The sequence below is a fragment of the Paenibacillus sp. FSL H8-0261 genome (assembly GCF_045040645.1).
Taxonomy (GTDB): Bacteria; Bacillota; Bacilli; order Paenibacillales; family Paenibacillaceae; genus Paenibacillus_AQ.
Genome location: NZ_CP150297.1, coordinates 1499458 through 1557128, shown reverse-complemented (window position 1 = coordinate 1557128; position 57671 = coordinate 1499458). Strand labels below are relative to the sequence as shown.

Here is a 57671-nt window from a genome sequence, read left to right as displayed (position 1 = left end):
CGTAAATACCGTTTCCGGCTCCCCTTTCCGATATTCCGTATGATGAAGCACGTTTCCCTCGGCATGCAGCAGAATTGCGTCCTTTTTCATCGCCTCTTCCGGGTTCTCGAGTAAGGGTAGAAGCTCATAATCCACTTCGATAAGAGATAAGGCGTATTCCGCAATTTCGTCCGTCTCTGCCGCGACTGCCGTAATCGCATCGCCAGTGTAACGCACACGGTCACTGCAAAATACCGGTTGATGCGGCAAAGCTATGCCAAAGCCGTTAAGTCCGGGCACATCCTCATGAGTAATTACAGCGTGTACACCAGGGACTTCAACGGCCTTCTCAATGCGTATGGACAAAATACGAGCATGTGCCTGCTCACTGCGGAGCACGCGGCCGATCAACATTCCTTCTGCCCTCATGTCGGTCAAATACTGCAGCTTACCGGATACCTTGCCCTCTCCATCGGGTCGTGTACGCCAGCGGCTACCGCTGGATTCCATATTCAGCAGCATTTTCCCTCTCTCCTTTCGTCGGGTTATTCACCTCTTAACTCCGTATATTCATAGCCTTCCACAGCTCAGATACAACCAAATTCCCAGCAGTCTTTTTCTTGTAAAGTTCTGATGCAAAGGGATCACTATACGTCTCAAAGCTGTTCTCAACCTCTTCATATAAAGAAGCCAACAGCTCCTCTGTATACCTCACACCTTCAAGCATAACTTCAGCTCTACTTAGTCGCTGCGGCCGCCCAGAGCCCCCACCTGCGGCGATACGCACCTCACGGAAACGGAGTTCCTCATCGATTGATGCTGAGATTGCTACCGTTACAAGTGAAGGGGTGAACGCTTCCCTGCGGCCAACCTTACGAAAAATTTCTAGCCTATCCGTTAACGGACTCTCTAAGCGAGTAGGTGAGATGCGAATCTCAGCCACAAGATCTGCCGCAGGTTTTATCCCGCTCCAGTGATTGTTTAGCCACTCTATCAAAGGTAGTGCCGTCATAAATTTGCCGTCAAAGGAGATTAACTCCGCGTCATAGACCAGTAACGCAGGTAGAATATCTCCGAAGCCAGAAGCGATATTGCCCCCGAGCGTGGCAAGATTACGCACCGACGGAGCCGCTATGCAACGTGCAGCCTCTTGCAGCGCAGGAGCCACGGCCTGCAAATGCTCATTACTGCGGCACTGGGAGAGTGGAACAAGAGCGCCCAGAGATAAGTGAAATTCCGTTAAGGTAATGTCGCCGAGATTTGTGATTTGCCGAAGATCAATCAGCTGTTTGGGCATATGATCCGTTCCATTTTCCCACCCTGTTCTCAGCAATGTTCCTCCTGCGACATATCGGGAACTGTCTCCAAACGCCGTTTTTCTCTCCCAAGCTTCGTGCAGGCTGTGGGGTTGAATTACTTCAGGTAGTCTTCCATCCTCTTCCCGTATAACTCCCATACACTCCGCCTCCCTTTTTGAGTACCAGATTGCCGCTTCCCTTCTCGTATAGCCTGCCTTAAAACCTTTGTTCCCGAATATAAGGAATTCCCAGCGCCTCCGGTGTACCGGATGGTTTGTTGCGATTGCGGTACCCCAGGTACATCAGGACCAGAATGGTCACAAGGTACGGAATCATTTTGAGAAAATAGGGCGGAACTGCACTGCCCAGCAATTGAATGCGGAAGCCAAGTGAATCCAATGCCCCAAAAAAGTAAGCGCAGAACAAGGCGCGCAGCGGATTCCATCTGGCAAAAATCACTAGCCCTACCGCAATCCAGCCTCGACCGGCTGTCAGCCCTTCATTCCAGGTTGGCGCATAGGCCAATACCATATCCGCTCCGGCCAGACCGATGAGAGCAGCACCGGTGATCACATAGCTGTAGCGGATAAGCTGCACACGGATCCCCATCACATCTGCGGTAGCCGGACTGTCTCCGACTGCCCGCAAATGCAGGCCCCATGAAGTGCGGTGAATTAGCAGATGCAGAGCAAGCACTAGCAGCAGGCTGAACCAGGTTAGGTAGTCCATGTTGCCGAATATTTTTCCGATGAACGGTACATTTTCCAGCCAAGCCAGATGCAGCTTAGGGGAGGTTCCCGGCAAAGGAATGCCGCTGATCGGTTTACCAAGATAAGCGCTCAACCCACTGCCGAACAAGGTCATCGCAAGACCGGACATCGTTTGATTCGCCCGCAAGGTCACACAAAGAAAAGAATGCAGCAAACCAAGCACAGCCGTTACAGCTACGGTAGCCAGCAGAGCCAGCAACAGGTTTCCGGAGCGAATATACACGATACAAGTGGTGACCGCCCCCATCAGCATCAGACCTTCAGCCCCAAGCTGTATAATGCCGGCTCGTTCATTTAGAATGCCTCCCAGCGTAGCCAGCAGCAGCGGGGTCCCTGCGGAAATAGCGGCAATAAGTAGCTGTGTTGTAAAATCCATCGCCTATCTCCCCCCTTTCAGCTGAACCCGGCTACGGCGAATGCGGAAACGATAGATCATATCGCCAGCAATCAAGAAAAACAGGATGGAGCCTTGCAGCATTTCTGAAATTGAAGAGGGCAACCCGATGGTTTGAACACTATATCCGCCAACAATTAAGCCACCGAATAGAATAGAAGTAACGATTAGACCGAGTGGATTCAATTTGGCCAGCCAAGCTACGATAATGGCGGTGTATCCATAACCCGGTGAAATGCCCTGCATCAGCTTGTGTGTAACACCGGAGACCTCCGCCATGCCAGCGATCCCGGCGAGCCCCCCACTGATCAGCATGACGATAATAATATGCCGCTTGATAGGAATCCCCGCGTATCTGGCTGCAACAGGATTGGCCCCAATCAGACGGAGCTCGTAACCCCACTTGGTAAAACGAATCATTAAGTAATAAATCACAACGGCGATAAGTCCAAATAACAATCCAATATGCAATCTTGTACTTCCGAGAACAGGCAGCGATTGAGCCGCAGTAAACATAGGTGATCCCGGGAAATTAAAACCTTTAGGATCTTTCCAAGGTCCGAATACCACGTAATCGAGCGCCAATAGGGCAACATAATTTAGCATTAATGAAGTGATTAGCTCATTCACTCCAAAATGCGTCCGCGGAATAGCAGTCAATAGTCCCCAAAGCGCACCCGAGGCAATCCCGAACAGCAGCATTAAGCTCAGGGACCAGAATGAAGGTAAGTCAGGAAAATAAATCGTGACCGCTGTGGCCGCCATAGCCCCAACGGTTAACTGGCCTTCTGCTCCAATATTCCATACCGAAATGCGGTAAGCCACAGCAATCCCAAGCCCACATAGGAGTAGCGGGATCGCTTTAACCATCGTTTCCGTGAGCCCATACGCAGTGCCAAATGCGCCACGGAACATTTTTTCATAGACCAGCACCGGATTCATACCATTCGCCGCAATAAATAGGGCACACAACAATAGCGCTAAAACTATAGATACAATAGGTGTCCACCAAGGAGAACGGATGCGGCTGGCATCGTATTCGAAACGTAGAGAGAATCGTTTTCCGGAGTGGGAGGGGAGGGGTTCCAGTACTGCTGCTGCGGTATTTCTTCCATTCTCCAGGCTCATACGGCGCTCTCCTCTCTATTATGAATACCAGCCATTAGTAGTCCGATGCTCTCTCGATTCGCTTCCTCATGTGTACTCTCACCAATAATTGAGCCGTTATAGATCACTAGAATCCGGTCGGACAACTGAAGCAATTCATCTAAATCCTCCGAAATTAACAACACGCCACTACCTGAACCACGCAGCTCCATAAGAAGGTCGTGAACACCAGCCGTGGCACCTACATCCAGCCCTTGTGTCGGATGAACGGCGACCATTAGCTTAGGCCGATGACTGATTTCACGTGCAAAGAGCAGCTTCTGCTGATTACCACCTGACAACTGTTGTACTGGCGTCTCCAGCTCAGGTGTCTTGACGTTAAAGCGCTGGACCAGCTCCTGTGACCACAAACGGTTCTTCGCGGACTTCAAGAAACCAAATTTGGAGTGCTCCTCTGAGCGGTAAGACTTAAACAAAAGATTATCCACCGATCCGAGGCGTCCAGCTAAACCGCTCTTCATCCGGTTCTCCGGCACGTGGGAGATTCCTGAATCAATTGCCCCTCTAACCGAAGCCGATTTCACCGTCTTTCCATCAAACGTGATTTCACCACTTTTCCAGCCTCTAAGACCTGTTAACACTTCAGCCAGTTCCTTTTGTCCATTGCCAGCTACCCCAGCTACGCCTACAATCTCCCCTTTACATACATTCAGAGAGAAGTGATCCAGTGCTTTTCGCCCGTGATCGGCATATACGTCCACATCTTTCACTTCTAATAGAGAATCCCCTTCAGTGGCTTCCCGTTCTTGACGGGTGATGGTTACTTCCTTGCCCACCATCAGACGAGCCAGCTCCAGTTCATCTGTATCTGCCGTGGTCAGTGTGGCGATCATTTTCCCTTTGCGCATGACGGAAATCCGATCGGAGGACGCCATAACCTCTTTCATTTTATGAGTAGTCATAATGACCGTTTTTCCTGCCTGCTTCATGACCCGCAGCGTTTCAAATAGCTGTTCCACCTCTCCCGGGGTCAATACAGAGGTTGGTTCATCCAGAATAATAATGTCAGCCCCGCGATACAGCGTCTTAACGATTTCAACACGCTGCTGCTCACCCACGGACAACTGCCAGATCGGGCGATCCACCGGGAAATTCAGTCCAAACCGTTCCGCTAATGCCTCTATCTCCTCGCGTTTGTTCTTCATCCACTTACGGCCGCGCCAGAAAGACGACTTTTCGCCAAGCACGATATTTTCTGCTGCTGTGAGGCTTTGCACCAGCCTAAAGTTCTGAAACACCATACCTACACCCAGCTGCGCAGCATCTTTAGGAGAACGGATCTGAGCACCTTTCCCACGAATGAAGATTTCTCCTTCGTCTGCTCTATACACCCCTGACAGCATGCTCATCACCGTGCTCTTCCCGGCCCCATTCTCCCCAAGCAACGCATGAATCTCACCCGCATTTGCCGAAAAGTCGACTTGATCACTGGCGGTTACCGAGCCGAATTTTTTCACAATCCCCCGCATTTCAACTGAAGTTCCCCGCATGGCCTGAACCCCTCCTTCCTTCAAGTTGTAGTACGGGTGGGGAAGTTTCCGCTTAACGGAACCCGCCCCACCCATAGATTGTGCACATCTTATTTCCTATTTTTAAACATTATTGCGGGATAGTTCCTTCCACACCTTTTACGAGCCAGTTCATACCCAGTACTTCCTCCAATGTCAGCTTCTGGCCCTCCTGAACCTTCACATTCCCTTGATTATCTGAGATCGGACCTGTGAAAACCTCAAGCTCACCACTGATAATTTTGGCTTTGGCGTCTTCGACAAGCTTTTTCACATCATCTGGGATCTTGTTCCCGAAAGGAGCCAGCTCCACCATACCGTCAGCCATATCACCGGAATATTGCTCGCTCTTCCAGGTTCCATCCATAACTGCCTGCACAGCTTTTACGTAATACGGCCCCCAATTCCATACCGGGTTCGTCAAATAATTGTCCGGAGCGTATTTGCTCATATCCGAGTCATTCCCCCCGGCAAAAGCCCCTCGTTCGGCAGCAGCCTGCAGTGTTGCAGGTGAATCCTGATAGGCCAAAAGCACATCTGCGCCCTTATCCAGCAAGCTGATTGCCGCTTGACGTTCAGTCGTCGGGTCATACCATGTATTCGTCCACACCACATTCACCTTTACATCAGGATTGACACTTTGTGCCCCAAGGGTGTAAGCATTCAAGTTATAAATCACTTCGCTGATCGGAAAAGCCCCCACATAACCCAGCTGATTGTTTTTGGTCATTTTTCCTGCCGCAATGCCGCTCAGATAGCTGGCCTGATAGTTTTTCCCGAAGTAGGTTCCCATGTTCTCTGCGGTTTTGTAACCCGAAGCATGCAGGAACTTCACGTTGGGGAATTTGCCCGCTACATTTAATGTAAAATCCATATATCCGAAGCTCGTTGTAAACACGATGTCGTGTGATTGCGCAAGCTCTGTGATGATTCTTTCGGCGTCAGCACTTTCAGGGACATTTTCTACAAAGTCAGCTTTAATCCCCAGCTCCTTCTCCATATACAGCCGTCCTTGGTCATGTTGGTACGTGTAGCCGCCATCTCCTGGAGGTCCGATATAAACAAAAGCAACCGTCGGTTTCTTTGCAGCCGGTTCTGTTGTTGCAGTTGCCTCTGTTGCCGCTGTAGTTGTCGCTGGTGCCTCCGTCGCATTTGTAGAAGTATTATTATTGCTGCCACACCCCACCAAAGCCACCGTCATTAGAACCATTAATGCAAGACAAGATGTTATGAACTGACCCCTTTTTTTCATAATTCTCCTCCTCCAAATCATCTCTCATCATGGCTGCAACCATTAATGTACTTCTACTATACTTAGAGGTGGCCTTGGCGTAAATTTATATAACATACGTTTGTATATGAATATAAGAATCAGAACTTTTTTTGTGTGCAATGCACTAATTTGTTTTTGGAAGGTGAGTTGCGTGTCATATTATATGACCAGAGGTGGAAAAGGAACACTGTTTCAGATTACTTTTTAGAATACTTTTCAGACTACTCTTTACTTCACTTTCCATTTCTCAGAATCCATTGCTCCTGAATCTCACCAAAATCTTCTTTTGTATCTGCGTCCATGAAATAATGGGTAGACTCAGATTCCAGAACAATCCCCTTATAATCAGGTGAACGCAATATCCCCGCCGCTCCTCGATCTCCATCTAATCCCTGTAGTGCTGGAAACAATGTCTTCGAGAACAAAGCCGGGGGCATAGCCGACCCATTGCTGACGCTAGCGACATAATCCATCTCCGGAGATTGTTCAAACGTTTGTATTAGACGGTTCACTAATGCTGTAGTAATAAATGGCTGATCCGCAAGCGCCACAACTACTGCATCGGGCTGTAAAGGTAATACCGCATTAAGGCCGCAGCGCAGTGAAAAAGACAATCCTAGATGTGCGGTTAAGCAAGATTCGGTACGTCTGGAGCCTTGCGGTTCAATCGCGGGTGGCAGCCATTCCAAGTTGTCATCCGCACGCACTACCACGATTAGCGGTTCTAGATTGCAACGATCCAATTCACTAAGCGCGACGCTCCCGAGTGAGACCTCCTGCGACAATTTCAGTGAAACCTTGGACACGCCCATCCGCCTGCTCTGCCCCGCTGCCAAATATATGCCTGCTACCTTCAATACTATCCGCTCCTTTGGGCAGCTCTCGTGAGCCCACCCTTCTAATTTGAATAATTTCTGCTATAATACTGACCGCAATCTCCTCCGGACCTTCTCCTCCAATCGGCAACCCTACAGGTGCATGCAAAGATGCAGGAGCCTCAAGCCCTTCCAGTAAAAGAGCTATCCGAGCTTTTGAACCAATAATGCCGATGTATAGTGGAGCCAGCGGAATTACACTCTCAAGGAACTGTCTATCCCGCCCAAGCTGATGACTACAAATTAGCACATAATCCTGCTGAGCTACGCCCAAGCGTTGAACAACCTCCGTAGGAGAACAAATGATTCGTTCCGCGCGCGAGAACTCATTTTGCAGACTCCCTTCACGCCAATCGGCTACCACAATCCGAAAGCCAACTCTGTCAGCAAGTTCCGCAATTGGAACCACATCACGTCCCCCGCCAAAAATCACAAGCCGCGGTTTAGGCACGAAAGACGTATGGAATGCTGTCAATTCTGCTGGAGCGGCCATAAAGCGACCTACCGCTAGGTTTTCTTTTGCCGAGTGGGATAATTTCGGATATTTCTTGCTCTGCGGCAGTTCATTGTCTGGATCCAGCTCCAGCTTATAGGCAAAACCGTTCTCCACTGCTTCGCGGAACAGAATTAGCTTCTCTCCCCTAGCCAATCTGTCACTCGCCTGCACCAAAAGCTTGTAGAGCTGACCCTGCACGGGTTCAAGCACCACTTTGATTTTGCCCCCACAGCCGACAGTCTCACCCCAGGACAGATCATCCGAAGACAACATATTGTATTCCACAATCTCGGGCAGCCCTCGTTCCCATATCTCAGAGGTACGTAACTCCAGATCGCTTTCCAAACAACCTGGACTCAGACTCCCAATCGTGCCCCCTTCAAAAAACAACATCACTGCCCCGGGTTTACGATACGAGTGTCCCTCTACCTCAATCAGTGTTGCCAGCACCGCAGGCGCCTGATGGGTTTGAATATGCGTTGCGATCTCATGTGTATTCACGAGGCCCCCTCCTCCGTGTTTGCATTTCAACCCAGACCTTAGTCCCGCCCAAGCATTTTCCGAAACATGAACACTAACTTCAGCCTCATTAGATCATTTATTTTTTTAAAATCGACATCCAAGAGCTCACTAAGCTTCTCGATCCGGTAGGTAGCCGTATTCCGATGAATAAACAACTTTTTGGCTGTCTCATTGACATGCCCATCGTTCTCTAGATAAACCTCCAGCGTCCGCAGCATTTCTCGCACATACTCCGGCTCACGACTAAGCAGTCCTCTAAGCGTTCCGTTGCAATATTTCTCCATGACCTCTGTCGGGATTTGCCCAAGAAGCAAGGACAGCTCAAGCTGCCGATAATGCACAACATTCCCATGCACCCCCTCAAACTGAAGCATCCCCATACATTCCTTCACCTCCGCAAAAGCCTCCTTCAGCCCATCCGGCTTCAATTTACAACTACTTATCGCAGCTCGTGGATAATACCCCTTGTCAAACTTCAGGTTGTCAAAACAAGCCTGGATTACATCCCGAAATTGCTCAGGACTCTGAAGAGCTGCCGGATAGATGGACAATAATCCTTGGTCTACAAGCACATGAATGGCCTTTAAATCCCGCAGTACGGGGTGTTCAGTGTATTCTTCTTTTAATCTAAGCAGCTCACTTTGGCGTTCTTCACTCGTCGTAGCAATATCGGTTAATAAGAGACAGAATGGCGATTGAAGCAGCTCTATCTCCAGCTTTACAGCAGACTGTACTAAATCGGAGTAAGATAAGTTACCATTTAGACAACGTCTCAGCAATCCACTGAACTCCCTATGTTCTGCCTGTTCAAAATAATCCTCGTATCCTGAGTGAATATGATATGAAATAAGTTCAGCACCCTGAACGAACAAGCTCTCTTCCACCGGGAGCAATAAAGGGTCGATGGAACAATACAATAAATATCCCGAGCACTTTTCTCCTTGTATTAGTGGTGTGCGATAACCTGTACGATCTTCTACACGAAAACGTTGATTACGATTCTGCCAGGGCCACCCCTCCAGCAGCTGTGAGGTCTGATATTCAGAATTGTTATAGATTACATCCCCGCGTGCGCTAACCACCACAAGTGAATGGCCAATCACTTCAGACACCGAGTCAAACAATGGACGGCTGCGGACAGATCGCAGGGCAAATTGCATCAGCTTTTTCTGCTTCTCCATTATGCTCTGCAAAACATGAGTGCTCCGGCTAAGCTCGGCTCGAAACAGGCCATTCATCTGATCCGAAAAAGTGAACTGGAACGGCAACTGGATTAAGGGGAAGTTAAGGCTCTCCGCTTCTGCGATTAGCTGCTCCGGTATTTTATCCCAAAATCGTCCCAGCTTAATACCCAAGGCCGATGAGCCCCTTCGATTCAGTGTTTGCAGCAAAGCAGAGGCATCCTCCAGATTGTCCTTGATTAAATAAGCTGTCGTTAGCAGCATCTCGCCTTCTTTGATCCAATCCGAAATATCAGGTGCGTCCATCACATTGATCGATTTCACAATTCGATGTTTCCCCTTGGACCCCGCGATAAGCTTCGCCTCGGACAAAGGATAAATGGACAACGCTTCTTCAACCGTAAGATGCATGCCATCCCTCCTTTTTAGGATCAATTGAACCATTTTTGATCCATAATGTTATTTTATGTAACATTATAATTAAAATGAACCTCCTTGGATTGAGTAAAATTAAAATTTAATGGTTATTACGTTAGTTAATATAACATTAAATGAACATAACTGATGAATCATTAATCTTTAGTTCACATCACTTGTGTGAGTAGTATAATTAGATCGGACAATATTAGGATGGATTTGGAGGGGATCTTTTGAGTAAAAAGCAAGTGTTTACGGGTTCACCCTGGGAGTCGGTGGTTGGATATTCTCGCGCCATCCGAATCGGCAACCGTATCGAAGTCGCAGGAACAACAGCCATGCAAGACGGGGAAGTAGTCGGTGTAGGAGATCCATACGCGCAGACGAAATTCATTCTACATACCATCGAAAAAGCGCTAAACCAGCTAGATGCTGATTTGTCGCATGTAATTAGAACAAGAATGTTCGTGACAGACATCTCACGCTGGGAAGAAGTCGGCAAAGCACACGGCGAATTTTTCAAAGATATTCAGCCTGTAGCAACCATGGTAGAGGTAAAAGCGCTTATTGATCCACTATTGTTAGTAGAAATAGAAGTCGAGGCATTCGTAGAATAGAGCTCGGACGAGGCATGGCACCTTCTTCACGGAAGGTGCTTTGTTTGCGTGTTCAGATGAAACGCGAGCGTGTCGCTGACCTTTATGGCGTGGGGCATTTTTACCCCTTCTTCCGGTAATATCGTCAGAATTCTTGGATTCTGGGGGATTTATACCCCTCTTTCCTGTAATATGGCCGGAATTCTTGGATTCTGGGGCATTTATACCCCTCTTTTTGGCTATATGAGCCAATTTCGCGCATTCTAAGGGATTTATACCGTTATTTTCAACCATATGAGCCAATTTCGCGCATTCTACGGGATTTATACCGTTATTTTCAGCTATACGAGCCAATTTCTTGAGTTCTGCGGGATTTATACCGTTCTTTTTCTTCACATGGAGGTGTTTACTGAAACGCTGGTCTTAAGCCAACTTTTGAGCACTGAATTTATCTTTTACTCTAACACACCATTATTGAGCCTACTTCATCACATTGAGATCATTTTTTTAAAGCCAATTTCACCTATCATCTCAAAACCCATCAAGTCCCGTCATCTCAAGACCGCCGCCAAACCTCCTTCACCCATGAGAGTAACCGAAGATCCTGACCATGTCCGGCGATAACCGACAATCCCAGCGGCAGTCCATTTGTAGAGAGCATAGGTAACGTTACTTGAGGCAGGCCTGCCAGTCCAGCTATACAGCTCAACATCATCGCCCCACTACGATTCTCCTCCAATTGACGTAAATCCCCACCACGCAGCGGTGCAGGACCAGGTACTGTCGGAATCACAAGACAATTATCTTCTCCCAGCAGCTTGCGCAACTGGGTAGAAATCTCCTTTCGCTTATTCTGAGCGATACTGTGGTCCTTGCCCGCTAAGCTGGCAGCCCAAGAGAACCGGGCTGCAATATCAGGCCCAAAAACTGGTTTCACCTTCTCAATCCAGGCGCTATGGGTTGTCCAGATCTCATTGCCTTGTAGCTCTCGAAAGACATCCATCCAGACTTTTAAACCTTCTCGAGCTATTTCAGTTTTGAGGAAATGATCAGCACCAGTCCGCAAGCGATTCAATCCGTCCACTAGAATACTTACATCCTTTGGGGCAACCAAATCCCAACAGTCCGTAGCGACAAATAAAGTCCCCATTTTCTTTTGTGAATCGTCCTCTTTATCCTTTCTAGAATTATATTCCACATTATTTCCTTTGCTCTTTGGTATCTGATCCTCTATGTTCTTTTGTATATTATTCTCCAATTCTTCCTCTTCATTTTTTTCCCTACCGTTCTCTAGATTCAATTCTAAATTTCCATCTATGCTCATCATTACCTTTTCAGTCATGCGTCCACTTCCAAGTAAAACCTCCCCAACCTTCTGGAGCATACCCATACGATCAGTCATCCAGCCTACTGTATCAAATTGCGGTGATAACGGGATCACACCTTCCATATTCACAGCACCATGCGTCGGGCGAAAGCCATATACTCCGCAATAGGCGGAAGGGACTCGAATAGAACCACCTGTATCTGTTCCGAGCGCAAAATCAACACTACCTGAAGCTACCGCTACTGCCGATCCACTAGAAGAACCACCCGGGATACAACCTGCGGCACGGGGATTTATGGGCGTTCCATAATGATGGTTCTCACCGCCCAGACTGTACATCAGCTCATCCGTATGAGTCGCTCCTCGAAGCGTCGCTCCCGACTGGAGCAGCTGGCGTACTACTGCTGCATGTTCTGTAGAGGGATTGTGGCTCCGCAGCCAATCTGGATTACCTGCAGAAGAGCTGTGCCCTGCGATCGCATACACATCTTTTACAGCAAAGGTCATTCCGTCCAATATCCCATTCCCTAAACGTCCGACTGTTAGCTCAGAATCTATGAACGCGCCATACCGATTATCCAGAATCATTTCTACTTCCTCCTCCCCTCACCATTCCTTCTCTGATCATAATCAACCCGTCATCCGTCATTTCTATTAAGAACCTATCGCTCCGTTAAACTAGGATTTTCCCATTTGCCTATCCGAGAATCCTCTCACGATATCCTTCCTACCAAATAACGGAAGGAGCAAATTGGGGGGATTTGGAGAGAGCATCTCACCCTACCAACCTATCGCCGCGCCATCGCAGCGCGGGTCTGTCCCCCCACTACGATATCCATTGTCATCTATGGATATCGCGTGAGCATGACCCACGCTCCCGTCATATGCTTCCACTTTCCGGACAATATGACCGGCTCCCGCCAGATCTGCCAGCACCTCATCCGCTACCCGTCCCTCTACCTTCAGCTCCTGCGTAGGTTCCCCCCACGTTCTCCCCCATACAAAACGTGGTTCACTTACAGCCGTTTGCGGATTCATCCCATAATGCAGCATCCTTGTAAGTAGCAACGTTTGAGTTTGCGGCTGACCTTCACCACCTTGCGTACCATATAGAATCACAGGTTTGCCCTCGCGGCAGGCCATGGCTGGCATCAGTGTGTGGAAGCTGCGCTTATGCGGTTCAAGCGTATTGATATGGCTCGGATCAAGCGAGAAAAACGAACCCCGATTCTGAAGCAGAATTCCTGTATTCCCAGCAACCACACCTGAGCCAAACTCAAAATACAGACTCTGAATAAAGGAAACCGCATTTCCCTCCTCATCCACCACCGCAGCATATGCAGTATCACTACCAATAGGCTGACTTGTCAGCTGTGCCGCTTTTTGCATCGAGATCGTAGAGGCTAGTTGCCCTGCATAGTTCTTATCCAGCAACTGCACCAATGGAATAGCACTAAAATCCGGATCTGTAAGCACTCTATCCCGATCGCGAAAACTCAGCTTCAGCGCTTCAACAAGCAGGTGGTAATATTCATAAGAATCATGCTCGATTTCTCCGAAATTAAAATGCTCCAATATATTAAGACTCATCAGCCCCGTAAACCCTTGAGAATTTGGCGGCACTTGATACACCCTATGCCCATGATATTCCGCATGTATCGGCTCAACCCAATCCCCCTGATGATCCGCAAAATCATCCCGTGTGAGATAGCCCCCGGCTGCCAGCATATAATCACAAATATCTTCAGCAATCTTCCCCTTATAAAAAGCGTCCCGTCCACCCGCAGCCAACGTCCTCAGGGTTGTCGCAAGTTGTGTCTGCTGAAATCTCGATCCAGCAGACACAGCCACTCCACCCGGCATATAAATCGCGGATGCCTCCGCCGACAACGCCGCTCCAGCAAACAGCGTATTATTCCTCTGGTCCGGCGACAGCGGAAACCCGCTCTGAGCATAGCCGATGGCTGACTCCAGCACCTCTGTCAGCGTTAAGCGGCCATACTTACTGAGCATGGCATCCCAGCTATCCACCATCCCCGGCACGGTGATGGCACTGCGGATCCCCCGCCTTGGAATAGCTCCCTCCCCGGCATAGCAATTTCTGCGAACTCCGTAACCCGACCGTCCACTTCCGTTATACGCCCGGACACGCGCCTCTTCTGTACTATAGGTCAACCAGAACGAATCCCCACCAAGCCCCGTCATATGTGGGTAGACTACAGCGAGCGTCGCACTAACCGCCACCGCCGCATCAAAGGCATTTCCCCCTTTTCCCAAAATGCGCGCACCCGCGGCCGAAGCTAAATAATGAGGGCTGACGACCATTGTTTTTGTGCCTATTACAGGTTTCTCCGCCATGTTCCCCATCTCCCTATTAACTTCTCGCTTAATTAATGTCATTTAACATTACATAAAAATCCCTTGTCAATCGGTTACGCTAAACCTCAAAATAACCATCCTCTTTTTTGTGATTCATGCACAAAGATTAGCTGATTTCTAGTCAACCTCGTAGCTTCACACATATGAATTGTATAGAATGGGCTCTAAACACAAGGGGAGGTCTCACGTGATATCCATCCATAAAGATTATGTACAATTAGCTATCGCCATGTTCAGAACTGGGATTGTCGGCTATGGCGGAGGGCCTTCCGTGATTCCATTAATCCGGCATGATGCGGTAACTCGCTACACTTGGCTGAGCGACGATGAATTCGGGGAGACATTGGCGATTGCCAACGCGCTACCGGGACCTATTGCTACTAAAATGGCGGCTTATCTTGGATATAAACTTCGAGGAGTTAGGGGGGCGATACTGTCAGTTCTGGCACATATTTTACCTAGCTGTCTGGCTATGATCATACTGTTATCGGCTGTAAATTATTTAAGTAGCTCAAAAGTAGTAGCTGGAATGATCGCGGGGGTATCTCCTGTCATTGCTGTCATGTTAGGAATAATGGCATATGAGTTTGCGCAAAAAACCTATAAAGGGCTAGGAAAATATCTCAGCGCTGTCTTCATCCTTCTCGCCTTACTTCTGCTACAAATAATTCACATACATCTAGCTCTCGTAATCGTGCTTTTTCTAGGTTACGGAGCCGTTCATTACCGGATCATCGCGAAGCAACAACAAGGAGGATCAAATTGATGGACTGGTTAGAGCTCATATACGGATTTTTCATGGCGAATTTGCTTGGATACGGCGGTGGTCCTTCCTCTATTCCATTGATGTATCAAGAAATCGTTCCCCATTACGGCTGGCTGACCGATGAACAATTCTCTAACATGCTTGCACTTGGCAATGCACTGCCTGGCCCGATTGCTACCAAAATCGCAGCTTACGTCGGCTATGATGGCTACGGCTGGTTAGGACTCATCGTAGCTTTGTTAGCAACCGTCTTGCCCTCCGCAGTAGCGCTTATTATCCTGTTAGAGGTCATGCAAAAACACAAGCAATCCCCCGTAGTGAAAGGGATGACATTGCTTGTTCAACCGGTTATTGCAGTTATGATGGCTGCGCTCACTTGGACAATGCTCAAAGGTCCTACGAACTCTATCGGAATCTGGCAAACACTGTTCATTGCCGCAATCGCATTCTGGGCCATCAAGCGGCTTAAGCTGCATCCTGCCTTTGTCATCTTAGCCGCTTTTGCCTATGGTGGTCTGGTACTCCGCTACACAGTCTAACTAAACTATTTTAAAATATATTGTGACAATACCGCCTGTACCTCATAAATATTCACGGATTTATTAAAGGTCTTCTTGAGTGGCACAGTGCTGCTGGAAATATAGATACATAACTCCGCATCCAGATCAAAGTGCCCTGCCGTCTCCACGGAATAATGCGAGATGCTTTTGTATGGGATGGAATGATAGTCCGTCTTTTTCCCCGTCAGTCCCTGTTTATCCACTAGAATCAGTCGTTTGTCTGTAAAAATAAACATATCTCTAATCAGCTTGTAGGCTCGTTCAATTTTCTCTTGAGGGGCAAGGATTTGTGCATATTCCCGTTGTACCTCCGCTAGATTTACTTGTGATGCATTACCCATCAATCCGTCAAAAATCGCCATATAACTTCCCCTTTTCATCTGTTATTTTTAGTGGCTTGTCTCCTCCCACATAGAACCATATTATTCCACATTTCATATTCTATGCAGTGTAAAACTTCGCTCTGCCATCTTTTTACTTGCTAAATTTCCGATTATTGTTTACACTGTCATTAAATTTGTTAAGAAAGGGGTGTGGAAGGAATGGATCACAATTGGACCAACAGTGTTATGAGTCGGCTACCTAAAGCGATAGCTGGCATTGCTCATGTAAATAGCGATAACGGGAGAAGTCTGTCCATTTCCATGAATTTAATAACACTACACAATTGTGAAATGCCTTTCCTGCCATCACCCGGACGGATCAGTTAACCGGAGAATGATAAGGCCGTGGGGAAATTTCCCTACGGTCTTTTTTTATGGTTTTTTACAGAATTCCAGTTTCGATTTAGGGTTCTGGCGGTGCAAAGGGCATTCTTAAAGGAGAATATATATGATTATTCAATGCCAAAATGTTCAAAAATACCACGGTGCACAGCTCGTACTAAATAGCATCACCTTCGATATCCGCCAAGGAGAAAAAATCGGTCTAATCGGCCGCAATGGCTGCGGTAAAACTACACTTTTCCACTTACTGAATGGCGAAGAGCGCCCCGATCAAGGGCAAATCTCAATTCGCAAAGGTAGTGTAGTAGGAATGCTGGCTCAAATTCAAGAGGTTAACGAAAAAGAAACCGTATATGAAGTTCTACAGCGTAGCTTTGTTGAACCTTTGCAATGGCAACAACGCCTGCGAGAACTGGAGCTTGAAATGTCCACCTTCAATACCGGAACGGATGAAACGCTATGGAATCGGCTGCTGAAAGAATATGGTAGCCTTCAGGATAAATTTGAGACCGCAGGAGGCTACGAAATTGAATCCACCATTCAGCGAGTTGCCATTGGTCTAGGAATCGGAACTGGGCAATATAACCGACTCTTCTCCTCTCTTTCTGGCGGCGAGAAAACTAAAGTCGGACTCGCAGAGCTGCTACTGCGTAGACCTGATGTACTTCTACTCGATGAGCCAACCAATCATCTAGACATGAACGCCATTGAGTGGTTAGAGCAGTACTTACAGAGCTATGACGGTACAGTGCTAGCCATTTCCCATGATCGTTACTTCCTCGACGCTGTAGTCAAGAAAGTGATCGAGATTGAGGATGGCGAGGCCTTTACCTTCCATACCAACTACAGCGGCTATCAAATAGAGAAGGAAACACGTCTACTTCAACAATTTGCTGATTATCAAGAACAACAGAAAAAGATAAAGCAAATGCAGGAGAGTATCAAACGCCTCATCGAATTTGGGAATCGGGGAACTCCCCCAAACCCTGCCTTTTACCGGCGAGCAGCTTCCATGCAAAAAGCACTGGATCGTATGGTAAAGGTTAAACGTCCTATTCTTGAGCGCAAATCGATGGATTTGCAGCTACAACAAAATGATCGCTCCGGGAATCAAGTCGTCATACTGGAGAATATCGGTAAGGCATATGGAGAGCGAAGCCTGTTTACAGACGCAAACGAAGTTCTTCGCTACGGAGAGACTACGGCACTTATCGGTGGTAACGGGGCAGGGAAAAGTACACTTTTAAGAATTATATTAGGTCAGGAGACGCCAGACACCGGAAGCTGCACGCTTGGTTCAAGAACCGTTGTTGGCTATCTCGCGCAAGAGGCTGTCCCTGACAATAACAAACAATCCGTACTCCGCTACTTCCGTGAAGAGGCCGGACTAGAAGAAGGTGAAGCGCGCGGGCAGCTCGCACGTTTCCTATTCTACGGTGCCGATGTATTCAAAGACATCACGAATCTATCCGGAGGGGAATGGACCCGCCTGCGTTTCGCTGTGTTGATGCATCGTAAACCAAACCTGTTAATTCTGGATGAACCAACGAACCATCTAGACATTGACTCCCGGGAAGCGTTAGAGGAAGCATTAGAAGAATTCCCAGGTACAGTGCTGGCCGTTTCACATGATCGCTATTTCATTAATCGTCTGTTCCATAAGCTCTGGTCCATTGAAAGTGGACGATTTGGAGTTTTCAACGGCAACTATGAGTATTACAAGGAGAAGCAAGCTGAACAGGCGTTAGCAGCACCAGTCTCTATTCCTGATCAGCCTAAACCTTTCTCTTCAGATGGAACCACTGCACGCTCCGGTAAGCCTCAATCTAACCGTTCCGTGAATGTTAATGTCACCACGGCTAACTCGTCCAGTTCCCGCAAGAAGAGTATCCACTTTGATTGGGAAAAGGCTATTGCCGAAGTTGAGGATCAGCTTGGGGAAATCGATGCCAAAATGCTAGATCCACTGATCAGTAGCAATGCGGCAGAGCTCGCCGAGCTACAGAAAGAACGCGATGCAGTGCAAGAGCAACTAGATGAGCTCTATGCGGGCTGGATGGAAACTGCGGGACACTAACGATTATTACATGAGGAGATACGGATATGAGCAACGAAACGAAGATTAAGCTTTTTTGGGAAGAATACACCCAGCTTCATCCACAAGCAGCGGATAACTACGAGGCTTGGGCCTTTGGCGACAGTCCTCAAATGGCCGATGAACTGCTAGATCTGGTGATCCGCAGGATTAAGACAGGAACCGCTTCGAACTATGAAATTTATGCAGTATGTGACGAGACCTTACCAGAAATTGGACGACATAGTATCCTGCTGGACGGCCGTGGTAATCCGCAAGCAGTGATCGTTACGACAGATGTGCAAATTACACCTTTTGATGAGGTAGGCGCTGACTTTGCCTATAGCGAAGGCGAGGATGACAGAACGCTAGAGTCGTGGCGCCATGAGCATGAGAAGTTCTTCAGCAGAGAGTCCTTAGCGTTCTTGAAGAAGCCTTTTGATCCAAAGATGAAGGTAGTTTGCGAGAACTTTAGACTGGTATATTCGAAATCTTGAGAAACTCAGGAAACTAAAAAGGCGGCCTCTTCAGTTACGAAGAGACCGCCTTTGATGTATACTATACAACTAATAGAGTTAGATAATTATTAAAATACGGCTCAGCGCCAAAACCCCAGAATCCAGCCAATCACAGAGATCCATAACGGAATGCTGATTAAGATACCCCAAACCAGCCCAGTGGCAATATTGCCCTCTGCAGGACGCACCACATTTTCCTGTTTCAATGGAATGCTCAACTCTTCTTGTTCCATGCGATCCCCTCCTAAAATTCTTATCGTCACAGTAGAGGAAAAAATGTAGACCGCTCGACCTAAAAGCTTAGAATACCAACTTTGTAAGTGCTTACATAATAGTTATTACCCATCATTTACATCATTAAAAACATCACTTTACGGAAGTCATATATAATATGCAAATTCTTAGTCCAATATTACTACTTTTTCTGGATTTCGTAAATATTCAAACATCGTTTCAATCTGCTCACTTGTATTCCTCTCTAATGAGAGCTCAGGCAGTTCATCTTCAGCAAAAAAGGATACTTCACTCGTCTCCACCCCTTGCAGCGCCTCGCCGCCTACAATTCTGCACAAAATAAAAAACTTATACACGTGATACGGCTCCGGAGGATGGTTATGAAATTTCTTATCTAAAACAGCCAGCAAGCGAATTGCTTCTGTCTCAAATCCTGATTCTTCTTGAATTTCCTTAACAACGACTTCACTCGGTGACAGACCGATGTCTCCCCAGCCCCCGGGAAGCGCCCACTTTCCATCTAATTTCTCGCGGACAAGCAGGATTCTGTCATCCTGAAAAACAACACCACGGATATCCACTTTCGGCGTAGAATAGCCACCCTCACTAGCAAAGGAGAGTCTTATTCTCTCCTTGCTTTCGAACGTATAATTAGCGAGGATATCTACACTTAGCTCCCGCAAAGCTTGATACCGTTCTATATCATAGACATCTTTAGCGTAAGTTAGTCCAGTCTGTGCGATGGCCTGTATTTCTTTAGCCCAGGTTAACCATTTCTGCTCCATTGCGGCACCCCTTTAAATAACTTCATTAGGATTACTGGCAAAGCATTAAATGACGGGAGAACAAACCTTTTTTAGCTTCACAGCGGTCTATAATCGTAAATCCAGCCTCCGTGATCATCTCATCCATCGGTTCAATCGCAACGATAACTACCCGATCTGCAATCCGGCGCGCATTCACTAGAATCGCAAACTGTTCCTCAGGTGTAATACTAGAATATAGATTATAAGGCATATCTACAATAGCTACATCGTAATGTTCTGTGATGTCAGCAATATCTCCAAGCGTAACCTCACTTGTGAATCCAAAATGAGCAATATTCGTTCTGGCACCGATCGCGATTTGAGGGTTAATGTCACGTCCAACCATATTGATTCCCATCGAGAGGGCTTCTACCATTACTGTTCCGATGCCGCAGCAAGGATCGATGGCTCGTACACCTTCCGGATTCGGAACGGCTATATTGACCGCAGCTCGGGCTACACGTGTGCTAAGCGCGATAGAGTAGCTACGCGGCTTTTTCATTTGACGGAACCAGGTGGCCTTGTTCTTATGATAAGCTCCAAAGTACCAGCGACCGCCCAGAGTAACAATGCCATATACCAACTGAGGGTGGTTTACATCCGCTTCCCCTTCAATACGTAACCCAATTTCCCGCTCGATCACTCTTCGCTCATCATATTCTATTTTGTCCGCAGGGGACAGATCATTGGTCTTCACAAAAATAACCTTAAACGTCTTGCCGCCAAGCTCCACCTGCTCAGTCTGATCATAAATCTCAGGCAAGCTATCTCCCTCGTACATGACATCAATTCGTTCTTTAATGAAGGGACTACGGCTTACATCCACCTCTACCTCACTCTTAAAGATTGAAGAAGGCACTTCCTCTCCAAAAAGACAACGAAGCTCCATCTGGCATAGAGATAACTCATCCTCTGAACAGGTGTACGTATATATAAATGTGTTCTTTCCACTTTTCTTTTGCAAAATAATCCATCCTCTATCCCAGTAAATTGTACTCCTAGCTTGTTACTCTTGCGTATCGTGCTGACTATCATACCCGATACGCGCTTTGGCGATTTCAGCGTTGTTTCTATTGACCCATTCCACTAGGGAAGTTAAAGGATCCAGCAAGGACTCTCCTAAACTTGTCAGACCATATTCAACAGTCAAAGGTACCGTAGGCGTAGCTTTACGCCAAACTATACCATCTCGTTCTAAATGACGTAGGGTCTGGGTCAGCATCCGTTGTGATATACCACCAGAACGCCGCTGCAGTTCTTTAAACCGCAATGCTTCTGCACCCAAATTAACAATGATGAGCACACTCCATTTGTCCCCAACCCTGTCTAGAATTTGGCGGGTAATGGAGCAATCCTCCAGCGTCGGAATTAGCCGAATGGGTTCGTCCATTGAATGTTCCAAAGTGGTTACCTCCATGTAACTTAAGCATGTAATTGTGCCTTCTTGTCCCTTAAGCTTAATCAGCTTATCATGGTTACTGTTAGTAATCAACAACCGGAAAGGAACTATTAATTACGAAAAAAAGCACCGGTCACGAGGATCAGATAAGACGTCTTTCTAATCGCTTTTGATCCATAGTGAGTTCTCCAGTATAATGATTCCTATAGAATGCTAAACAAGACGGTCACGCATGGCGATTAAGCTCATAGCCGGTTTTGCGCAGCAAAACTTAAGGAGGTACATACACACTATGTCATATGAAACGTATTTTTCAACACACCGGGATGAACATCTCGAAGAACTAAAACAATGGCTCAAGATTCCAAGTATTTCTGCCTTGTCTGAGCATAAGGACGATGTACTAGCTGCAGCCCATTGGCTGACAGACACACTAAAGAAAGCCGGACTTGAGAACATTGAACTTCATCCGACAGCGGGACATCCCGTCATATATGCTGACTATCTTCATGCTCCGGGTAAGCCAACCATTCTTGTATACGGCCACTACGATGTGCAGCCAGTAGATCCGCTAAACCTGTGGACTACACCTCCGTTTGAACCAGAGATCCGTGACGGCAAGCTGTATGCACGTGGAGCAACGGATGACAAAGGACAAGTATTCATTCACCTCAAAGCGATTGAAGCAATCCTGAAACAAGAAGGTACTCTTCCTGTTAACATCAAGCTCTGTATCGAAGGCGAAGAAGAAATCGGCAGCGCAAATCTCCCTCCATTCCTGGAAGCTAACAAAGAGAAGCTGGCTGCAGATGCGGTGCTAGTCTCCGATACTTCCCTGCTGGAACGTGGTCGCCCTGCAATTTGCACAGGACTACGTGGCCTAGGATCACTTGAAGTGAGCGTAACTACAGCTCTTACAGACCTGCACTCCGGCTCTTACGGTGGTGGTGTTCCGAATGCACTGCACGCTCTCGTGTCCCTGCTCAGCTCCCTTCATGACGACAAAGGCCGTGTTTCTGTAGAAGGCTTCTATGATGGTGTACCTGAACTTTCTCCAATGCTACGTGAGGAATTCGTGAAGCAAGGCGTGAATGAAGATAAGATTCGCGAAGGACTTGGACTCGATGCGTTATACGGCGAAGAAGGTTATTCTTTTGTAGAACGTATTGGTGCTCGCCCTACACTTGAACTTAACGGTGTCTATGGCGGCTTCCAAGGCGAAGGAAGCAAGACAGTTATTCCAAAAGAAGCACATGCCAAGATTACTTGCCGTCTCGTTGGCGATCAGGATCCACAGCATATTCTTGATGCCGTTGAAGCGCATCTGAAGGCTAATATTCAAACCGGAGCGAAAGTGCATGTGACGCAAATGGAGAAGGCACGTGCCTTTAACATTGATCCATCGAACCCTATTCTACAAACTGCAGCAGACGCTTACGGCAAAGTATACGGAACCCGTGCCCTCTTCACCAAAGACGGTGGCTCCATTCCGATCATGGAAAGCTTCTCCCGTGTACTTGAAGCACCAGTGGTCCTGATGGGCTTTGGCCTTGATGATGAGAACCTGCATGCACCGGATGAGCATTTCAACCTAGAGAACTTTGATAAGGGACTGCTCACCATTGTTGAGTTCTTGAAGACTGTTTAAGAGAATCAGGTAGTATAACAAAGCCAGACTCCTCTTCATTGAGGAGCCTGGCTTTTTGATATCTAAGAATAGTTCATGACAAAACCATCAACCAAAACATAAAAAAATCCTTGCATCGCAAGGATTTGAAAGTTTAAATTATGGAGCGGGTGATGGGAATCGAACCCACGCTATCAGCTTGGAAGGCTGAAGTTCTACCATTGAACTACACCCGCATTGGAAAGTGAGTACAAGAGATATTGTATCACCCCCATAAATAAAAATCAACATTTTTTTATGCGAAATATAAGACATAGAGTATGGTGTGAAACTTATACTTCCTTATATTTTACAAGGAAGCGCCAAGGGGAGCCTTTTTCAAAAATGAGGTCTCAAATTCAGCTGCTTGAATAGGTTTACTGAACAAAAACCCTTGAGCTTCATGGCAATGCTGCTCTCGCAAAAACTGCAGCTGCTCCTTGTTCTCCACCCCTTCTGCGGTAACCTTGAGCTTCAAATGATGCGCCATAGAAGTAATCGTGGAGACTATTGCCGCATTATTACTGTCCTCCATAACCTCAGAGACAAACGATCTGTCAATCTTTAGCCTGTCGATCGGCATATCCTTCAAATAGTGCAATGAGCTATAACCTGTACCAAAATCATCGATGCTAATGAACACACCTAGCTCTTTCAAGCGCTTCAGCTGATCAAAAGCCGTTTCTTTATCCAAGGTCATACTCTCTGTAATTTCAAGATCTACATAACATGGATCCAAACCAATATCGGTCAGAATGGTATGAATTTTACCAGCCAGGTTCGGCTGAAGGAATTGACGCATAGATAAGTTGATAGAGACGCATATCGGCTGGTAGCCTGCTAGCTGCCACTGTTTATTTTGCAGGCACGCCGTCTTCAGTACCCATTCCCCAATGGGAACAATTAGCCCGCTATCCTCAGCTAATGGAATAAACTCATTAGGTGAGACAATACCACGCTTAGGATGATTCCAGCGCAATAAAGCCTCCATACCTACAATCTCTTCTGTCTCCAGTTGCACCTTTGGCTGATATAAGAGATAGAACTCATCACGCTCAAGCGCTCTTCGAAGGTCATTTTCCAGCTTCAGGCGTTCCTTTGCCTTCATCTGCATGGCTGGGATATAACGACGAATCTCCACACCCTGTTCCTTCGCATTATGAACAGCAGTATCCGCATTTTGAATGAGATGTTCAGCAGTTTCCCCGTCACCGGGATAAATACTCATCCCCAAGCTGAGTGAGATATGGTACTCGCCAGATTCTATATTAACGGGGGCTTCAAATAATCTGAGCAACTCTGTAGCTCGTGCCAAGCATTCTCCAAGACTTGCTCTTTCTGTCATTAGAAAAGCAAACTCATCCGCTCCCATACTATACAGTTCTTCACTGGATCTAGACTCATTACTGAGACGCTCAGATACCAATTTCAATAAAAGGTCTCCGGCATAATGACCCAGAGAGTCATTTATATTCTTAAAATGATTAATATTCATAATAGCCAAAGCTGAGAATTGATCATTTGTGTCCGTCTCTCCAGCATCAATCATTTCTTCTACACGCTGTGTCAGCCGACGTCTATTAGGAAGTCCTGTTAAATCATCATGATACGCCAAATAATTGATCCGTTCTTCGGCCAACTGTTTCTCGTAAAATGGCTCTTCAATTGTCAGGCGATACACGCCGGTAAGCAACTGGTAATAAGCAATTCCGCTACATAACATCCCAAAGAGATCATCAATATTTCCGCCACTTATGGGAGTCATAAAAAAAGCCTGGCCTAGCGAGAAAAAGATAAGTGCCCGAATAATAACAAGCAGCGAGGCTGACTTTTCATTATTCCCAGGAAATACGATGGCAGCAACACCTGCTAAATAAACAAAAAGTACTGCCAGATCAACGAATTGTTTAAGTGTACTCATCCAAGGCTTAGTAAATAACTCAGGCACTGCCGAGTGGATAAATACAAATAATGCGATGAAGAGCACGATCAACATGAAGGCGATTCTGAATACATTTCTTTTTTCGGTAACGGTCACAGGTTTGTCTTCTCTACTAAAAATAAACAAAATACCCAGCCCGCTGGATAGTCGTGAAAAGGTAAGCAGCCACCTTGATTCCTCAGGGGTTATTAACGATGAAATAAATGGAAATGCTACAAAGCCGAGTGTATGCAAGAAATCAATAATACATATTCCACCAAAAAGAGCTGCGACATATAATCTTCCTTTAGATAATCTGCTAGAGAAGAACAACCAGCCCTGTGCAAATATCGCAAATCCAAAAGCAACAGTACAACAGCCGACAATGAGATAGAGTGCAGAAATAATATCCCAATTGTCCAATCGGTTTAACGATGTATGGAAAATTTGAATGAATAGGAACAGTAAGGCTCCTATAATAGCCGCTTGAATTGTCTTTTTCTCTTCTTGTCTCATAGATCCCTCGCGTCTGAAAATGATGTCGATTATTAAGCAACTATGTATAGTCTTGTCCTATGTATAAATATCGGCTAGATCGGTCTTTAAAGTTACATTTCTTTTGTGAGGTCGTATTTTTATGGCGATTATTCATAAATCTTGCATAAATATAAACCATTTTCTTCTAGCAGGCAAGCAAAAATACCTTCAGGCTTCTTATTAGAACGGTAAGTATTTTAGCGAAAAATATTAGAATCATTTATCAGAGAAACTTATAGAAATTTTATTTTTATTCAAAAAAAAAGCACTTCCCCCTACGAACGGGTTCAGTGCTTCTGAACAACAGGTTTATTTATCTCCGAAGTTAACCTCTGGTGTTGTAAGCTTATCATAGAAATCAACCGCTTTATCCTTATCCGCCGATGCGCGAAGCGCCATTGCTGAACGTGGATGCTCATCAAGTGTTCCAGTGATCATGTAAGGAATGATATAGCCCCACTCTTCTTTTTCACGTAAAGGAATCATCAGGCGTTCAATGATATCAATTACAGGGCGCAATGTGTAACGTGTATTCTTCAAATGAGTCACTAGCAGCTCTGTAGGACAGTTCCCCGCAGCACGTCCCATTCCATAACAGGAAGCGTCCAGCAGCTCTACACCTTTCTCAGCAGCAATCAACGTATTGGAGAACGCGAGTTGAAGATTATTGTGGGTATGTACTCCCAGACGTTTGTTTGGCAAATGAGTTTTGAACTTCTCAACTAAGTAATTGATGTCGTTGTGATCTAGACTACCGTATGAATCCACAATGTATACCACATCAACTACACTCTCACGAATCATTTCGAAAGCTTCTAATAATTCATTCTCCATTACATTCGACAAAGCCATAATATTGATCGTTGTCTCATAGCCTAGATCATGGAAGGTTTGTACCAGTTGTAAGGCCTTCTCCACATCTTTGCTATAACAAGCTACCCGAATCAGATCCAGCATACTTTCGCTGCGAGGTAAAATATCATTCTCATCCACACGACCGATATCAACCAAAGCGGAAAGCTTCGTATGTCCCTTTTGCGGGATAACTTTACGTAAGAAGTCATCGTTTAGAAAACGCCATGGTCCAGCACCTTCTGCTCCTTTGAGCAGTTTAGGGGAGTTTTTATAACCGATTTCCATATAGTCAACACCAGCCTCATTCAAGCCGGCATACAAATTTTGCACAAATTCCACGCTGAAATCCCAGTTGTTAACGAGCCCCCCATCGCGAATGGTGCAGTCAACAATCTTACATTGATTAGTCTTCATAATTATCTCCCTTCAATTCCTGCAATCATCGTATCCGCTATTGCAATCATTATAACCTCTAGCATAGCTTTACTATGCAATTTATATCGTTCAATCATACTTTAATGAAGAATAAATTGTAAAGGTATTTCGCCTTTAGCACTTTAAAGTAATTATCACAGGAGGTCAGGGACAAATATCACAGTATACAAACACTTAAAAATGCTACATTACAAGAAAACAGTTGAGATTGATTCTCAATCTCTTTTGGAGGGATTACAATAGCTACTTCTACCTGCTGTTCCTTACTGGAATTACAACCTGGTGCTGCTGGAAATATTCATAAAATAGAAGGAATGAACCCCGTTCTACGCCGTCGTCTTGCTGATCTCGGAGTGTCAGAGGGTGTGAACATCCGTCTTAAAGGAAAGGGACCTTTTTGGGGACCGATTACGCTAGAATGTAACGGCCAGCTGTTCGCCATACGCCGCAAAGAAGCTTCTCTGATTGAGGTGAACGTATCTTGAGTTCTATAGCTCTTGTGGGCAATCCCAATACAGGGAAGACCTCTCTCTTCAATACATTAACGACTTCATACGAATATGTAGGGAACTGGGCAGGCGTTACGGTTGAGAAAAAGATCGGAAATCTGAAGAACGGGGCAGGCAAGCTCATTGATTTGCCCGGCATCTATTCTCTGCACCCACTCTCCCGTGATGAAGGGGTCGCAGCCCAATATCTGATAGAAGAATCCCCTGAAGCATTAATCAATATCGTGGATGCATCCCAGCTGGAACGTAATCTGCTGCTCACGCTTCAACTACTTGAGTATGGCAAGCCTACTGTACTCGGTCTTAATATGATTGACGTCGCTAATGCGCGTGGTATTCATATTAATCAAACCATTTTACAATCAAGATTGGGTGTCACCGTCCTCCCCCTTATAGCAAGAACCGGTAAAGGCAGCGTACAGATGCTCAGCATCCTCGAGGAATCGTCAGCTATTCCTGCTGTAAAGTTCAAGCTGAATTATGGTGAGGTCGTCGAGCGAGCGATATCTTCTATAGAAAAGGAATTACGTTCTATAAAAGATCTGCCCAATCACCGTTGGGTCGCTCTACAGCTATTGGAGCAGAATCCGGTTATACTTCAGTTTCTGAAGTCGCGTATAGATGTTACGGGACTGCTAAATATCTGTGAGTCTTGTCAGAGTGAGCTACAAATCAAAAAACTCGCCCTGACACTCCCGCAATGGATTCGCTCGAACCGTATGGAGTATATTCGCAATATTTGTGTCGAAGTCCTTGATACGACAGCTCAGAAGCCCCATAACTTAACCGAAAGATTAGATTCGGTATTGACTCATCGATTTTGGGGACTGCCCTTATTCATTTTCTTTATGTATGCTCTCTTTAAGACTACATTTGACTGGGTTGGCGGCCCCCTATCGGATATCGTAGATGGCCTGATTTCCGGCCCTATTAGTGATGGAACAAACTCGCTGCTTCAGACCATTGGAGCTTCAGGCTTCACGCATGCATTGATTGTGGATGGCATCATCGGCGGTGTAGGCGGCGTACTGGTCTTTGTTCCGCAAATCTTCATTCTCTTTCTGATCATTTCCTTCCTAGAGGATTCCGGATACATGGCAAGGGTCTGCTTGTTGATGGACAGCACCATGGAACGAATGGGACTGAACGGAAAAGCATTCATTCCATTTATCATTGGTTTTGGTTGCAATGTACCGGCCATTATGGCGGCGCGAAGCATCGAACAGCCCAAAGACCGCATGCTGACAACCCTGTTAATGCCGCTGATGTCTTGTTCTGCAAGATTACCTGTTTATGCATTATTCGCAGTTGTATTCTTCCCAGAGCAACAAGCGTTTGCCGTTCTCTCTATGTATGTTATGGGTATTGTTTTTGCCCTAATTCTTTGTAAGGTATTCTCTAAATACTTATTCAAGAATGAATCCTCCGTCTTCATCATCGAACTTCCTCCTTACCGAATGCCGCAGATCAAAACCTTATCGCGCAGCACTTGGGAGAAGGGCAAAGGGTTCCTTCGTAAAGCGGGAACGATTATTCTAGCTGGATCAGCCATTATTTGGTTCATGTCTTATGCTGGTCCTGGCGGATTTGATGTAGAAATGGATCATAGCTATCTAGCTAAATTCGGAGGCATGATTGCACCACTACTGGAACCGCTTGGTTTCGGAACGTGGCAGGCCGGCTCTACCTTGGTCCCAGGATTTTTAGCGAAAGAGGTTGTTGTGTCTACGATGAATATCATCTATCACGCACCAGATACCGCTGGATTAGAGAATCAAATTTCACAAGTCTTTACACCGCTAAGTGCAATCAGCTTTATGGCCTTTATCCTGTTATATATTCCTTGTCTGGCCACTGTAGGGGTTATCAAAAAAGAAACAGCCTCTTGGAAATGGACTTTCTTCTCCATTGGCTATTCTCTTGCTCTGGCGTATATCGTATCTTTTGTTATTTTCCAAGGTGGGCGATTATTAGGCTGGTCATAGAACTTGTAATTCGTTGATTCTCTTAATGAAAGTGGGGCACCATAATGATAAATGTTCTAATCGTCACTCTGATCTTCGGTTATTCAGGCTGGATCATCTATCGACATGTGCAAAAGGGCAAGCAAGGCGCTTGCGCTGGCTGTGATAAGGGCAAGACCTGTTCTGCAGCGTCTTTAGATTCTCCCCTCTCCTGCTGCTCAACACCTGTTAATAAGAAGAAGTAGGCTTGCCTAACCGTTATATGAAAGGGTTCATAGTTTAGCTTGCATTGCTTTCGGGTATGTTTGTTATAAGCAACTACAGACCATACCTAAGGAGGTAATCACTATGAACACAAAAAAAACATTTTTTACAACTGCCGCATTGGGCGTAGCCTATTTACTGAAGAATAAGGGAACTCGCGATAAAATAATGAACAGTATTCAATCCTTTACTTCTCAATCGAAGGCTAAAAAATCCAGTGGCAATATTTAATCTTCAGCATTCTTACAAAAGCAAAGAAACCTCGCCTTAGGGAATGGTCGGTCTTCCATCCATTGTCCTAGGACGAGGTTTCTTTTTGTTGATTATGAAGAGCTAATCATTCGCTTTCGCTGAGCAACCACTGAACCAATGTGCGAACCATGACTCCTGTACCGCCTCTAGGATTAACTCCACGTTCTTTAGAAAGAAATGCGGTTCCAGCAATATCTAGGTGTATCCACGGCAGACCTTCCGCAAACTCACCTACAAATAACCCAGCGGTAGTGGCTCCCCCGAATCTTCCTGCGGTGTTACGGATATCGGCAACTTCACTCTTTAGCATTTCACGGAATTCCGGGTAAGCCGGAAGCTGCCATATTTTCTCACCCGAAACATTAGCTGCTGTCAGAAACTGCTCCATAAATTCCTCGTTGTTAGTAACAGCACCTGTAGCTATATCTCCTAATGTCGACAACACTGCACCTGTCAGCGTAGCGACATCAATAACTCGTTTCGCTCCCCATTCCCGAGCATAGGTCAGCGCATCCCCAAGTACAAGTCTGCCTTCTGCATCGGTATTCAATACTTCTATGGTTCTTCCGCTCATTGATGTAATGATATCCCCGGGTTTAAAGGCATTAGCAGATGGCATATTCTCAGCGGATGGAATGACCATTACGACATTAATTCGTGGACGTAATCGGCCTAATGCCTCCATGACTCCAAGCACAGCCGCTGCGCCTCCCATATCACTGATTAACTCTTCCATGCCTGGGGCTCTTTTTAAGGAAATTCCCCCCGTATCAAAAGTAATCCCTTTACCGACCAGCCCCACTACATTATCCCAGTGCCCCGTTCCCTGGTAACGGATGACGATCATTCGAGGAGGGTTTACACTTCCTTTTCCGACTGCGAGCAATCCGCCCATTCCTTTTTGCTCAATTTCCCGTTCATCCAGCACTTCGGAAGGAAATCCATAACGTTCAGCAACTTCTATAGCGGCCACAGCAAGGTCAGATGGAGTCAGCAGATTGCCGGGCATATTCGTCAAGTTCCGTGCCAGATTCGTAGCCTCACCAAAAGCCAGCCCTCTCTGCATGCCCAGATTCCAGTCACGCTCGAAAGTATCCGCTGGCTTCTTCTCGATAGTAAAAATAACCGAGTTTGGACCTATATATTGAGATTGCTCCTGCTTATAGGTGGGACGACGATAGGAACCAAGTGACACCCCCTCAGACAACGCATAGGCAATAGATACGATATCCTTATCTTCTGTTAGCTCCTGAACACCTTCAGGCAACTGAAACACTAGCTGTATTGCCTTCAATCGAAGTGCTGCACGTGCTATCTGAACCGCCATTTGACGTAGGTCTTCAGTACTAATTAATTGGTCCCCTTTTCCAACTAAAATAGCTACAGGACAACCAGATGGATAATCTAATGGCAGTACATAAGTCTGATTCAGCTTCCCACTAAAGAGACCTGACTTTCCTAATAATCGAATTCTGTCATTCCACCTCTCTGAGAGGCCTCCATGTTGGGCTTCCGACTCAGAGATGATAAGAATAAGGGCATCACCCTGTATTTCATTAATGGCACTGCCACTATTAAATTCTATATTCATTGTGTCTACCTCCATTTGTCTCCCAAAACCAACCCCCATTGTAACATAAGCAAGGCCGATCTCTGCATCTGTATTATCCGCAGGGATCAGCCTCTTAAACACTTTATATTCTAATCGAATGTACTAATGAATTAATGGCAATGAGATTACAAAATGAGTACCTTCATTAACTCTACTACTGACAGAAATGCATCCGCCATGATTTTTGATGATTCGGTCACTCACGGAAAGCCCTAGCCCTGTCCCATTCTCCTTAGTTGTAAAAAATGGACTAAATAACCTGTCCAGTGTACGGATATCCATTCCCTTTCCGTTATCAGAAATGAACATACGGACCTCAGAACCCTCTCTGTGGGCTCCAACCTCTATTATACCCATTAGACCATCTGCTCTATCCGCAACGGCCTCCATAGCGTTTCTAATCAGGTTGAGGACTACCTGTTTCATTTGTTTTACATCTCCAGAAATCATCATATCTCCCTCCTGAAAAGGATGTAGATTGATCTGGCAACCTTTCATCAGGGCTTCGCTCTCTGTAAGCAGCACTACTTCCTTGAGTAAAGCTGACACAGGAATCATTCCCACTTGAGGAACTGACGGCTTGGAGGAAGTAAGGAATTCATGAATGATATCATTGGCACGATCGATCTCTGCCAAGATTATCTTGCCGTATTCCTGTTTCCCAAGCTGCTGTAGATGCGGGTGAAGCAATTGAATAAATCCACGAATTGCAGTTAATGGATTCCGGATTTCATGTGCAATAGATGCAGATAATTTACCTAGCATAGCCAAACTATCGTTCTGGTAAGCCGTTTGCTCAATCAACTTATAATCGGAGATTTCTTTAACTGTAAACAAATAACAACCCTTCATTTGCTCTCCACAGCATAATGTAACCTTCCAGTAACGGCCATACTCGTCTAAAAATTCATAATTTGATTTTCCTTTGTATACCATCTCTCTATAGCTTTGCAGTACTTGCTTTTTCTTAAAGCGGCTTAGTCTAACGTTAGATAATAGGTGTGATATTGTACAGCCGACAAGGGAGTGACGGGTTAATTCTAGCATCCCGTACATTTGCTTATTTACAAAACTTATAACTCCCTCTTCATCAAAAAGCATGATTCCGCTGTCAATATTCTCTAGTACATCCTCGTATGTAGTATCCACAGGCCCTGACTGATAGGTTCTTCCCGGTAATAGAAGACTTTCTTGATATTGGCTAATCACGATACGAAGTTCCCCCTTTTACTGCATTTGACGAAGACGCTAAAGCGACATCAAATTACTATGTATTTGAGTATATGACGAAGCCGCCAGAACATTCGGTAATCGTTGCACTTTTTCCAACCGGTTCAATTATATTCCAATCATATCCAAGTGAAGTAGACAACGCAATCAGAGAAACTGTCGAATGATAAAAAAATTCATAAAATGATTCCAAAGACATATAAAAAATCACATCTAATTATATTTATTACTATTAATTCGTTCAATTGATTTAAACACGTTTAAGAAAAATTTAGAAAAAGCTAAAAGCCCTCGCAGTTGCGAAGGCCTTGATAAAGAAATGGGTCAGACCCAAATTGTAAATAATCTTACGCTTTCTGTTGCAGACGAAGGCGTCTTTGACTCATCACAGCTAATCTTTTCTTCAATTCCCGTTCCCACTTCGTATCCTCAATCTGTTTGGCTACAGCAAGCAGGTCAAGCGCCATATCGATCTGACTCCGCACAATAGCTAGAGGCTCTTCACTCTCGATGTTAATGACATTCTCGAATATTGCAGTTTCGTCTTCCATGACATAGTCCTGAAAATCCACATCAGTAACACCGTCTCCATGTGCGTATTCCGCCAAGATCTCATACTCGTTTTCGACCTTATAGTGAACCTCTACACGATGACATACCGGACAAAAAAGCAGGGGAACATTATGGACTTGCGTGCGATAATGTTTAAGGGTTCCCTTTGTTCCTACCATACTCGCTCCACAGCAAAAGCTCATATTTGTTCACCCTCCTTAGAATAACTAACCCATCTGAGTTTTTATTATTGTATTACATTACCCCAATGGAGATTCCTCCACTCGAGGACATAATATAACTTTTCACGCCTATTTTCAAATCCATTTTTTATTTAAGTCTTTTTTGGTGCAAAAAACCTCCATACAGAAAAAACTTCTGCAAGGAGGTCGAAATCAGAATATCAAAGATCAGATAATAGCAGAACAACATTTAAAGGTTTCTGTCACCTGGTTTCCAGTTCATAGGGCATAAGCCACCAGATTGCAGGGCTTGCAGGACACGAAGTGTTTCTTCTACGCTGCGACCTACATCATTGTGATTAACGACCTGATATTTCAATTCACCTTCAGGATCAATGATGAACAATCCACGCAATGCAATACCTTCTTCTTCAATCAGAATGCCGTAGTCTTTAGCAACTTGTTTAGTAATATCAGCAGCAAGCGGGAAATTCAAACGGCCAAGACCATTCGAATCCTTAGGTGTATTGATCCATGCTTTGTGGCTGTGGATCGAATCTACACTTGCGCCGAGAATTTCTGTATCAAGCGCTTCGAACTGCGCAGCTGCTTCACTGAGAGCTGTGATTTCAGTCGGACATACAAAAGTGAAGTCCAGAGGATAAAAGAAGAATACCAGCCATTTGCCACGATAGTCGGACAGACTTACTTTACCAAAATCCTTACCATCACCTGATACGGTTTGCATAGTAAAATCTGGAGCTGGTCTACCTACTAAACGTTCAGCCATTGCCAAAATCCTCCTTTGATTATGTAAGAAACCAACCATTTCTTGTCGTGATATGCTGGAATAATTTACATCTTGTCTACATATCAAATGGTATCATCGTACAAAATCAAAGTCAATCTTAGACAAATTCCCCTATAATCGTAATTAGAAATTAGATTTTATTATGCTTTGCGGATAGCTGCAACAATCAGGTCGCCCATTTCAGATGTACTGATCGCTTTGCTCTTATCTACGGCGATATCACTTGTACGGTGTCCTGCATCCAATACTTCAGCTACTGCAGCCTCTATCGCAGCAGCCGCATCCTCATAACCAAAGGTTAAACGGTACATTAGTGCTAAGGACAAGATTGTTGCAATCGGGTTCGCAAGTCCTTGTCCGGCAATATCAGGTGCGGAGCCGTGAACGGGCTCGTAGAGACCGTAGTTACCATCGCCCATCGAAGCGGAAGCAAGCATACCGATAGAGCCTGTCAACATCGCAGCCTCGTCGCTCAGAATGTCACCAAACATGTTCTCGGTAACGATAACATCAAAGCTAGCTGGACGACGCAGCAGCTGCATTGCACAGTTATCAACGAGTACATGTTCAACCTCTACCTCAGGATATTCTGGAGCAATCTTATTTACGACCTCACGCCATAAACGTGAAGTTTCAAGTACATTCGCTTTATCAACACTTGCCAGCTTATTGCGACGCTTGCCAGCAATCTCAAAAGCCTGACGCACAATTCGTTCCACTTCCATTACGTTATATACACAGGTATCCACTGCTTCTTCACCATGTTCACCTTGACGACGCAGTTTATCTCCGAAATAAATCCCACCAGTCAGCTCACGAACGACCATAAGATCGGTACCTTCCAGCACTTCTGGCTTCAATGTCGAAGCGTCCTTAAGGCAATCGAATACGACTGCTGGACGTAAGTTTGAGAACAATCCAAGTGCTTTGCGAATGCCAAGCAATCCGGTTTCAGGACGAAGCTCCTTAGAATTGTTATCCCACTTCGGTCCGCCTACAGCGCCCAGTAATACGGCGTCAGCACTGCGACAGATTTCCAGTGTATCTTCCGGCAGCGGTGTGCCTCTTTCGTCTATTGCAATGCCTCCAAAAAGAGCGTGCTCCGTTTCAAAAGCATAACCAAATACTTCTTCCGTTGCTTTCAATACTTTTTCTGCTTCAGCTACTACTTCAGGTCCAATACCGTCCCCTGCGATTACGGCGATTTTTTTAACCTCACTCATCTCAGTCACTCCTCAAGTGGTCTGCTCTAACAGACATAGTTCTTCTTTATATTGTTGTATCATACCCAGTCGTAAAGGACAAAGATATAGATTCTATTGAGTTGATAGGCATAGCCTATAATTCAATGAGATAAGACAACTTATCCAAATTGCCGCTTCATATTTGCTCTTATTTGCTCTTATTTCTGAAGATGTTTACAATTAAGTTGAAATCATCTACCTAAGGAGTGAATGCGAAGTGCAATATGCTAAGCTTGGCAAATCCGGTATGAAGGTCAGTCGGCTATGTCTCGGAACAATGAACTTCGGCCCACAAACAGATGAACAAGAAGCCTTCCGTATTATGGACGCTGCACTCGACGCAGGTGTTAATTTTTTTGATACCGCTAACATTTATGGTTGGGGTGAGAATTCCGGTTTAACAGAAACGATTATTGGTCGTTGGTTTAAGCAAGGTGGGGGGCGACGTGAAAAGGTCGTGTTAGCTACCAAGGTATACGGTGCAATGAGCGATAAGCTCGACGGGCCTAATGATGAGGGTGGACTATCATCTTATATTATACGCCGCCATCTAGAGGGGTCTCTACAGCGTCTCCAGACCGATCATATTGAATTGTACCAGATGCATCATGTTGACCGTAGTGTCTCTTGGGACGAGCTGTGGGGGGCTTTAGAGCTTGCTGTAAACCAAGGAAAGATTGGTTATGTCGGCTCCAGTAACTTTGCGGGATGGGATATCGCTGTGGCCCAACAAGAAGCGAAGGCACGTGGCTTTTTAGGTTTGATTTCTGAGCAGCATAAATACAGCCTCACCTGTCGCCTTCCTGAACTTGAAGTATTACCCTCCTCTCTCCATCATGGATTAGGCGTTATTCCTTGGAGCCCACTGGATGGAGGTCTTCTTGGACGCAATGCACTTAAGAAAATAGAAGGCAGCCGCAGTGGAGGAAATGCTGAACGCGTAGAGCAATACAAAGATCAGCTTGAGGCTTTTGCAAGCTTATGTATGGAGCTTGGGGAACCACAAGATAATGTAGCACTAGCATGGTTATTAGCCAATCCTGCTGTAACCGCACCCATTATTGGACCACGCACACTAGAGCAATTCGAGAGTGCACTGCGCAGTCTTGAGATTGTGCTAGATGAATCTGTCCTTAAACGTTTAGATGAGATCTTCCCAGGACCGGGCGGAGAAGCTCCTAAAGCTTACGCTTGGTAGGTTTCTTATAATTTGAAAAAGGGAGTTAAGGCTTCAGCAGAACCAATCGCTGAAGCCTTAACTCCCTTTATTGTTCGTACTTATTCAGCTGTGTCCACGGTTACACTTCCATTACTCGTACTTAGGTCCACAGTATAAGTTCCTTTACCAAGAATGGCAGTGCCAAAGCTGTCCCCGTCTAGATCCCAAGGGACATTCCCCTTCAGTGAGCCATTGCTAGTATCCGCTGTAATCTTCGCATCGGACACAGTTGGCAACCCCACCGTAATCTTTCCGTTACTAGACGAACATTTCCATTTTCCAGTCACTGCTGAATTAATAGTGATCTTGCCGTTGCTGCTCTTTGCCGTCAACGCTCCATCTATATTATCCAATATAATCGCACCATTAGAGCTTTTGAGCTGCGCTCCACCTTGGATGTTCTGAACAGTCAGTGAGCCATTGCTGGTATCTGCTTCAACTCCGCCAGCAACATCATGAATATTTATAACCCCATTACTAGTATCAACCACTAAGCCAGACTTTAAATCCCAGGCTTCTATTGACCCGTCACTAGTATCTACCTCAACGGCAAGGCTGCTAGGTACACTTACATTTAAATAAGGACTTTTAGTATTAAATCCAAACTGAATATTAGAGAACCAATTATGATCTGTATCAAGCTCCATAATCAGTGTATCTCCCTCAGTTTTTACTTTCCATTTCTTTTCCAACGCACTTTCGGCTTCACTTTGCGATTTTCCAGGTAGGAGTAAGCTTCCCTCATAATCCAATGAGCTTCCATCTATTCCCTCGACCTTTACTTTTCCACTTGGAAGTACGATTTTCAGCGTCGTAATATTGTCTTTCACTTCGACATTGCCGCTTAGTGGAGTTAAATGTGTATTCCCGATTAAACTGCTAAGTGAGCCGCCGGCCATTACGCTCTGTGCACTGCTTGCTCCAACCAACAGGATGATCAATAGGATTGCCCAACCGCTCACACGACTTTTGGCATCGGATTTGATAAACAATCTTAGCAACATCTCGAGTCCGAACAAGATCAACAGTGCTGGCCATAAATAACCAAGTACTTCATAGCTGATCATATTATACTGAGCCATCACAATAATGACACCAAGTGCAATGCAGCCTATAGCTGCAGTAAAACTCCCGATTTTCCATCTCCCCATAGTCAAATCCCCGTTTCTTACGCTCTCGTATTGTTTCTTAGCATCTTCAGACCGTACGCAATCAGACCCAGTGATAGCAAGATCGTACCAATGTTAATCTCAATTAACATTCTCCAAAGCGTCGGAAATGCTGAGATCACCAGCATAAGGAAACCGGCAACAACACATCCAACACCAACCCAAGCCGGATTCACATCTTCATGTGGGTAACCCGGCATAGAGGACATCCCCATCGTCCAAGGTTCTCCGAAGCTGTCAGGATGGAACATCATACGCTCATGTTCGGCTGCAGTTATTTTCATCCAAGCCGCTTTCTGTAGGGCATCAAACAATTGGTAAAACCATAGTGCAGCTAGCGCAAAAGGGAAGATCATGGGCTCAGACGGAATAAACATAATACATAAGGAAGCCCCGATCATAAACTGCAGCCCCTGCTTTTTGAAACCTAAGTACAAATGACCTACACCAGGAACCATAGCTAGCATAAAAGTGAGCCAACGTCTCTTCTTAATCATAATACATCCTCCTAAAATTTGGATAGCATAAACTTTTCAGTTTACCTGAATCCATCTATTATTTATAAATCTCTTTATGACTATTTTCTAAAACCACCAAACCATTGGGTCACCGAATTCGACACATGACCATTAATTTCAGTAATCCCATAAGCCAAATTCTCAAAAACGCCAAACTGTAACAATAAGAAGCTCAAGCAGGCAGCCACCGCATAATGCATCCAAGATGTTCTAGGAGCATAGCGACGTCTTACGCTTGTCGCTTTAACCGCTCGCTCTCTGCGTCCTGTTTCGAGCTGCTCGATATGGGCCATAACACCTGCTGCGAGATCTGGAAAGTCCATCTGTTCATGCTGATATTCACTGTCCGTTTCCATTTCTGACCAAAGAGCGGACATTTCCTTAGCTTCCTCCAGCCACTGCGCGCAATCAGGACAGGATTGTATGTGCAACCGGATACTCAGCTCCATATCTGGAGACAGTAGGCCGTCAATGTAATGTGGCATCCATTCCTTCACTATTGCACAATTCATCGCAATTCCTCCCTTTGTCTACGCATCATCTGTCTGGCACGATAAAGCTGCGATTCGATAGTCTTAACGGAAACACCTTTTTGCTCCGCTATCTCTTGATAAGAATTTCGCTGAAAATAGTACAGCTGTACGACCGACCGGTACGGTTCCGCAAGGCTGTTCACATTCTCACCCAGCTCAGCTGATTGTTCCTGCTCTAGCACCTCTTGCTCTGGTGTTTGAGACGTTACCCAATCATTCTCAGTGTAATCAGCTGCACTCCGATGCCTCCACTCCCTATCATTGGCCCGTTTCCAGTCCAGACAGGTTCGATAGGCTATCCGATAAAGCCATGTCGAGAAGGTAGACTGTCCTCTGAAGGAGGGGAGCGCTTTGTATGCTTTTATAAAAACCTCTTGGGCCATATCTTTGGCCGATTCGGCTTCTCCAGTAATCTTGACGCACACTCTGTATACCATGCCTTGATAACGTGTCACCAAATGCCCAAAGGCCTGATGCTCACCGTTCAGCACAGCAGAAATCCATTCCGCCTCTTCCAGCTTTCTCCCCTCCTTCACCTACATAACGTTAGACGCCAGCCAATTCTAATCCCCTGCAACTTTTTTTTAATTTTCGAAATATTTTTGGGAAAGGAATATATTGTTTTTTGTCGAATAATGTTTAATTACTATGACTAAAAGAAAACTCTTTCTAATTATCGTGCTATTTCTTACTATACTTACTGGATTTCGCTTCCTATGGGTTTGGGCATCGCCTCATGCTATACAACCACAATTAGTCAAAGGAGTTCTCGATTTACGGAATAAAGACTTAAATCAAGACAAGCTCCTTACCTTAAAAGGCCAATGGGAGTTCTATCCTAATACGCTGCTTCCCACTTTCAATAAAGAATCTCTAAACAAAGCTCCCCCTAAAAAATATATACAAGTCCCGGATCAGTGGAACGATGCCATTCATAATGGCGAAAAGTCTGCTTTTGGCTACGGCTCCTATCGGTTACGGATTCTTGTAGATAAAAACGAAAAGCAGTCTTATGGCATACTCATATCCGGGGTTCGGACTTCTTCGGAAATATATATCAATGGTGAACTACTAGGGAATTCAGGTTCTCCATCTGCCAATAAAGAAGACTATGTTGCTCGTGTATTACCTTACTCCGTATCTTTTACAACGGATAAGACTGAGATTGAAATTGTGATTCATGTAGCCAACTACTCTTTAGCTCATACAGGCGGTATTTTTAAACCCATTTTATTTGGTAACGAAAAAACTTTAACACAACAGAGGAACGTTTCTATAGGCCTTCAACTGTTATTATGTGTAGTACTTCTACTCCATGCCGTCTATGCAGCAATATTATATACCATTGGTCCGCGGCAAAAGATGTTGATCTATTTTTTTCTGTTGGTAATTTCCGCTATAACTACAGTACTCATTGATGATGACAAGCTTTTGCTGCATATGCTTCCCTTAAACTACCAATGGAGCTTAAAACTATTAATCATATCTAATATTATGGCTTTTATATTCATCTTACTGACAAGCAAGCAACTAATGTTCCATAATTTAAAAATTAAAAGCGTTCGGATCCTGACCAGCTTATCCTTGGTACATATCCTTTTCATACTGCTCGGTCCCGTTGTCCACTATTACGAATCATATACGCTTCTTTTTTTCATCAATATAATCGTTCTATCATTAGAAGTTGTAGTTCTCTTTCTGAAATCTGCGCTTAAAAACAACGATGGCTCTATTTTTCTATTGCTATCTATCCTAGCCATCGTTAACAGCACTCATTGGGGATTGTTCAAAAATTTCGATCTGGTTGACGTTACCTATTATCCTTTCGACCTGATTATTGCCTTTTTATGCTTTGCGACTTTTGGGTTTAAGCGCTATTTCTGGAATGCTAAGCAGACTGAAAATCTGGCAAAAAGCCTGCAAAGAACCGTTACGCAAAAGGATGATTTCCTAGCTAATACCTCTCTCGAGCTGAAAAACCCCCTACATAGCATCATTAATATTGCTGAGACCGTCTTAGACAGTGAGAGAGATTCTTTAATGCATCAGAACGCAAATAATCTAGAACTGCTAATTACCGTCGGAAGACGTATGTCTTTACTGATAAACGATCTTCTAGATCAATCACAGCTTCGTGAAAGCAACATTCAATTACAGTTAAGAAATGTTCCCATTCAATCCGTAGCTGTTGGCGTACTCGATATGCTCAAGTTCCTAACGGAAGGTAAGCACATTACACTAATCTCGGAGATTCCCGACTCGTTTCCTTCTATTGTGGCAGATGAGAAAAGACTCATTCAGATTTTGTTCAATCTGCTTCAAAATGCTGTGAAATATACGAGTGTAGGCTCAGTTAGGGTCCATGCGGATATTCATAAAGGTGTGGCGCGCATCCATATTACGGATACTGGCATTGGAATGAACGAGGAAACACAGCTTAGAGCCTTCCAACCCTATGAACAGGGTGACTCAAGCGTGACAACAATAAGTGGTGGAATTGGATTGGGCTTAAGTATTTGTAAACAGTTAGTTGAACTTCACGGTGGAGAGATTAGCGTAAAATCTTCACTTGGCAAAGGCTCTACTTTTACTTTTACTATGCCTCTATCCGATTCAAACATTCAAAAATTCAATTTAGAATTCTCAACAGTGACTGAATACACGGACAAACTATCTCATATTAGGCTATCCGAATTTAACACTACATCTGCTACTTCAACGGATGGAAGAAGACCTAAGATTTTGGCTGTCGACGATGACCCGGTTAATCTGAAAATCCTTACTAGCATACTATCCATCAAAGACTATGAAATGGTTACGGTAACCAGTGGAATTGATGCTTTAATAAAACTGGATACTGATCAATGGGATTTAATCATTACAGATGTAATGATGCCCCAGATGTCCGGCTATGAATTAACACAGAGAATTCGTGAACGTTTTACTATAGCTGAGCTTCCTATTCTACTTCTGACCGCACGTAGCCAGCCGGAAGATATCTACACCGGATTTGTTTCGGGCGCGAACGACTATGTAATGAAACCCATGAACGCTATGGAGCTAAGAGGACGGGTACGTTCCTTAACAGACTTAAAACAGTCCGTAAATGAACGGCTTCGTCTGGAAGCAGCGTATCTTCAAGCGCAAATACAACCACATTTCTTATTCAACACATTAAATTCTATATCTGCTCTGGCATCTTTTGATACACAGCGTATGGGTCACCTTATTGATGCCTTTAGCTCTTATTTACGCTTAAGCTTTAACTTCTTGAACGCTGAGCCGATGATACCGATTGAACACGAGCTTGAGCTTGTCCGTGCCTATCTGTACATAGAGAAAGAGCGCTTTGAGGACAGGATGACCATCAACTGGGAGTTAACAGAAAATCTACATTTTCAGTTACCTCCCTTGACCATTCAGCCACTCGTTGAAAATGCCGTTAGGCATGGTATATTAAGCCGCTCCAAAGGAGGTACGCTTTCAATATCCATCAAAGAACTAGCTGATGACATCGAGATTACAATCGCTGATAATGGTAAAGGTATGACTTCCGAGCAACTTCAGCAACTGCTGAGCAGTCAGTCTAATGTAACAAGAGGGATTGGATTTCTTAATACACATAAACGCTTGTTACGTGTCTATGCTAAGGGTTTGCAAATTAAAAGCAAGGAAGGGCTAGGTACTTCAGTAAGTTTCATAATCCCTTCTAAAAAAAGAAATATGAATCACAAAAATACCTAGTCACAGACAGACTATAATGAACCGAAAAATAAAGAAGAGTTTATTGTTTTTTGCTAAAAAATACTATATTGAGTGGTGAAATAACAATGATTCAAGCAGTATTAGTGGACGATGAACGCCTTGCTCTCGTAAAGTTAGAATTCATGTTAAAAGAAATGGAAGCTGTTCATATCATCGCGTCCTATACAGATCCTGTTCAAGCTATACAAGAAGCTCCAGCCTTGGAGCCTGACGTTATTTTTATTGATATTGAAATGCCTGAAGTGAGCGGACTTCAAGCTGCCGCAATTCTGCAAGAGGTCTGTCCAAACGCTAATATCGTTTTCGTGACCGCGTATAACCAATATGCAGTGGAAGCCTTTGAGTTAAATGCGATTGATTATATTTTGAAGCCCGTGCGACATGACCGTTTATTCAAAACAGTACAACGCTTGGAGGACAGATTGAGGTTTGCACCAAAAAGCACAGAGGTAGCACATGAACTAACGATTCGTTGTTTTCAATCGCTGCGTTTTGAACGAGGAGGACAACCTTTAAACAATCTCCGTTGGAGAACTTCTAAGGCACAAGAATTGTTTGCTTTCTTGCTTCATAATCGCAATCGATTCGTCAGTAAAGATACCCTGATTGACCTACTATGGCCAGATTTCAACCTTAAAAAGGCTTCTACCCATCTCTACACAACCATTTATCAAGTACGACAATGTTTAAAGCAGAGTGAGGTAGATCTGCATATCAGCAACGTCAGTGGCGGGGAAGGGTATACGCTTGAGACCGGGCCGCTTCTAATCGATGCAGCCCAGTGGGAGCACAACATTCTTGCACTCGAATCCATCGGAGAGGACAATTGTGCAGAACATCAAAGCTTATTTGAACTGTATTCAGGGGATTATTTTGGTGATTACGATTATTTGTGGGCGGAAGGCGAACGACAACGTCTGCGCACCATTTGGCTACACCATGCTATGGGAATGGCCCAGTTCTATATCGACAACAACAGAGTTCCCGAAGCTGTCACTGTGTATCAAAAGGTAGTACAGCTTCAGCCCTATTTTGAACAAGGACATTTAGGATTAATGAAGGTCTACGACAGTATTGGGGAACGATCCGCAGTGGAAGAACAATACAAGAATCTGACGGAATTATTGAAAGGCGATCTAAGTATTGGTCTTCCTGCCGTTGTTCAAGATTGGTATGAAGAATGGGAACTACATAACCTTAGAATACGCAGCAAGAAATAGTTTCTATTTATCAAAGACACCCGGATCTATTCGGGTGTCTTTGTTGTTACGATATATTAATTGCTGCGTTTGAAACAGCTAGTTAAACGAAGCTAGCGAATTACGCAAGATTGAACAAACTTGTCCGAAGCAAATTCAAACATTGTTCAATAAGCCGCAATTCTAACATGTTGTTGGCAGAGCTATGCCCTATTATCCTAGTTCCGGTTGATCTACGAAGGTAACAGCGGTATCTGAAGTGCTGTGCAATTCAAAGATGACAATCTCATTGTCGCCTTGTTTCAATAGAGGACCTGGCACATACATTGTTTTCTGTGGTCCGATATTCCAATAGCGTCCAAGGTTGAACCCATTAATGAACACGACGCCTTTAGTCCATCCTTCCATGCTCAAGAACGTATCACAAGGTTCATCCACAACCAAGGTGCTGCGGAAGAAGCTAGGTTCCATTTGCCTGAATAAACCTTCAAACTGCAGACCAGATAAATCCGTTAATGGCAACGTATAAGTCGTCCATTCCGACAGAAACTGCCGTCCATAACGTACCCCTTCGGTAATCCCTTTACAATCTCTCATAAAAGGACCATAGTTGACACGTCCTAAATTCTCCACAAGTATACTAACATGCAGCCCTTCGGCCGGAACCTCGAACTCTAATTTCACCTCTGGCTCTACACGATCTAAGGTTGCAGTGAGCTCTCCATTCAGAAAGACTAATGCACGATCATGTAAATCCTGGATGAAGAACTCATCTTTGGGACGAGGTCCTGTAAGGAACGTACTATAATGAATAAAGCCATAATCCTGACCCAATTTCTCCATCGATTCAGGGTATGCAGAGTGAATAGGTGCAGAAATACGATTCAAGTTTGCGGTAAGTGAAGTCTGCTCCTTCATCTCTACTCTCCCATATGCTCTCTTAGCGACAGGAGCTGGCAACTCAATGGGTCCGAGATCTACATATTTGGAGATCACTTCACGAACTGCATAATATTTAGCTGTCGGCTCACCGGATTCACTCAGTAAGGAATCATAGTCATAACTAGTAATTGTTGGTTCATAGCTGTCAAACGTATGTCCATTCGCTCCGTTGTAGAACCCAAAGTTAGTTCCGCCATGGAACATATAGAAATTAACGGATGCGCCTAAACTAAGTATCTCATCCAATACCTTCGCTACATCCTCAGCCGGACGCGTATGATGCTCCTCACGCCAATGATCAAACCAACCGTTCCAGTATTCCATACACATGATTGGAGCCTCTGGTTGGTATTCACGGAGCTTGTTGAATGCTTCTACTGGACGTGATCCAAAGTTCACCGTCTCTAGCACACCTGGGACCATACCTCCCTGTAACATCGCGTCTTCAGGTCCATCGGAAGTGAATAGTAGTACATCTATCCCACGGGAAATCATGCTGTCTTTTAAATGAGTCAAATAGCGCTTGTCATTGCCGTAACTTCCGTACTCATTCTCAATCTGCATAGCAATGATCGGGCCACCATTTGTACATAACAGTGGTTGTAATTTGGGGAGCAATACATCATAATACGCATCTACATGATCTAGAAATGGCTTATGGTAGCATCGAAGACGCATATCCGAATCAGCTAGCAACCAAGATGGCAGTCCACCAAATTCCCATTCTGCACAAATATAAGGTGCGGGACGAATGATGACATGCAGACCCAAATCTCCTGCCAATTCAATAAACCGGACTACATCTGCCATACCTTCAAAATTATGTTGGCCTTTCTTCGGCTCGTGTAAATTCCATGCCACATAGGTTTCAACCGTATTGAAGCCGCAAGCTTTTAATTTGATAAGACGGTCTTCCCAATGTTCCGGCAGAGTCCGAAAATAATGGATGGCCCCTGAGATAAGCCGTATCGCCTGATCGTTATAATAAAAGGAAGATCCTGAATAATGAAAAGTTGCCATATTCTCAACACCTCGTAATGGTATGATCACTTAAGTAGAATAACTTGCTATCGCTTGATTGATCCGCTCTCTTGCCTCTAAGAGCCATGTTCCCTGATCCCTCGGGTATACAGAGAAGGTCAACGATGTACTCAGACCCTCTTCCATAATGGCTATCGTTGCTTTCTTGCCAATTTTCTGCTCAAGTAATTCTAGTGCGCGCAAATCCTGCAACCCTTCATATAGAACTTCCAGTCGAATGGATTCAATCGGGCCTTCTTCTCCCGGATAGACCAAGTAGGCATCTCCTGAGGGAAATGCATGCTCAGCGTCAGTCGTACGATAAGGGTCCAGCTGCTGATTCAATGAATATTGCGAGTACCAAAAGTTATAACCCCAATGCAAGAAGCCCTGTAATCCGAATTTATACAATTGAAACCCGATTATACGATTTCTAGCAGATGGCATGTTGAAAAACCGGTTGGATACTTGTTCACCTTGAGCGCAGCAATAGTACGTCCAAAGGTCTGGAACCTGATGTTCTAAGAACGGTTCAATATGCGTATTCGCAGGAATCGGCCTTTTCACCAGGCCCTGTTCATACAACTCCAATTCGGACAAAGCGTCCATGATCGGATAACTTGATAAATGTTTATAAATGATCTCACTTGCAGCTCGGTACGATTCCAAATGTTCCTCTCCTGGTTCATCTGAAATATGGAACCAGCTTTGCTGGTCTATTCCCTGCTCTTTCAAATATTGATCTAAGCAAGGTAAAAATTGATCCAAGAAACTACGGTATTCCGCCGAGGATGCGTCCGTATCCCAGCCGAATAGTTGCTGATCTTCACCTTGAATGGTTACCATTATTTTTGGTGCACATTTTGCACCCCATTGAGTAAATAAATGAGAGAACTCAAAGTATTTGAAGCCAAGTCGGCGGCACATCGATACCCAACGAGTAAGCAGATCAAATCCGAATTCATAACGATCTCCCGCTTTAGTCACGGAAATCAATTGAACGGTTGGACGTACTCCACCAATGGCTGTATCCAAAGGCGGTGTAAACAACGGAGTTAAGATCATGTTCATGCCATGCTTAACCATCGTATCTGCATAACGTTCTATAAGGGCCCAATGTGCTTCACTAAATACTTCGACACCATACTTTGTAGCAAGACAATCCACATGGAACCATTCCGTATGAATTAACTGTTGCGGCGGTAGTGTTGCAGGGATAACGGTTAACTCGAATACATCCGATTCACCTAACATCTGCCCTTCAGATGATTGGAAGAGGACCTGAATAGAGCGAAGCCCCGTATTCATTGTTTCATCCAAGGTTATCGTCACCCATAAAGATCGCCATTGTCCCGGGATCGATGAAATAGATTGTTGATCCAGCGTATACAATGGATCTGGATATAATCCCGGCGTAGTTCTTAGCACATCGTCATCATGATTTTTGAAACAAGGCATTTCTGAGGGAACAAGTCCAACGGATCTTATACATATTAGATCTGGAAGAGATGACTTTATCTCTACTTTAATATTCTTTAGAAGTGTATCTGAGGTATAAGCGATTTGGAACGAAAATGTTTCTCCGACAAGTGCGGTTGCACTGTGATAGGATTCATGATTCGGCACTTCATCAGCAAATACCTTAACCAACGAACTTAATAACATCGTCTGAAATGGCTGCGGGGCATTCATCGTTGCTTCACCTCTTCATCATTACAGACACTTTGTGCAAATTCTTTCAGATCAATACTGTTACCCTCGATGCGAGATTGCTCTGCTGCAAAAGCCATAAGGTGACTTTGAACGGAATGATTTGCTGATGTAAGACCTTGAATCTTCCCTTCCGCTCGAACCAGCTTAACAAAATCTTTGATTAACCCCATATCACCGCCGCCATGACCAACATGACCACCTGCATTCTCGAACGAGATTCTCTCTACCTTACCGCTGCCAAAATGGATCACTTCAATTTCATTCTTCTCCATCGCACCGCGAATTTCTCCCGTGGTACCCATCAGCTTGAGGGTACGACTTACATCTTTGGTAAACGCACTCATTGTAAAAGCTATAGTTACGGAATTAGCGAATTCTAGATTTACCACTTGATGGTCGACGACATCATTATCACAATGATAGACACATCGTCCATAAGGTCCTTCCTGAAGAGCATTCAGGCGGGCTTCATAGCTTGGATCATCGCTAATTGCCGATGTAGGCCAATCCGTATCCTCCGTCAAATATTGATTAGGAGCATAATAGAGACATTTATCTGCTGCTGGGCATCCATCTGTGCAACGTAGCGGGGCTCCTTCCGGTGCTTCACTAGATTTGAAATGGGACAGTGAGCCGAAGGAAGACACTCGAACACATTCTGAATCTGTCAACCAGGAAAGAATGTCCAGATCATGACAGGACTTAGCGAGAATCATCGGACTGGACTCATCCTTTTTGCGCCAATTCCCTCTTACGAAGCTATGAGCTTGATGCCAGTAACCCACGTTCTCATTATGTTGAATAGACATCAATTTTCCGATCGCACCACTTTCCAGTAGTTCCTTGATCGTAGAGAAGAAATTGGTATATCTCAATACATGGCATATCGAGAAGACACGATTCACTTTAGAGGCCATTTCCCCCATAAGTACACATTCCTTGGCATCAGGGGACATCGGTTTTTCTAATAGTACATGATACCCTGCCTCCAGTGCTTTCATTGTTGGCACATAATGCTGATTGTCTTGGGTACAGATAAATACCGCATCTGCTACTTTCGGGGAGGCAAAAAAATCATCCCAATGGGTAAAGCACATATCATCAGCCAGCTTATGTCTTGCCTTAAATTTATTTCTCCGCTTCGCATTCGGCTCTGCAACAGCTACAACTTGAAGCTCATTGGGGTGCTGAATCGCATATTCTGAATAATTAATTCCTCGCAGGCCCGCTCCAATTAAAGCAACAGTAACTTTCTTCATCGCAATCTGCTCCTTCATATGAGACTTTATGCTATGTCTTTACTCTATTTCTTTATTCTTTAACACTACCAACCGTCATTCCTTTTACGAAATACCTTTGTAAGAATGGATACACTACCATAATTGGCAATGCGCCCATGAATATTTGCGCTGTTCGGATCGTCTTCTCACTCAGGTTCTCCATCACCTTGAGCTGCTCAATGGACATCGATGACATCTGGGCATTGATAGACATAATCAAGGTAGAAAGATAGGTCTGTAGTGGATAGTGCTCAGGTGAATTCAGGTAAAGGATACCGTCAAACCAAGCGTTCCAATGCCCAACTATGGTGAATAACCCAATCGTTGCGATGGATGGAAGGGATATCGGTAAATAAATTTGCCAAAGTACTCTCCAATGTCCGGCACCATCAATCGTAGCCGCTTCATCCAATTCTCTTGGAATAGATCTGAAGAAGTTAAGCATCAGAACCATATTCCAAACATTCAATGCACCTGGTAAGATAAGTGCCCAAATGGAATCGATTAAGCCTGTATTCTTCACTACGATATACGTCGGAATTAAGCCGCCTCCAAAAAACATCGTAATCGCGAATATCCATACATATACGGTTCTAAATTTAAACTGATCATTCGATTTGGAAAGCGGAAAAGCAGTAATAAATACTAGGAACAAGTTAACTACTGAACCGAGCACTACTCGTTTTACGGAGACTCCCAAGGAACGAAAGAACTCTACCTTTTCTCCTAAATATACATAAGCATCCCAGGAAAAGCCGACGGGCCAAAGCTTCACTTCTCCAGCCATCGCAGCTGTATTCGAGCTAAGTGAGATGGAGAGTAAGTGTACAAATGGGATAATGCCGAGTATGGTAATGAAAGTTAACAACAGCGTATTGAACACGATAAATAACTTTCTGCTGAATGATTGTTTATGTAGCACCATCTCCACCTCCTAGAATATGCGGTAATTGTTAAATTTGTAAGCTGCATAGTAAGTTGTTGATACCATAAATAAAGATATTATCGATTTAAAGAGACCCACTGCTGCCGCAGGTCCAAATTGTTGGCTGAACATCCCCAATCGATAGACAAATGTATCTATTATATCTGCGCCTGCATATACAGTCGGGTTATACATAATCAATATCTGCTCAAAACCTGCGTTAAGAATACCACCGAGACCTAATACACTAAGTAAAATAATAATCGGTGCTATACCTGGAAGCGTAATGTTAAGCATTTGCTTCCATTTCCCTGCACCATCTACCTCTGCCGCTTCATACAGCGTCGCATTAATTCCTGTGATGGCAGCAAGCATGATGATCATATTGTAGCCCATGCCTTTCCAGACATCCGAGCCAATGATAATCCCCCGGAACCAACCATTATCAAGCATGAACATGATAGGTTCTAAGCCCATAGCGGAAATTAAGCCATTAATAGGTCCATTGAGAGAGAATAATTCAATAATGACACCCCCAAGGACAGTCCATGAAAGGAAGAACGGGAGGAAAATGGCGGATTGAATAAAACCTGCGAACCATTTCTTAGTAAGCTCATTTAATAATAGAGCTAGAATGAGCGGGACAAGCAGAGACAATACCATTTTGATGATAGCTATGACTAGCGTATTCCAAAGTACTTGCTTGAAATCCGGTAAATTAAATACATAACGGAAGTTATCTAATCCCACAAAATCGGATTTAAAAAAACCGGATAACGGCTCAAACTGTTGAAACGCCATAACCAGGCCGGCCATCGGTCCGTAGGCATAAATCAGTGTAACAATCACACCCGGTATTAACATGATATGAAGCGGATATTCTTTCTTCAGTGATTTCATAGATGCCCTCCTCACCAACTTACTCATTTTAAAACGGGAGGTGAGTCGGCTCACCCGACTCACCTCACCCGCTTTCTTGTCCCTATGATTTATTTCGTAGCTTCCGTGCTATACCATTCATTGACCTCATCGATAATTTCATTACCGCCAAGTGCCTTCCAGCTATCCACGAATTTATCGAAATCATCAAGAGAACCACCCATGATAATCTTGGTAAAGGACTCTTGCATCAACTTATCCAGCTGACCGCCCTTTTCCACTACTGTTGGTGTAGGAAGACCGTAAAACTCGTTGTATACAAATTGTTGATTTTCTTTAATTTGTCGTGTTAAGCCCCAGCCACCGTCTTTTGCAGCCCGGCTATAATATTGACCCCAGTTTACACCTTTGGTAGCGTTAGATGTGTCGCCTGCCAGGAAGTCCTTAGTCGCTTTGAAAGTATCCGCAACGGTCTTATAATTTGCATCGTCTATTGTAATTTCAGTCTGATTAGCATCGAGCGCTTTGTTTACTTCCCTGTAAATCGTATCAATATCAACAGGGTTGGCAATCCGTGGGTTAAACCAGTTGTATACATAGCCATCTGCCGCTTTGTTCTTATCCTTGTATTTCTTATTACCAACTTCGATGTAGAAATTGAGCATCTTAATCGCTGCTTCTGGGTTCTTCATCTTTTTGTTCACAACGAAAATTTTGTTGCTGCGGATTTTTGGAACGAGTGATTTAGCTGGACCATCAATCCCTGGAAGCTGAATTGCAATCCAATCCGCCTTTGGATCTTTGTCTACGCTGGAGTTAAGCGGCCAGTTCGGATACCACCACTCTCCGTAGGAAATACCCACTTTACCTGCAGTCAGATCTTCTACAGCCTTATTCTCATCCTTTAGTGCAAACTCTTTATCAATAATTCCATCTTTATACCATGCTTGTAGCTTACCAAGTGCAGTCTTCACTTCAGGCTGAATCAATCCCGGTAACAATTTGTCATCGCCGCCTTTAATCCAAGCCGATTGTTTATCACCAACGGAAGGATAAGCACCGAATCCATTAAAGAAACCTCTGACATCAAATCCCCAAAAGAAGAGATTCTTTTGCATGGCGATACCATAGGTGTCATTCTTACCATTCTGATCTGGATCATTATGTGTGAATGCTTGTGCAACTTTCTCAAGCTCATCGATCGTCTTCGGTGCCTGTAAACCTAGATTATTAAGCCAATCTTGACGAATCCATAGCAGCTGCGTGGATAAGAAGGGATCTTCAAATGCAGGAATACCTAATTGCTTACCATCCGCACTGAACGTTTTCATCGCGAATCCACCATCTGAGTCCATATAAGCCTTAAGAGCTGGTGACGCATATTGTGCATAAGCATCTGTCAGATCAGCAAGCATATCTTGCTTTTTAAGTTTCTCATAGTTCTTCTGATCAACTTCTATCACATCGGGTAGATCCCCCGATGCCATGGCAAGCGAGAACTTCTGCTCAAACTGGGCAGAGGGAACGGTCCATTTGTATTTCACTTCAATATTCATCATCTCTTTGAGATCTTTCAGGTAGGCATTTTGTTCCGGTGTTATTCCGCTTGGAGTTCTTGGATCTTCTGGTGGATTATATCCTAGTATTTCTGTAACAGTGACCGTTTCCGGGTATTTCCCTAGTGGATCAGGTGCTGTGGCGCTGTCTGTCGCACTATTCGTAGTCTCATCCTTAGGCGTAGATGGTGCATTCGCATTTCCATTCCCTTGACTTCCACATGCTGACAATAATGAAAGAATCATCGTTACTGACAAAATCATTTTCCATGGTCTCATTTTTTTCATCTGAACGCTTCCCCCCTTTGTTTGCTGCAATTCTTGTTGTTAATCAGTGTTCCTAGTTATTATTTTAGTCACAGAGGAAACCGCTTTCAATTTCACTTTTTTTACATCACTTTCACTTTATTTACTTATTTTGAATTTCGATAATCCTGTGGAGATAAACCCATTTTGCGTTTGAAGAATGTTGTAAAGTAGGATGGTGATTCAAAACCGACCCGGATGGCGATTTCATTTAATTTCAGAGTTGTATTCTTCATCAGCTGCAGAGCAACATGCAGCTTCGTCGACTGGATATACTCTAATAAATTTTGACCTGTCGTCTGTTTATAATAACGAGATAAATAGGACGGATTAAGATGCACCTCTGCAGCAATTGAGGTAAGCGATAAATCTCCAGATAGGTTCTCCTGCACAAACTGGTGAATTTGTTCGATGATTAGCGTCTTGAAATCTTCCTGCTCGATTCCTCCAGCTTTGTGCATCGTATCCTCAAGTTGACTTAGTTTCTCAAGGTCTAAGATAAGCATGTGCTGACCTAATAAAGCTCTCTTAAGAATCATAGAGCGCACTGCTTCAACTTGAAGATGGATTGATTCCCAATGGTTAAGTAAATCCCCCGATATTCCGAATGAAACGCAGACACTTAGCAGCTCATCACACTCATTCTGTACAGGCTCTAATATCCCTCTCATATAAGCAACGATTCCAGGCCAATTCACCCCTTGATCTGGATAGCCACTACGAAAGCGATTCAGCAACCCTTCATCTGGTTGAAGCAGCCATATGAATACACGATCATCATAAATCACTTCTTCACATGCAATAGATGTAGGCAGGTGATCATGGAAAATACGCTGAACAGACGGAGGCATTTTAAATTTAGGATCATCTAGTCGATCCAAGATACCAACAAGAAAGAACGAAGGACGATCTAATGCAATGCCGAACTCTACATCCTTGTAACGTACATTATTGAGTATAGAAGTAATAGACTCCCCGCTCAGCACCCGCTCCATCAGCTCTTTCTTTAGGAAGGAACTAGCGATTTGATAGTGCATTTGTGCCTTCTCCAATTGAAGTCTACGACGGTTCTCCTCGTCTAGCTTGTCGATTGCTGCCTTCACAGCTTGGAAAATAGGTTCAATTCCTTCCGTTTTCAGAATGTAATTGTCCACATTCTTACGAATCGCTTCGTATACATAATCAAATTCACTGTATCCTGTAAGGAAAATCACTCGGCATAATGGCCAATAATAGACGATTTCGTCCACGAGCTGGAGACCATTCTTCTGAGGCATACGAATATCGCTAACCAAAATATCCAATTTCGTTTTCTTAGCAATTTCAAGAGCTTCGCTTGAGGAGTAAGCTTTTCGTATATCCAGTTCAAATTCTGAGTTATCCTGAAACAGTTGGACTAATCCATTCACAATCACAGGCTCGTCATCTACGATTAGTAATCTATACATAATCACACTTCCTTGCTCTCATATTTAACTATCAGTTCTACCCTCAATCCTCCATATTTGCTGCGTGAGACAAACAAGCCACTATCTGGTCCGTACTTCAATTGGAGTCTATTATTAACGTTGATTAATCCCGTCTTCTCAACTTGTTTCAGACCCATCGCAAGTTTCTTCTGCAAGTACTCTATTTCCTCATCTTTTAAAAGATTGCCGTTATCTTCAATTGTGATAATTACTATTCCCTCTTCGCATTCGGCACCAATATAGACAACCCCTTGTCGGGAGTCGTCTTCGAAAGCATGCTCGAACACATTCTCAACAATCGGCTGAATAATCAGCCTTGGTACTAAAATCGCATTCGCCAAAACGGGTATTTCTTCATATTCGAAAGAAATACGATTCGAGAAGCGAATACACTGAATTTCACAATAATCAAGCGCATGCTGATACTCCTTAAAGAAAGCCACCTCGTCCGATCCACTTCTTGTGATGTATTGGTAGTAGCTCCCTAGCTTTTGTGAGAGCTCAGCCGCACTATCGGAATCTCCTACTTTACACATCATGTAAATATTAAAGAAGCTGTTATAGAGAAAATGCGGGTTAATCTGTGACTGCAATTGCTTCAACTGCGAATGCTGCAGGGCAATCTTCTGTTCATAATTTTCCTCAATAGAACGCTTAAGTCTAGAAGCCATGCGATTAAAACTATTAAATATATAGTAAAACTCATCTTTGGTCTTTGACTCGATGACTAAATCAAGATTATCCGTTTCTACCATACGGAATGTCTTAACCAATTTGGATAAGGGCCTATGAATCATTAGATTTACCGAATAAGAATAAAGTATCATTACCACAATAGCGATGACGAAAGAGGCATATAGTAGTGTATTAAATTGGCTTAAAGGCCTTGTGATTTCATTCTGATTCACGTACATAATCAAGGATAGATTCAAAGAACTGATAAAGTTATGGGCAATAAAGTAACTTTTACCGTTCACCTTGTTTATTTCTGGGATATCGGAATTAAACTGATCCTGTTTGGTGATGAGTCTAAGGACCTCAGTAGATACTAACTGATCGTCTGTAGTAGATAGAATATTGCCCAGCTCATTACTTCCCAGAAATACCTCCGATTCTTGATATAAGGTTGCGATTTGATTTAGTGCCTCCAATAGCTTACCTTTTGAGATTTCAATATACGACCAAAGCTCCGCATTATCTCCTGTTTCTATAAGGAAAATCGCATCACCGCTCCGATAGAATGAAGGCTTCTGCTTAACGTTAAGTAACGAGGAAATTTTCTCGTACTCCATATTAGGAATAGACGTGATCCCCGTCTTACCAGAGATCGTTTTTCCCAGAGACTTAATATATACCCCGGCGTTAACCACATATTCGCTTGAGGCAATGATCCGATTCAATAGATCTTCAGCATTACCGATTAATTCTACCTCTTCATACTTTTCTAAACTTTCGCCTCGGAAACTAAGCTTCTGTATGTTTTTATCTTCTTGGAATTGTAATTGTTGATTGCGGATGAAATATATCTCTTTATCCAGTTGCTTGGAATAGAATGACGCCCCAGCCAGGGATGAGTCCAAAATCGTATTTTTGGTGAATGACATCCCCTTATAATTCACCCAAATATTCATCGATATGAGCGGAATCAAAAAGACGATAAATACGATGACAACTTTCTGATAGACGAACCATTTTACTTTTCCCGTAGCCAGCAGCTTCATTCTCTACCTCCGTATCTACTCATTTTGAGCCCTTAAAGCTATAAAAAAGACCCGTAAAGTAGTCCTTTCCTCAAGGGAGGATTTTACGGGTAATGACTATTCTTTTAATTATAGATAAACATCATCATGTCATGCTAAGAAGACTTTCATCCCATCATAGGAAATGATGAAATTCTCCTCTGCTGTATTCTTAACTAAAGTATCATGCAACTCTGCGCTGTAGTGAGAGAAATGAGTCAGAATAAATGATGTACTAGTATCACAACTATTTTGGTCAAGCAAACGTTCTCTTACAATCCGACAACCGGAGATCCCCATATGATAATCATATCTATCCTCTAGCCCATAATTACAATCCAGACTAACAACGTCCAGATGCTTATCACGTAGATAATTGAAGGTTTCATCACTGAATATACCACTATCATTGCCGTATAAGAATCTTGTGTTATTCTGCTCAAGTAGATAGATAAAGCTATGTTCATCCGGCTTGTGATGGGCTGGCAATGCGGTTACTGTCACTTCTCCTAGAGTGAAGGGCATGAAAGACTGTATGATATGAAACTCGTAAAAAGGATCTTCAATCGTATCGGTTCCATAATCATAGCGAAGAGCTGACTTCATCGTTTCTTCTACCGTTTCATTTCCGTAAATATGCAGTTTTTTTCCACTCTCCTGCAGCTGACAATACCAATGTTCATGCCTCATCATGAGCTCCGCTGCTGCAAAATGATCCGTATGCGAATGTGTAACAATCAAATGATTAACTTTCCCCAAATCCAATTTGTAACGAAGCTTATTCATATACATGTCAGGTGAGAAATCCAGCAGCAAATCAGAGTTAATAAGCGCTCCTGTACGAGCGCGAATATTCTTGCCACCAAGCTCCATCGCCATAGAGCAACGTTCACATTGACAAAATAAAGCTGGATAACCCTCGCTTGCTCCAGTTCCTAAATACATAAATTCCATGGTATCATCTCCCAGCGCATTTTATGATAGCGCTTACTAATTAGTAAAAAAAAGATATATGCTAAATAGTGTCGCTGGCGCTACATTACGAATAATGAGTGAAAATCCCATTTTCGTCAAGGTTCACTTCGTTGGGAGTTGGGTAGTAAGTGAAGAAGGTTATGAAACGAGTAGCCATAGACCAAAAAAAAGCAAGGCTCCTCCAATAACAGGAGGAGCCTTGCTCCGTTGACTTTTATCCTATGGGTGTTGAGTGCCGGGACAGCACCCTTATCATTACGATATATTAATTACTTCGTTTAAATCTTCGAGCTAACACAAATCCCACAAGAACTAGACCTCCACCTACTAAGTAAATAGGAAGTGCACTGTCTTCTCCCGTTTTCGGAAGCTCTGTTGGTTTATTGCTGTTATCCCCTGGTTCTTTCACAGTACCTGTCGGTACTTCCTCGACATCAATCTCGATCTCGATCTCTTCTTCATTTCCATTCTCATCTGTCACAATGATCGTGAACTTGTCTTTGCCAATGAAGCCTGGATCTGGTGTATAAATCCACTTGCCATCTTTAGTAATTGTCACCTTACCATGATCTGGCTTATCACTAATACTTGGTAATCCACCGAGTGGGATTTCACCTTCAAGAGGAATGTCCTCATCTGTAGTCAGTTTCTCTACAGGTGGCGTCACTTTCGGAACAACAGGCGTGCTAGTTGGCACCGCCGTGATAACCGGTGTTGCTGTTACTGTTGGTGTCACAGTTGGCGTTGCCACCACTGGTGTTGGGGATGGAGTAGCAGTAACGATTACTCCCGGTATTGACGTCGGGGTCGACACAGGGAAAATTGGATTGTCTGGCGTCGACGTAGGTGTTACTGTCGACACAGGTGTTTCCGTCGGTGTTGTTGTCGGCGTTGCCGTCGGTGCTGTTGTTGGTGCTGTTGTTGGTGCTGTTGTTGGCGCTGTTGTTGGTGCTGTTGTTGGCGCTGTTGTTGGTGCTGTTGTTGGCGTCACTATCTTTTGATTCGTTACAGTCATATCTGTAACTGTTGTTGAACTAAATTTCACCTCATATTTATTTGCATCCTTGATATATCCAATAGGTGCCGTTTTTTCTTGCAAGAAGTATTTACCAGGCCGGAGATCTTTAAATACTGTTTTACCGTCTTTATCTGTCGGAATAGATGTG

At 44.3% G+C, this 57671-nt stretch carries 51 protein-coding genes and 1 tRNA gene (2 of these 52 only partly in view); 14 read left to right on the top strand and 38 right to left on the bottom strand.

What is annotated here, in order from left to right:
* The 9 genes from pucD to MHI27_RS06840 form a co-directional block, all read right to left on the bottom strand.
* A protein-coding gene (gene pucD, locus MHI27_RS06880) for a xanthine dehydrogenase subunit D (protein WP_405175893.1) crosses the window boundary here: on the bottom strand, window positions 1–501 show its beginning. 1794 nt of this gene lie to the left of the window's left edge; the window shows 501 of its 2295 coding nt (coding positions 1–501); its start codon is at window positions 499–501; its stop codon lies off the left edge, out of view.
* Window positions 502–535: 34 nt separating this feature from the next.
* The gene (locus MHI27_RS06875) at window positions 536–1435 is read right to left on the bottom strand and encodes an FAD binding domain-containing protein (RefSeq protein WP_339245882.1); all 900 of its coding nucleotides are present in this window, start codon (window positions 1433–1435) and stop codon (window positions 536–538) included.
* A 58-nt stretch (window positions 1436–1493) separates the two neighbouring features.
* A complete protein-coding gene (locus MHI27_RS06870; RefSeq protein ID WP_076185399.1) occupies window positions 1494–2423 on the bottom strand; it encodes an ABC transporter permease in 930 nt (309 codons plus the stop codon).
* 3 nt (window positions 2424–2426) lie between these two features.
* Window positions 2427–3569, bottom strand: a complete 1143-nt coding sequence (locus MHI27_RS06865) for an ABC transporter permease (protein WP_339245880.1) — start codon at window positions 3567–3569, stop codon at window positions 2427–2429.
* A complete protein-coding gene (locus tag MHI27_RS06860) occupies window positions 3566–5098 on the bottom strand; it encodes an ABC transporter ATP-binding protein (RefSeq protein WP_405175892.1) in 1533 nt (510 codons plus the stop codon). The genes MHI27_RS06865 and MHI27_RS06860 overlap by 4 nt, the downstream gene beginning before the upstream one ends.
* Window positions 5099–5207: 109 nt before the next feature.
* A complete protein-coding gene (locus tag MHI27_RS06855; protein WP_042185773.1) occupies window positions 5208–6368 on the bottom strand; it encodes a BMP family ABC transporter substrate-binding protein in 1161 nt (386 codons plus the stop codon).
* A gap of 254 nt (window positions 6369–6622) precedes the next feature.
* Complete coding sequence (locus MHI27_RS06850; protein WP_405175891.1) at window positions 6623–7195, bottom strand: NTP transferase domain-containing protein; 573 nt, start codon at window positions 7193–7195, stop codon at window positions 6623–6625.
* A complete protein-coding gene (locus tag MHI27_RS06845) occupies window positions 7137–8261 on the bottom strand; it encodes an XdhC family protein (RefSeq protein WP_405175890.1) in 1125 nt (374 codons plus the stop codon). The genes MHI27_RS06850 and MHI27_RS06845 overlap by 59 nt, the downstream gene beginning before the upstream one ends.
* Before the next feature lie 38 nt (window positions 8262–8299).
* Window positions 8300–9874: a PucR family transcriptional regulator gene (locus MHI27_RS06840; protein WP_405175889.1), complete on the bottom strand. Its 1575-nt coding sequence runs from the start codon at window positions 9872–9874 to the stop codon at window positions 8300–8302.
* A gap of 239 nt (window positions 9875–10113) precedes the next feature.
* Between MHI27_RS06840 and MHI27_RS06835 the strand changes: the two genes are divergently transcribed.
* Window positions 10114–10497, top strand: a complete 384-nt coding sequence (locus tag MHI27_RS06835; RefSeq protein ID WP_094871269.1) for a RidA family protein — start codon at window positions 10114–10116, stop codon at window positions 10495–10497.
* Window positions 10498–11032: 535 nt separating this feature from the next.
* Here MHI27_RS06835 and MHI27_RS06830 read toward each other — a convergent pair.
* A complete protein-coding gene (locus tag MHI27_RS06830; protein ID WP_405175888.1) occupies window positions 11033–12391 on the bottom strand; it encodes an amidase family protein in 1359 nt (452 codons plus the stop codon).
* A gap of 192 nt (window positions 12392–12583) precedes the next feature.
* The gene (gene ggt / locus MHI27_RS06825; RefSeq protein ID WP_405175887.1) at window positions 12584–14161 is read right to left on the bottom strand and encodes a gamma-glutamyltransferase; all 1578 of its coding nucleotides are present in this window, start codon (window positions 14159–14161) and stop codon (window positions 12584–12586) included.
* A 208-nt stretch (window positions 14162–14369) separates the two neighbouring features.
* Here ggt and MHI27_RS06820 point away from each other — a divergent pair, with 208 nt between their 5' ends.
* Complete coding sequence (locus tag MHI27_RS06820) at window positions 14370–14948, top strand: chromate transporter (protein ID WP_405175886.1); 579 nt, start codon at window positions 14370–14372, stop codon at window positions 14946–14948.
* A complete protein-coding gene (locus MHI27_RS06815) occupies window positions 14948–15487 on the top strand; it encodes a chromate transporter (protein WP_405175885.1) in 540 nt (179 codons plus the stop codon). Before MHI27_RS06820 ends, MHI27_RS06815 begins: the two co-directional genes overlap by 1 nt.
* A gap of 5 nt (window positions 15488–15492) precedes the next feature.
* Here MHI27_RS06815 and MHI27_RS06810 read toward each other — a convergent pair whose 3' ends face one another.
* Window positions 15493–15870, bottom strand: a complete 378-nt coding sequence (locus tag MHI27_RS06810; protein WP_076298221.1) for a PH domain-containing protein — start codon at window positions 15868–15870, stop codon at window positions 15493–15495.
* 180 nt (window positions 15871–16050) lie between these two features.
* Here MHI27_RS06810 and MHI27_RS06805 point away from each other — a divergent pair, with 180 nt between their 5' ends.
* From MHI27_RS06805 to MHI27_RS06795, 3 genes are all read left to right on the top strand, one after another.
* Entirely contained in the window at window positions 16051–16218 is a 168-nt protein-coding gene (locus MHI27_RS06805; protein WP_341127419.1) for a hypothetical protein, read from the top strand.
* Window positions 16219–16339: 121 nt separating this feature from the next.
* Window positions 16340–18310, top strand: coding sequence for an ABC-F family ATP-binding cassette domain-containing protein (locus tag MHI27_RS06800; protein ID WP_405175884.1), 1971 nt, complete (start codon window positions 16340–16342; stop codon window positions 18308–18310).
* A 26-nt stretch (window positions 18311–18336) separates the two neighbouring features.
* Window positions 18337–18804, top strand: coding sequence for an ASCH domain-containing protein (locus MHI27_RS06795; protein WP_042125149.1), 468 nt, complete (start codon window positions 18337–18339; stop codon window positions 18802–18804).
* A 101-nt stretch (window positions 18805–18905) separates the two neighbouring features.
* Here MHI27_RS06795 and MHI27_RS06790 read toward each other — a convergent pair whose 3' ends face one another.
* The 4 genes from MHI27_RS06790 to MHI27_RS06775 form a co-directional block, all read right to left on the bottom strand.
* Entirely contained in the window at window positions 18906–19058 is a 153-nt protein-coding gene (locus MHI27_RS06790; protein WP_156113065.1) for a hypothetical protein, read from the bottom strand.
* A 168-nt stretch (window positions 19059–19226) separates the two neighbouring features.
* Complete coding sequence (locus tag MHI27_RS06785) at window positions 19227–19844, bottom strand: NUDIX hydrolase (RefSeq protein WP_042185753.1); 618 nt, start codon at window positions 19842–19844, stop codon at window positions 19227–19229.
* 31 nt (window positions 19845–19875) lie between these two features.
* Complete coding sequence (locus MHI27_RS06780; protein WP_405175883.1) at window positions 19876–20829, bottom strand: TRM11 family SAM-dependent methyltransferase; 954 nt, start codon at window positions 20827–20829, stop codon at window positions 19876–19878.
* Between the two features lie 42 nt (window positions 20830–20871).
* Window positions 20872–21267: a winged helix-turn-helix transcriptional regulator gene (locus MHI27_RS06775; protein ID WP_405175882.1), complete on the bottom strand. Its 396-nt coding sequence runs from the start codon at window positions 21265–21267 to the stop codon at window positions 20872–20874.
* A 289-nt stretch (window positions 21268–21556) separates the two neighbouring features.
* Between MHI27_RS06775 and MHI27_RS06770 the strand changes: the two genes are divergently transcribed.
* Window positions 21557–22912 carry a dipeptidase gene (locus MHI27_RS06770; protein WP_341049650.1) on the top strand — a complete coding sequence of 452 codons (1356 nt, stop codon included), beginning with the start codon at window positions 21557–21559 and terminating at the stop codon, window positions 22910–22912.
* A 141-nt stretch (window positions 22913–23053) separates the two neighbouring features.
* On the opposite strand, the gene MHI27_RS06765 is transcribed toward MHI27_RS06770, so the two are convergent.
* From MHI27_RS06765 to MHI27_RS06755, 3 genes are all read right to left on the bottom strand, one after another.
* Window positions 23054–23127, bottom strand: a tRNA-Gly gene (locus tag MHI27_RS06765).
* A 113-nt stretch (window positions 23128–23240) separates the two neighbouring features.
* Window positions 23241–25367 carry a putative bifunctional diguanylate cyclase/phosphodiesterase gene (locus MHI27_RS06760; protein ID WP_405175881.1) on the bottom strand — a complete coding sequence of 709 codons (2127 nt, stop codon included), beginning with the start codon at window positions 25365–25367 and terminating at the stop codon, window positions 23241–23243.
* 330 nt (window positions 25368–25697) lie between these two features.
* Window positions 25698–26657, bottom strand: a complete 960-nt coding sequence (locus MHI27_RS06755) for an aldolase catalytic domain-containing protein (protein WP_170880320.1) — start codon at window positions 26655–26657, stop codon at window positions 25698–25700.
* Window positions 26658–26992: 335 nt separating this feature from the next.
* On the opposite strand from MHI27_RS06755, the gene MHI27_RS06750 reads away from it, so the two are divergent.
* From MHI27_RS06750 to MHI27_RS06735, 4 genes are all read left to right on the top strand, one after another.
* Window positions 26993–27163: a FeoA family protein gene (locus MHI27_RS06750; protein ID WP_231573393.1), complete on the top strand. Its 171-nt coding sequence runs from the start codon at window positions 26993–26995 to the stop codon at window positions 27161–27163.
* Window positions 27160–29172: a ferrous iron transport protein B gene (feoB, locus tag MHI27_RS06745; RefSeq protein WP_405175880.1), complete on the top strand. Its 2013-nt coding sequence runs from the start codon at window positions 27160–27162 to the stop codon at window positions 29170–29172. The genes MHI27_RS06750 and feoB overlap by 4 nt, the downstream gene beginning before the upstream one ends.
* A 44-nt stretch (window positions 29173–29216) precedes the next feature.
* Window positions 29217–29396, top strand: coding sequence for a FeoB-associated Cys-rich membrane protein (locus MHI27_RS06740; RefSeq protein ID WP_076286329.1), 180 nt, complete (start codon window positions 29217–29219; stop codon window positions 29394–29396).
* Window positions 29397–29499: 103 nt separating this feature from the next.
* Window positions 29500–29646, top strand: coding sequence for a hypothetical protein (locus MHI27_RS06735; RefSeq protein WP_179085847.1), 147 nt, complete (start codon window positions 29500–29502; stop codon window positions 29644–29646).
* Window positions 29647–29752: 106 nt separating this feature from the next.
* Here MHI27_RS06735 and MHI27_RS06730 read toward each other — a convergent pair whose 3' ends face one another.
* From MHI27_RS06730 to leuB, 5 genes are all read right to left on the bottom strand, one after another.
* Entirely contained in the window at window positions 29753–31258 is a 1506-nt protein-coding gene (locus MHI27_RS06730; protein WP_405175879.1) for a leucyl aminopeptidase, read from the bottom strand.
* A 123-nt stretch (window positions 31259–31381) separates the two neighbouring features.
* Window positions 31382–32488 (bottom strand): ATP-binding protein, encoded by a 1107-nt coding sequence (locus MHI27_RS06725; protein WP_076298229.1) that lies wholly within the window; start codon window positions 32486–32488, stop codon window positions 31382–31384.
* Between the two features lie 368 nt (window positions 32489–32856).
* The gene (locus MHI27_RS06720) at window positions 32857–33264 is read right to left on the bottom strand and encodes a hypothetical protein (protein ID WP_042125131.1); all 408 of its coding nucleotides are present in this window, start codon (window positions 33262–33264) and stop codon (window positions 32857–32859) included.
* Window positions 33265–33493: 229 nt separating this feature from the next.
* Entirely contained in the window at window positions 33494–34033 is a 540-nt protein-coding gene (locus tag MHI27_RS06715) for a peroxiredoxin (RefSeq protein ID WP_042125130.1), read from the bottom strand.
* A gap of 161 nt (window positions 34034–34194) precedes the next feature.
* Entirely contained in the window at window positions 34195–35277 is a 1083-nt protein-coding gene (gene leuB, locus MHI27_RS06710) for a 3-isopropylmalate dehydrogenase (RefSeq protein WP_042125128.1), read from the bottom strand.
* Between the two features lie 238 nt (window positions 35278–35515).
* On the opposite strand from leuB, the gene MHI27_RS06705 reads away from it, so the two are divergent.
* On the top strand, window positions 35516–36496 hold the full coding sequence (locus tag MHI27_RS06705) for an aldo/keto reductase (protein ID WP_405175878.1): 981 nt from the start codon (window positions 35516–35518) through the stop codon (window positions 36494–36496).
* 80 nt (window positions 36497–36576) lie between these two features.
* Here MHI27_RS06705 and MHI27_RS06700 read toward each other — a convergent pair whose 3' ends face one another.
* From MHI27_RS06700 to MHI27_RS06685, 4 genes are all read right to left on the bottom strand, one after another.
* On the bottom strand, window positions 36577–37668 hold the full coding sequence (locus MHI27_RS06700; RefSeq protein WP_042185736.1) for a DUF4097 family beta strand repeat-containing protein: 1092 nt from the start codon (window positions 37666–37668) through the stop codon (window positions 36577–36579).
* Between the two features lie 17 nt (window positions 37669–37685).
* On the bottom strand, window positions 37686–38183 hold the full coding sequence (locus MHI27_RS06695) for a hypothetical protein (RefSeq protein ID WP_042185734.1): 498 nt from the start codon (window positions 38181–38183) through the stop codon (window positions 37686–37688).
* 80 nt (window positions 38184–38263) lie between these two features.
* Complete coding sequence (locus tag MHI27_RS06690; RefSeq protein WP_042125121.1) at window positions 38264–38716, bottom strand: anti-sigma factor; 453 nt, start codon at window positions 38714–38716, stop codon at window positions 38264–38266.
* A complete protein-coding gene (locus MHI27_RS06685; RefSeq protein WP_042125119.1) occupies window positions 38713–39273 on the bottom strand; it encodes an RNA polymerase sigma factor in 561 nt (186 codons plus the stop codon). Before MHI27_RS06685 ends, MHI27_RS06690 begins: the two co-directional genes overlap by 4 nt.
* A 112-nt stretch (window positions 39274–39385) precedes the next feature.
* On the opposite strand from MHI27_RS06685, the gene MHI27_RS06680 reads away from it, so the two are divergent.
* The gene (locus MHI27_RS06680; protein ID WP_405175877.1) at window positions 39386–42481 is read left to right on the top strand and encodes an ATP-binding protein; all 3096 of its coding nucleotides are present in this window, start codon (window positions 39386–39388) and stop codon (window positions 42479–42481) included.
* An 86-nt stretch (window positions 42482–42567) separates the two neighbouring features.
* The gene (locus MHI27_RS06675; RefSeq protein WP_405175876.1) at window positions 42568–43722 is read left to right on the top strand and encodes a response regulator; all 1155 of its coding nucleotides are present in this window, start codon (window positions 42568–42570) and stop codon (window positions 43720–43722) included.
* A gap of 192 nt (window positions 43723–43914) precedes the next feature.
* On the opposite strand, the gene MHI27_RS06670 is transcribed toward MHI27_RS06675, so the two are convergent.
* The 10 genes from MHI27_RS06670 to MHI27_RS06625 all read right to left on the bottom strand — a co-directional run.
* Window positions 43915–45663: a glycoside hydrolase family 35 protein gene (locus MHI27_RS06670; protein WP_405175875.1), complete on the bottom strand. Its 1749-nt coding sequence runs from the start codon at window positions 45661–45663 to the stop codon at window positions 43915–43917.
* Window positions 45664–45693: 30 nt separating this feature from the next.
* The gene (locus tag MHI27_RS06665; protein WP_405175874.1) at window positions 45694–47355 is read right to left on the bottom strand and encodes a DUF4091 domain-containing protein; all 1662 of its coding nucleotides are present in this window, start codon (window positions 47353–47355) and stop codon (window positions 45694–45696) included.
* Entirely contained in the window at window positions 47352–48635 is a 1284-nt protein-coding gene (locus MHI27_RS06660) for a Gfo/Idh/MocA family protein (protein ID WP_405175873.1), read from the bottom strand. Before MHI27_RS06660 ends, MHI27_RS06665 begins: the two co-directional genes overlap by 4 nt.
* A 52-nt stretch (window positions 48636–48687) precedes the next feature.
* Window positions 48688–49581 (bottom strand): carbohydrate ABC transporter permease, encoded by an 894-nt coding sequence (locus MHI27_RS06655; RefSeq protein ID WP_042125110.1) that lies wholly within the window; start codon window positions 49579–49581, stop codon window positions 48688–48690.
* 9 nt (window positions 49582–49590) lie between these two features.
* The gene (locus tag MHI27_RS06650) at window positions 49591–50481 is read right to left on the bottom strand and encodes a sugar ABC transporter permease (protein ID WP_042125108.1); all 891 of its coding nucleotides are present in this window, start codon (window positions 50479–50481) and stop codon (window positions 49591–49593) included.
* An 89-nt stretch (window positions 50482–50570) separates the two neighbouring features.
* The gene (locus tag MHI27_RS06645; protein ID WP_405175872.1) at window positions 50571–52304 is read right to left on the bottom strand and encodes an extracellular solute-binding protein; all 1734 of its coding nucleotides are present in this window, start codon (window positions 52302–52304) and stop codon (window positions 50571–50573) included.
* A gap of 125 nt (window positions 52305–52429) precedes the next feature.
* Window positions 52430–53770: a helix-turn-helix domain-containing protein gene (locus MHI27_RS06640; protein ID WP_405175871.1), complete on the bottom strand. Its 1341-nt coding sequence runs from the start codon at window positions 53768–53770 to the stop codon at window positions 52430–52432.
* Between the two features lie 2 nt (window positions 53771–53772).
* Window positions 53773–55512 (bottom strand): sensor histidine kinase, encoded by a 1740-nt coding sequence (locus MHI27_RS06635; RefSeq protein ID WP_149645117.1) that lies wholly within the window; start codon window positions 55510–55512, stop codon window positions 53773–53775.
* 129 nt (window positions 55513–55641) lie between these two features.
* Window positions 55642–56484, bottom strand: coding sequence for an MBL fold metallo-hydrolase (locus tag MHI27_RS06630; RefSeq protein WP_076286339.1), 843 nt, complete (start codon window positions 56482–56484; stop codon window positions 55642–55644).
* A 286-nt stretch (window positions 56485–56770) separates the two neighbouring features.
* On the bottom strand, window positions 56771–57671 hold the end of the coding sequence (locus MHI27_RS06625; RefSeq protein ID WP_405175870.1) for a collagen binding domain-containing protein. The gene runs 2909 nt beyond the window's last position; 901 of the gene's 3810 nt are visible here — the last part of the coding sequence; its start codon lies beyond the right edge, outside the window; the stop codon is at window positions 56771–56773.

What these genes read in the sequence shown, in the direction of transcription:
- MHI27_RS06875 (WP_339245882.1), bottom strand. Translation starts at nt 1,435, where the DNA reads ATGGGAGTTATACGGGAAGAGGATGGAAGACTACCTGAAGTAATTCAA.
- MHI27_RS06870 (WP_076185399.1), bottom strand. Translation starts at nt 2,423, where the DNA reads ATGGATTTTACAACACAGCTACTTATTGCCGCTATTTCCGCAGGGACC.
- MHI27_RS06865 (WP_339245880.1), bottom strand. Translation starts at nt 3,569, where the DNA reads ATGAGCCTGGAGAATGGAAGAAATACCGCAGCAGCAGTACTGGAACCC.
- MHI27_RS06860 (WP_405175892.1), bottom strand. Translation starts at nt 5,098, where the DNA reads ATGCGGGGAACTTCAGTTGAAATGCGGGGGATTGTGAAAAAATTCGGC.
- MHI27_RS06855 (WP_042185773.1), bottom strand. Translation starts at nt 6,368, where the DNA reads ATGAAAAAAAGGGGTCAGTTCATAACATCTTGTCTTGCATTAATGGTT.
- MHI27_RS06840 (WP_405175889.1), bottom strand. Translation starts at nt 9,874, where the DNA reads ATGCATCTTACGGTTGAAGAAGCGTTGTCCATTTATCCTTTGTCCGAG.
- MHI27_RS06830 (WP_405175888.1), bottom strand. Translation starts at nt 12,391, where the DNA reads ATGATTCTGGATAATCGGTATGGCGCGTTCATAGATTCTGAGCTAACA.
- ggt (WP_405175887.1), bottom strand. Translation starts at nt 14,161, where the DNA reads ATGGCGGAGAAACCTGTAATAGGCACAAAAACAATGGTCGTCAGCCCT.
- MHI27_RS06815 (WP_405175885.1), top strand. Translation starts at nt 14,948, where the DNA reads ATGGACTGGTTAGAGCTCATATACGGATTTTTCATGGCGAATTTGCTT.
- MHI27_RS06810 (WP_076298221.1), bottom strand. Translation starts at nt 15,870, where the DNA reads ATGGCGATTTTTGACGGATTGATGGGTAATGCATCACAAGTAAATCTA.
- MHI27_RS06805 (WP_341127419.1), top strand. Translation starts at nt 16,051, where the DNA reads ATGGATCACAATTGGACCAACAGTGTTATGAGTCGGCTACCTAAAGCG.
- MHI27_RS06800 (WP_405175884.1), top strand. Translation starts at nt 16,340, where the DNA reads ATGATTATTCAATGCCAAAATGTTCAAAAATACCACGGTGCACAGCTC.
- MHI27_RS06795 (WP_042125149.1), top strand. Translation starts at nt 18,337, where the DNA reads ATGAGCAACGAAACGAAGATTAAGCTTTTTTGGGAAGAATACACCCAG.
- MHI27_RS06790 (WP_156113065.1), bottom strand. Translation starts at nt 19,058, where the DNA reads ATGGAACAAGAAGAGTTGAGCATTCCATTGAAACAGGAAAATGTGGTG.
- MHI27_RS06785 (WP_042185753.1), bottom strand. Translation starts at nt 19,844, where the DNA reads ATGGAGCAGAAATGGTTAACCTGGGCTAAAGAAATACAGGCCATCGCA.
- MHI27_RS06770 (WP_341049650.1), top strand. Translation starts at nt 21,557, where the DNA reads ATGTCATATGAAACGTATTTTTCAACACACCGGGATGAACATCTCGAA.
- MHI27_RS06760 (WP_405175881.1), bottom strand. Translation starts at nt 25,367, where the DNA reads ATGAGACAAGAAGAGAAAAAGACAATTCAAGCGGCTATTATAGGAGCC.
- MHI27_RS06755 (WP_170880320.1), bottom strand. Translation starts at nt 26,657, where the DNA reads ATGAAGACTAATCAATGTAAGATTGTTGACTGCACCATTCGCGATGGG.
- MHI27_RS06750 (WP_231573393.1), top strand. Translation starts at nt 26,993, where the DNA reads ATGAACCCCGTTCTACGCCGTCGTCTTGCTGATCTCGGAGTGTCAGAG.
- MHI27_RS06740 (WP_076286329.1), top strand. Translation starts at nt 29,217, where the DNA reads ATGATAAATGTTCTAATCGTCACTCTGATCTTCGGTTATTCAGGCTGG.
- MHI27_RS06735 (WP_179085847.1), top strand. Translation starts at nt 29,500, where the DNA reads ATGAACACAAAAAAAACATTTTTTACAACTGCCGCATTGGGCGTAGCC.
- MHI27_RS06730 (WP_405175879.1), bottom strand. Translation starts at nt 31,258, where the DNA reads ATGAATATAGAATTTAATAGTGGCAGTGCCATTAATGAAATACAGGGT.
- MHI27_RS06720 (WP_042125131.1), bottom strand. Translation starts at nt 33,264, where the DNA reads ATGAGCTTTTGCTGTGGAGCGAGTATGGTAGGAACAAAGGGAACCCTT.
- MHI27_RS06715 (WP_042125130.1), bottom strand. Translation starts at nt 34,033, where the DNA reads ATGGCTGAACGTTTAGTAGGTAGACCAGCTCCAGATTTTACTATGCAA.
- leuB (WP_042125128.1), bottom strand. Translation starts at nt 35,277, where the DNA reads ATGAGTGAGGTTAAAAAAATCGCCGTAATCGCAGGGGACGGTATTGGA.
- MHI27_RS06700 (WP_042185736.1), bottom strand. Translation starts at nt 37,668, where the DNA reads ATGGGGAGATGGAAAATCGGGAGTTTTACTGCAGCTATAGGCTGCATT.
- MHI27_RS06695 (WP_042185734.1), bottom strand. Translation starts at nt 38,183, where the DNA reads ATGATTAAGAAGAGACGTTGGCTCACTTTTATGCTAGCTATGGTTCCT.
- MHI27_RS06690 (WP_042125121.1), bottom strand. Translation starts at nt 38,716, where the DNA reads ATGAATTGTGCAATAGTGAAGGAATGGATGCCACATTACATTGACGGC.
- MHI27_RS06680 (WP_405175877.1), top strand. Translation starts at nt 39,386, where the DNA reads ATGACTAAAAGAAAACTCTTTCTAATTATCGTGCTATTTCTTACTATA.
- MHI27_RS06675 (WP_405175876.1), top strand. Translation starts at nt 42,568, where the DNA reads ATGATTCAAGCAGTATTAGTGGACGATGAACGCCTTGCTCTCGTAAAG.
- MHI27_RS06670 (WP_405175875.1), bottom strand. Translation starts at nt 45,663, where the DNA reads ATGGCAACTTTTCATTATTCAGGATCTTCCTTTTATTATAACGATCAG.
- MHI27_RS06665 (WP_405175874.1), bottom strand. Translation starts at nt 47,355, where the DNA reads ATGAATGCCCCGCAGCCATTTCAGACGATGTTATTAAGTTCGTTGGTT.
- MHI27_RS06660 (WP_405175873.1), bottom strand. Translation starts at nt 48,635, where the DNA reads ATGAAGAAAGTTACTGTTGCTTTAATTGGAGCGGGCCTGCGAGGAATT.
- MHI27_RS06655 (WP_042125110.1), bottom strand. Translation starts at nt 49,581, where the DNA reads ATGGTGCTACATAAACAATCATTCAGCAGAAAGTTATTTATCGTGTTC.
- MHI27_RS06650 (WP_042125108.1), bottom strand. Translation starts at nt 50,481, where the DNA reads ATGAAATCACTGAAGAAAGAATATCCGCTTCATATCATGTTAATACCG.
- MHI27_RS06645 (WP_405175872.1), bottom strand. Translation starts at nt 52,304, where the DNA reads ATGAAAAAAATGAGACCATGGAAAATGATTTTGTCAGTAACGATGATT.
- MHI27_RS06640 (WP_405175871.1), bottom strand. Translation starts at nt 53,770, where the DNA reads ATGTATAGATTACTAATCGTAGATGACGAGCCTGTGATTGTGAATGGA.
- MHI27_RS06635 (WP_149645117.1), bottom strand. Translation starts at nt 55,512, where the DNA reads ATGAAGCTGCTGGCTACGGGAAAAGTAAAATGGTTCGTCTATCAGAAA.
- MHI27_RS06630 (WP_076286339.1), bottom strand. Translation starts at nt 56,484, where the DNA reads ATGGAATTTATGTATTTAGGAACTGGAGCAAGCGAGGGTTATCCAGCT.